This window comes from Acinetobacter sp. BEC1-S18-ESBL-01 (assembly GCF_014169935.1).
Lineage (GTDB): Bacteria > Pseudomonadota > Gammaproteobacteria > Pseudomonadales > Moraxellaceae > Acinetobacter > Acinetobacter pittii.
In genome coordinates, this window is sequence record NZ_AP022302.1 from 2,418,324 (window position 1) to 2,475,994 (window position 57,671).

Sequence of the window (57,671 nt, forward strand, 5' to 3'; positions counted from 1 at the left end):
CTGGGCTGGCAGTAGATTTAAGTTCAAAGTTATTGTCTGAGGTTACAGCCAATTGATACGGTGTATTTTTGCTGCATTGCACAGTTACATCCGTTCTTGCAGTAGGAACTGGTTGAGCACGTTCAACCGAACCAAAATCTAAGTTTCCTTGTGTGGAAACTTCACAAGTTTCTAGAATGGTTAAACTGACCCTCAATGATGTAGATGCATTTCCAGCATCTGCACTATTTATTGTCAACATTCCCATCAGAGAAAATAAAGCATGTCTAATGACTTTCATTTCTTCTCTCCTTAACTTTTTGTTCTAATGTCTATTCATCTTTATATTGTGTTTTTTCTGTTCCTATTAAAGAAACAGCTTTCAGGATTGTTTAGTTATAAGACTTAATATTGCACAGTGTCAATCTATACTAATCACATGATTTGCATATTATTTTTATAATTTGTGATGAGTTACACGCAATCTAACTAATTTAAAAAGTAGTGGATGTTTTTTATTTCTCCTAAGCGTAAATTTTGTCATTATTTATCAAACTGTATGCAGTTTAATCACTCCACTACTTCTAAAAATTATCAGTAATTTATAATCTGCTTTTAAATCTTGCTTAATCATTCTGTCCATTCTCGCAATTGCATAAAAAAATCGATCAAAATAATATCCAAACAAATAGATTATAACTTTACATATTGTTTAGCTTATCGATTCAATACTAAGAAAATTGTGAAGTTAAATTTAAAATGAATAATTCTGGCCTTTAAAACCCTTTATTTTTAATTCGAGAAACCATTGATATGAAAAAATATTTATTATTAATTTTATTCAGCCTTTATTCGGTTCATTCATTTGCTTCGGACAAATTACATGGCAGTGTTTGGAAAACCATTGATGACACAACCAATCAACCTAGAGCGCTGGTAAGATTTAACCAAGATAAAAATGGCAACCTCTCTGCAAACATCGAAAAAATACTTGTTCCAAGTGAAGCTAACAAATGTACGATGTGTGAAGGTACCTACAAAAATAAATCTTTGATTGGCTTAACCATCGTGAAAAATTTAAAAAGTGTCGGTCACAATAAATATGACAAAGGATCTATCCTCGACCCACAGTCAGATAAGACCTATCGCTTTAGCCTAACAGTATCACCAGATGGTGAAAAACTTACTGCGCGTGGATACATTGGTATCTCTGCGATTGGCCGGAATCAAACGTGGTATCGAGTTAAATAGGTCATGAAGTAGCAGTAATCAACTTCTTATATCTACTTACCGATCATAATTACAATCAATATGTGCATGATGCATATAATAGTTTTTATGATCGGTACTTAGCTTGAATCATTAGCATGATAATGACGAGTAGCGAAGGTATTGCAGCAATCACGAATAAATGGGTAATGACCAGAAATTGGGAAAGGTAGCCACCAAATAGCGGCCCAATGACCGAACCCAAACGGGCAATTCCAATACTCCAGCCCACTCCTGTAGTACGAAGCGAAACTGGGTAATAACTGGCAGACAGTGCATTAATGGCAGGTTGTCCGCCAACAATTGCAAAGCCAGCAATAAAAATGATAATAAATAATAAAACAATATGGCTAACCGCATAGCCAATTAAAGCAACACTCATCACTGCAACCAAAAAAACAGGAATTAATACTTTATAAAATCCTGTCTTATCGATTTTAAGGCCCATCACCACACTACCAATCGTACCGCCTAATTGTAGAGTGGAACCGATCATCAATGCCTGATTTAATGAAAGTCCTGACTCTTTGGCCAAAGTCGGTAACCAGTTTGCCAGAAAATATAGACTGATCATGTTTAAAATACTGATGATCCAGATGGAATAGGTAAAAAACGCGCGCTGATTTTTAAACAACTCAAGCGGCGACTTTTTAACCTCAACTTCAGTGTTATTGATGATTTTTATTTCTGAATTAAATGTTAATGCGGGATAAAACTTCTTTAACCAAAACAAAATCTTAGGATTATTTTTATTATCTTCACTCAAAAAATATAAAGATTCTGGCAGCTTAAAGTATGTGATAAAGAAAATAATTAAAGGAACAATACCGCCAAAATAGAAAATTGCCTGCCAGCCTCCCCAAGGAACTAGTAAGGCGGATATACCGCCCCCTAACATTGCCCCTACCGTATAGCCACAAGAAATGACCATCATGGTAAAAATACGAGATTTGAATGGAACAATTTCGGAGCTATAAGCCATAACATTTGGCATGATCCCTCCTAAAAAAATTCCTGTAACAAAGCGGATTGCAGTCAATTGCTCAATATTGCCTACATGTGGTGTCACCAGCATCAATACCGAGAACATAAAAGTCGAAATCAGTAAGATGGGACGGCGGCCAAAACGATCAGAGAGTGAACTTAATAAAAATGATCCAACAAACAAACCAAACAAGCTGGCGCTAAACACAATCCCTAGCATGGATTTTTGAACACCCCATTCTTCTATAATCATTGGGGCTGCGTAAGCCATAGACTGGATGTCATAGCCATCCATAATCATCAGTAATAAACAGGTGATCAGAATAAATTTTTGATAGCGTCCAACTTTCTGCTGATTGATCAGATCACTTAATGCAATTTCTTTCATGGTATTCCCTTCTCCATGACATGCTTTAAATTAATTCATTTTAATTATGCAATACGTAATCAATTTACGATTAACGTAAAATAAAATAGCAATAATATGCCAATAAAGTCAAAATATTATTTTTTTATAATATAAACAAAAAGTTAGATCGGATGATTTGATTCTAGCTGAGTAATGAACTCAGCTTATTGCACGGGGTCTATGGTCTGCTCATCTAACAAAAAACAAGCAAACCATACATGCTATTATTTAAATTATTTTTAGATTCAAGCAGATGATTTAAAAAACAATCGAGAATCTTTTCCCTCTCAGCCGTCTGATCTGAGCTAAATAATTCCCCTCAATCAGCATTCTTCTTTTCAGCAGAAGAACCATTACTTGATTGTTCAGAAGAGCCCAAAGCCATACTTGAGAATACGCCATCGCGATAAATCCATGCATGTAATAGAGCAGCGGACAGATGACCAATAACCACAGCAAATAATAGCCAAGCCAAAATTCCGTGTAGAGTACGGAACCATGCATAGAGCGTAGAGTTGGTGGGTGCTATAGGCGGAAGGTCCCAACCCGGAAATAACGTTACAGGCCAATTACCTGCCGATAGCGTTGCCCATCCGAGCAATGGCAAACTAAACATCAAAAGATAAAGCAGCCAATGTGATGCATGGGCCATAAACGCCTGCCAGCGCGGTACAGTCGGCGGCAAAGGTGGAATTGGGAAATAGAGTCGATTTATTAATCTAATGATGACCAATAATAAGATTGCGATTCCTAAAGGTCGATGGATATCGATTAACCACGGACGCCAAGTGATTGAGGTTGTCATTCCCACACCAATAAATAGCATGGCCAAAATCGCTACCGCCATAAGCCAATGTAGAATTCGAGCAGTCAAATTAAAATGGCGTGGAGCATTATTGTTAGATTTGTTTTGCATGGCTGATCTCTCCTATTTGCCCACGGCATCCGTTGCTTTGCCAAATCCAATTTCACGTAAGCGAGCATTGTAAGACTGTGAATAGATACCTGCTCGTGCTGCGAGTACCGGATCATCTGATAACTCAATTCCTGGTGGAACTAGTGTTGGGTCAAAGTTAATATCACGGCAAACGCCATTTACCTGTTCAGTTACATTTTTGACTTCCAATGTTCCTGCTATCACTTCTTTACGTTCTTTTGGCCACGGTTGAGATGGGTCATTCACTGGGTCTCCCGGCTCGGCAAGTTGCAAAACCAAATCCCAATATAGCGGCCCTTCAGCTAAACGTTTTTTGATGTCTTTAAATAAGAAATCATGGCCAGCTTGATCACGTTGTTCTTTGGTCAGACTAATAAATTTTGAATGAGGACGCATAGACCAACGGACTGGCTGTTCTTGTCCATTGGCTGCTCGCAATATAAAAGCATTTACGACATAAAATTCTGCACCGCTGAAACTACCGGTTAATGGCATCTTTGCCTTTTGCTCAATAGACTTACGTGCTTCTGGATATTCTTTTAAGAAAGCCTCAACAAGGGCTGGATCGGGTTTGCCAGTAGCTGGAACTGGTTTAAATGCTTTTTGCTGCGCCAAAAAACCTTCAGCATTTCGTGTAGGGAAATAGGGAAAGTTGTTTAATTTCATGCGCCATTGTGAATGATCAGCTGCGGAAAGTAATAAAGCCATACTCACTGTTGCTGTCGAATTATCTGCTGCATGCGGGTTACCGCTTCCAATAGAAAATCGACCAATTGCTGGTATATCAGACTTGGCAAATACAGTGGCTTTAGAGAGTGCCGCCGCCGCACCATTACTGTGGTAAGTGCCATCAAAACAAATACCCTTACCGTGTGCACGTCGATATCCGGGATCAAAGTTATTTAATGAGTCTCCCAAAAAGGTTTTGCTTGTGGTGCGATGTCCAAATAGACCAGCGACCCAAGCAAATGCCAATACTAAGGAGCCCGCGATTACAGCAATACCCACGAATCGCAGCCAATACTTCTTTAGCGTTTTAAAATTCAAATTATTCATTCTTCATCCTGTGTAAATTGTATGGCTGCATCCCTAAAAAAGAGTTTGGTCATGTAAAAAGAGTATTACTTACATTGATGGAACCAAATTCAAAATTAGCTGAGTAAATAAAATCTCAAAAGTTCTGGATCCAATAGAGATAAGCCTTAATATAATATTTATTTCCCGATCATATAAGGTACGCACCTCGGGGTTAGTATTAATCTTATTAACATTTGAATGGAGATAAATAAAGCATGGGAATGAAGAATCTAGAAGCTCCCACATTGACCGAAAGAGTCCGAAGAGGTGATCTTTTTACTGGCGAAAATAATTGTCAGTCCCGTGAAGTATTTGCCCATGTAACGAGTCTCTGGGGAGTGATATGTCTCATCGCTTTGCGTGATGGCACACATCGTTATAGTGAGTTACGCCGTAAAGCAAATGGAGTCAGCGAAAAAATGCTAACCCAGACCCTCCAGCATTTAGAAAAAGATGGTTTTATACGTAGAACTTCTTACCCAGTTACCCCGCCCCATGTCGAATATGATTTAACGTTACTAGGTGAAGAAGTCGCTAAACATGTTGCAGCACTTGCGGATTGGCTAGAGGTTAATTTAGTCGATATTAAAGCAAGCTCTTTAACTAGTGATAATTAATAGTAGAGATGAGAAAACAATCCAACACCTTTTCTCTCTCATCTTTCTGTTCTGAACTTAAAAGCTGAATAATTATGCCTTCAATCATATATAAAAATAGCTTGGCGTCCTGAAAAGTCGCATCGGTTTTGAGTGTTCTAAGCTGGCTATAAATTTCATTAAGTAGCCACGTTCGATATCTCAACGCGGTTTGATAGGCTTTTGGATAAGTCAGTTTTGTTTCAAACATGGCTTTAAACAATAAATAGTACAGTCCCTCTAAATCGGTATGTAAGAAATAAAGTTTCTTAAGTTTTTCCTTCACGTTTGAACCTTGGTCGTATTCAACAATTGAAACCACTTTTTCTTTTAGACGTTCTTTTTGTACGATCAGACAAATTTCAATAAACCGCTCTTTTGAATGAAAAAAGTTATAAAAAGTCGCTTTGGTAATTTTTGACTCTTTCACAATTCTGTCGACCCCAACCGTATGAAAGCCGTGATGGTGAAATAAATTAATTGATGTATTAATGACTTGAATAGCACGTGTTGAGAGAACTAACTTTGGCATAGTTTTACCGTTATAAAAATTTTTGTTGTATATAAATGAGATAAAAAACCTGTGCCTTTTCTGGGAGAAAAAAGGCACAGCAAAGCCTATAAAGACTGTGCTTGGCACATCTCAAGTTTTATTGTTGATTAAGTTTTTTGGTCGTGACGATTTAAAGCTTGAAAACCTTAGGGCGATCAAACTGCTTTAAACGTTTAAGCTGTGTCGTGATAGCTTATGGCAAGGGCTGCCAAGAAATAATGGATGTGCAAAGCCAACTCCTTTTTATTGGGAGTTCTGCCAGACATTAAATTTATGGTGGCAGAACGAAAGGGGTTCGCAGACTGGTCAAACGAGGCCAGCACACCCGAAGGTGTCCCCCTCCGTTCCGCCATAGAGGGGGCACGAGGGCTCAACACTAAAAGTATGAAACTTTTAATGCTCGTTTGATTCGGTCTGCGACAACCGACTGGCAATGTAGGCCAGCAGGCAAAGGATAGTGCCCAACCTTTTTTCAGTCAAGCACGCAAAATGACATTTGTTTTAAATTAGATCATTAAAAAAGTAAGGCTAAATAATGAGGAAGTTATTGTTAAATTGGAATTGAAAATTAAAGTGAATATTTGAACTTAGGCTTTAATAAATAACTGTTAGATTCCTTTTAATTAGGAGTTCTGCCAAGACATCAAATTTATGGTGGCAAAACGAAAGAGGGTTAGCAGACTGGTGAAAGATATAACCAGCACACCCAAAGGTGTCCCTCCTCCATCCTACCGTTACGGAAAGAGACGAGGAGCTTATATATCTATGTTTACTTATTCAATGTTATTTAACTCCATTAAGGCCTATAGCAAACTTGCCACTTATTAACGTTATGTTATAACATAACGTTAATATCACAATATAAGCCGCTAATAAATGAACCTTGTTCTCCCAGATATATCTGCCGAGCCAACTTTACCAAATGCTTATAGCCACCGCCTTGATTGGGTCGGCATGGAAAACATTGCATTACCAGTTCGAATTGAAAATATCTTATGCCCAAGCCACATAAATGCTTATGTCAGTCTGGATGACCCTTTAGCAAAAGGCATTCATATGTCGCGTCTATACACACGGCTTTTAGAGCTAACATCACTCGAAAACATAAATATGTTTAATCTGAAATTAGTTTTAGAGGACTTTTTAGACAGCCATCAAGATTTATCGCAGCATGCCAAAATTGAAATTCACAGTAAACTTTATATCGAGCGACCAGCCTTAGTCAGCAAGCTTTCAGGGTGGAAAAGCTATCCTTTTGTTTTGTCATGCCAACTTTCTAATGATCATTTTGAGGCAGAATTAAAAGTCGAGATCCCCTATTCTTCAACCTGCCCATGCTCTGCGGCACTTTCAAGAAATATTATTCAACAACGGTTTGTGTCGGCCTTACAAAATCAAGAAATTCGACTTGACCAACAAGACATTATGAACTGGTTAAATACTACAGATGCAATTGCAGCAACGCCCCATAGCCAAAGAAGTTTTGCCCTCCTTCAATTTAAATTAGATCAAAATCTTCAAAACATTCCACTCATCGAGTTTATAAACCGAGCTGAACTGGCCTTAATGACGCCTGTACAAACAGCGGTGAAGCGTATTGATGAACAGGCATTTGCAGTTGCCAACGGTCAAAATCTAATGTTCTGCGAAGATGCTTTAAGACGTCTTTATGGCTCATTTATACATCACAAAAATATTCATGGTTTCAAATTTAAAGTGACTCATGCAGAAAGTTTACATGCACATGATGCTGTGGCCCAAGGGACATGGCAGTGGTAACTCTAGGTCACTCATTTAATTCAATTTAAGTAAATATATTTAAACGGTTATCCAATGCTACGTAAAAATCCATCTGGTCATCTCCCTGTGATTGATCAATCAGCCTATGTCGATCAGACCGCTATTATTTGCGGCAAAGTCATTGTTCATGAAAATGTGTTTATTGGTCCTTATGCGGTAATTCGTGCCGATGAAACCGACGAAAATGGAGAGATGGAACCTATTATTATTGGAGCAAATTCCAACATACAAGATGGTGTTGTGATTCATTCCAAAGCTGGTGCATCAGTTGTAATTGGTGAAAATACATCAATTGCCCATCGCTCCATTATTCATGGGCCTTGTGAAATTGGTGACCATGTTTTTGTGGGTTTTAACAGTGTCATATTTAACTGTAAGGTCGGCAATCACAGCGCTATCCGTCACAATGCAGTGGTCGACGGGCGTGATTTACCGAACCACTTTTATGTCCCTGCAATGAGCTACACCAACTCTAAAACTGACTTAAACCAATATCCTCCGGTTGATATTTCTATCAGTGAATTTTCAGAGAGTGTCGTCTCAACAAATATTGAATTGGTCAAAGGCTATAAGGCATTACACAATGAGTTTTAAACCCTATTCTAAAATTATTATCCGAGATGCCAATTTAGTGAATGAGGGAAAACAGGAATTTGTAGATGTACTTATTCAAGATGGTCGAATCGAAAAAATTGCACCAACAATTCCTCATGTTATTAATGCTAAAACCATTCATGCGAACGGAAACTGGCTGATTCCAGGAATGATCGATGATCAAGTTCATTTTAGAGATCCGGGTTCGCCACATAAAGGCAGTATTGCATCAGAATCTATGGCAGCAGTCATTGGCGGAATTACCAGTTATATGGATATGCCAAACACCAATCCCCCAACAATATCTTTAGATGCCTTAATGCAAAAAAAGCAAATTGCCGCCCAATATAGCATGGCAAATTATGCTTTTCATTTTGGCGTAAGTTCTGAAAATTTAGAGATTATTGAACAGCTTAATCCCAAGCTGATTAGTGGTGTAAAAGTTTTTATGGGGGCATCTACGGGGAATATGTTAGTTGATGAACCACAAGTGCTTGAGCGTTTATTTGCGAATGTACCGACCATTCTTTTAACACATTGCGAATATACCCCTCGCATTAAAGAAAAAGAGAATTTATATTTCGGGAAATATGGTGAATATATTCCAGCACATATGCACCCTAAAATTCGAGATAAACAAGCATGCTTTGAGAGTTCACGTTTAGCGGTGTCTTTAGCGGAAAAATATGGAACCCAACTGCATGTTTTACATATTAGTACAGCCAAAGAATTATGCTTATTTAAAGATTTGCCTTTAAATCTCAAACATATTTCTGCGGAAGTATGTATTCACCATCTTAGTTTTGATGAATCAGACTATGCTGCGCTTGGCCATTTAATAAAATGCAATCCAGCGATTAAAACTCAACAAGACAAAGATGAACTCATCACTGCCATCGCTCAAACCAATCGCTTAGATATTATTGGTACAGACCATGCGCCGCATACATGGGACGAAAAACAACAATCTTATTTAAAAGCACCCGCTGGCCTGCCTTTGGTTCAACATGCTGTTCCAGCACTCATGGAACTTGTGGCAGATAAAAAAATAAGTATAGAAACAATGGTTAAGAAAACATCACACCAAGTCGCTGATTTATTTAAACTCAAAAATCGTGGATATATCCGTGAAGGTTATTGGGCAGATTTGGTTCTACTTAAAGAAAATAAAGAGGCTATTGCAGTTAAAGATCAAAAAAACTATATGCGATGTAACTGGACGCCATTTCAAAATAAAACCTTCCGCTATGACGTCGATACAACTATTGTGTCAGGGCAATTGGCTTGGCATCAAAATCAGTTATTTTTAAGCTGTCGAGGCAAAGCATTAGACATAGACAGATAACCCAGATAAAAACAGTCTAGTGCAGATAACTTTTGAGCTGAATATACACAGATGTTGTGTATATTGCCGCTTTGAACCAAGAAAATATTTGTGCTTAAACTTATTTTTTCATAGGCATTAGTAAAACAGGGTCTTCAATATCGTAACCAGTTTCTTCTGGAACCCCCAGATATTTAACAACAACCAAGCTCTTATTTTGCGTAGGCACCTTATAATTTTGGGAAATTTTTATAGCTTTGGTGTAATGAACCGCAACATGGGGCTTACTTTGTAAAGACGGCGATTTTACAACATATTCTGTTTTATATTGCGTGATCTTTCCTGAAGGATCAAACCAAGCTGATACCTGATTCTGATGAGTTTTTAACGTCTGAATTTTTACAGTCTTACTATTACTTACATTCAAAGGGGTTAAATTTTTTTTAATTTTATTGAGAGCCTTATCAAACGCTGTACTATCTCGATCATAATCAATCTTATGTGTTTTTGGATTGATATAGAGAGATTTAACTTCAATAAGTTTGTCAGGCGATTTACTATTTAATAGATAATAATATAGTTGTGGTAGACGTCCTCGACCATCTTCATAATGTCTTAATACATAAAGTTTTTTCTCTTTTTTCTGATAACCCAATACTTCAATTTTTTGTCCACCACCCACTGTCGCATAACTATGCGCCGATAACGTAAGAATCGTGCTAAAAGTTAGAAATTTTAGAAATTTCATCAGTTCATATCCTTGTGATCTGGTAACTACATTGTATAAATAACAATCATATTAAAATTGCACTTAAGTAAGTGATACTTGCTGTTTTTATATTCTTTTTGTACAGAGGTAGCCTTTTTAAGGGGGCTCTATTTATTATTTCTCTCCCCCTCAAATGACTCATCCAGCTCTTAGATATAAGTCATCATAAATGAGTGGGCTTATGCAGTATTACGTTTATAGGAGAAATAAGAACATCCTGCACACGATGCCATAATAATTGTTATTCCAACGATCTGAAAATGATTTAATCGTTCATCTAAAATCAGCCATCCAGCCAAAGCACTCACCGCTGGTGATGCGCTCACTAATATTCCAAAAACCCGCGGATGCAGTTTTTTCATCGCAACCATATCTAATATAAATGGAATCGCACTTGCTAGCATCGCCATGAGCAAACATGTCAAAAGAATCGTATAACTATCAAAAATATGGATAATATGAGATGCACCTAAAGGCGTTGCAAACAAAGCCGCTAGAAACATTCCTGTTGCAACCGAGCTGCCGCCACCTTGCGCAACTTTAGAGCCATAAATAACGTACAGTCCCCAACCCACCGCAGCCACAAGCGCATACGCCATACCAATAAAGCTAAAGTTATTATTTGAATTGCCCATAGGTAAAAAAAGCAAACCAATAAGAGATAATGCTCCCCAAAAATAATCTAATTTATTTTTGGACATTAAAATAGCAACCGTAAGTGGTCCTAACACTTCAATGGAAATAGCGATCCCCACAGACATATAAGAAAATGCTTTATAAATTAAAGTATTCATTAAAGTGAGGATTGCCCCATAAATAATGAGATTTTTCCAATTGGTCTGCCTGTTCCAGTCTCTCCAAGGTTTATAAACAATCCATAAGAAACATGCGGCTAAAGCAAGTCGAGTTAAGGTCACTCCTTCTGCACTAAGAATTGGAAAAAGCGCTTTTCCTATTGATGCACCTATTTGCACAGAAACTAAAGATAGAAATGCTGCGGCAAATGCCATGCCTTGCTTGGAGTTTGTCTCAATCATCATATTTACCGCTCTGGGAATGATTGAAATTTTAATTCTATATAATCAATATATTTCTTCTATTTCCCTCAATAAAACGATTAAATAACTCTATATTTAAAGCTTAATGAGAGATTTACTCATGTCAGATATTTCTTTAGATAATTTTGACTATGCAATCTTAAGAATACTGCAAAAAGACAATAAGACTTCTCATCGAGAAATTTCTGAAAAAATTGGTCTATCGTCCGCTTCAGTACAAAGACGTATAACGCGTATGGAAGAAAAGGAAATTATTTTAAGAAATTGCGCTATTTTAAATCCGCTTAAATTTGGTGAAAAAATTACGTCTATTATTGAAGTCCGCCTTAGCGAAGACCGCTCTGTAGTGATGGATAGAGCGAAGCAATACTTTGCTTCTGTTGAAGAAATTCAACAGTGTTACTTTGTGAATGGAGGCGTCTCTTTTATCATTATTATGCTGAGCAATAACTTATCTCATTTTGAAAGTTTGGTTAGAAAACATTTTGCGGATAATGAAGATGTAAAAACATATCGCACCTTAATTGTTTTAGACCGTGTAAAAGTAAACTTTGAGTTAAATATTTAAACTTCTCTATTTTGGCTTTAAACGTTTTAATCATTTTATAAAGTTTAAAAAAGAGGCCGAAGCCTCTTTATTCTCTAACACCCTAAAAATCAGTCATCAATCATGGCGAACTCTTGTTCAGGCGTGCCTTTCACTAAATGGTGACGGCTGTATAACAAGTAGTAGAGTATAAATCCGACATAAATCAGCGCGGCTAGTAACCAAACTTTTGGATTCACCATTAACCCTGCCACTACTGCAACAGCCGCAAGAATCAAAGCGAGACAAGACGTCCACATTCCACCAGGCGTTTTATAAGGACGTGGTAATTCAGGACGAGATAAACGCAATTTGATATGTGAAAGCATCATCAACACATAAGAAATGGTTGCGCCGAATACTGCCATTAAAATGAGTAAGTCACCCTCACCTGTTAAAGAAAGTAAGAAGCCAATAATGCCCGGAATGATAATGGCCCAATATGGCGCTTTATTTTCATTGGTGAGCGATAAGTTTTTTGGTAAATATCCCGCACGTGACAATGCAAAAATCTGGCGTGAATATGCATAAATAATTGAGAAGAAACTTGCGACAAGTCCAGCAAGACCCACAAAGTTAACAAAACTCGCCAACCATGTGTGCTGACCATATACCGCAATGAGTGCATCAACTAATGGTGCTCCCGAATTTTTTAAAGTATTTGAACCCGCAGCGCCTGCACCCAAAAATAAAATTAAAAGTGCAAACGATGCCAATATCAACATTGAACCAATCAAGCCTCGTGGCAACGAACGTACTGGATCTTTTGCTTCTTCGGCTGCCAGTGGCACTCCTTCAACTGCAAGAAAAAACCAGATGGCATAAGGTACTGCGGCCCATATTCCCATATAGCCAAACGGTAAAAATTGACTCGCTCCTGCATGAGCGCTGACAGGAATATCAAACAAACGTGCGCTGTCAAAATGTGGAAGCATCGCAATGATAAATACGACCAGTGCAATACAAGCAACGGCGGTAATTCCAAACATAATTTTAAGCGCTTCACCTGCACCTTTAAGATGAATGCCCATAAAAACTAAATAACAAATTAGATAAACAGCCCAGCCGCCAATTCCAAAGAGTGATTCGCAATAAGAACCTATAAATACTGCAATCGCAGCAGGTGCAATTGCGTATTCAATTAAAATCGCAGTCCCTGTGAGGTAGCCTCCAAAAGGACCAAATGCAACGCGGGCAAAACTATAGCCACCGCCGGCAGTGGGTAACATCGTTGACATCTCAGACATTACAAAGCTCATGCAGAGATACATAAACGCGACGATGACTGTTGCAATAAAGAGTCCACCCCAGCCGCCTTGTGCCAGCCCAAAATTCCAACCTGCAAAGTCACCCGAAATGACATAAGAAACACCTAACCCCACTAAAAGTAACCAACCTACTGCCCCCTTTTTTAACTGACGTTTTGCAAAATACTCTGCGTCCTGTTGTAGAGCACCAACATCTACGCTTAATTCAGACTCTTTCATTGTCGTATTGCCTTATCGACTAAATTTACACCACCAATAGTTGCGCAAAAGATATTCATAAAACTTGACAGCAAAACATCTCCCCGACCACTTGAAGTCAAGTTGATTCATTTTTTCTTTTATAAGATCGACGGCATCTCAACACAGAACGTGTTTAAAAATTAAATTGAGGAGTTGGGTTATGTCTGTAGAACAAAATGAATTTTTAAGCCAAGTTCAATTACAAATACTGGCAGAACAAGCAATTAAGCAGTATCCATCAGACTATCAAGGACAGGTCAAACTGCTGTGTCAGTCTGAAAATGCAACCTTTCAGATTTTGACCGGATCTGCCCGATATGCACTCCGAATTCATCGTCCCAACTATCACAGCAAACTCGATATACAAAGTGAGCTTGAATGGTTAGATGCCTTAAATGCGAGTGGTATTCAAGTTCCTGTTGCGATTGCAGATCAATCCGGTGAGCGTGTCATCACTTTAAAACTATCGAATGATATTTATCGTTATGCAGTCCTTTTCAACTGGGTTGAGGGCGATATGCCGACGGTTGAAGTTGACCCCACTGCATTTGAACAATTAGGACAAATTACCGCAAAGTTGCACGTACATAGTAAGACATGGCAAGCGCCTGAAAACTTTCAACGTATTGTGTGGAACCATGAAACTATGGTCGGTGCAGATGGACACTGGGGAAACTGGAAAAATGCACCTCATTTAAGACCTCAAGATCACAGCGTGATTGAAGAAGCCATTGCACAAATTGCGAAAGATTTAAATTTCTTTGGTAAAACCCAAGAACGTTATGGCCTGATTCATGCCGATTTGCGTTTAACCAATCTATTACTACAACAAGAACATATTGGTGTGATCGATTTTGATGACTGCGGCATGAGCTGGTTTATGCATGATCTCGCCGCTGCGATTAGCTTCAATGAACATTATGCAAATGCACCTCATTGGGTTGATTACTGGTTAAAAGGCTACGAGCGCGTAGGTCATATTCAGTCTGAAGAATATGAAATGATCCCGACTTTTATCATGCAACGCCGCATTCAAATGATGGCTTGGAATGGTTCTCACGCACAAACAGAAATGGCTCAAAGTCTTGGTGATCAATGGTCCAATGAAACTGTGCGTCTTTGTAAAAAATATCTAAACGGTCAAATGCCTGTAGGAATTTGAAAAGTGATTTAGATCGCTTTTCTTCATTTTCAATTTTTAGTTTTTAAATTTTATAGAATTTAAAGGAAGGGTTTATGCAAGCTACCCATCAACTGAGCAAAGTTGCCAAAGCACTATTACTCACCAGTAGTCTGGCAAGTATGATTGCTCTAAGCGCATGTAATTACAACCCTATACAAAGTACATCTCCCGCAGTCGCTATTCCCAAAAAGGAATATATTCAAAAAGGTCAATGGGACACTTTTAACTTTGACCAACTTAATCAATTCATTGCTAGCTATGGAAAAGATAGCCCAAACTACAATCCTGACAAGCGCCCGTATATTGTCACTGACTTTGACAATACCTCGGTATTTTTAGACATCGAAGAAGCAACTTTAATTTATCAGCTTGAACATTTAGCATTTAATGTTACGCCAGAGCAGCTTAATCAGATTATTCGAAAAGGAATTAGCTCGCAAAACTTTGAAGCGGCCTACAATAACCAGCAAGGCCAAGCCGTCAATATTGATAAAATTGCCCCAGATATTATTGCTAGCTACACATGGCTTTATCACCACTATAGCGGTCTGAAAGGTAAGCAAAGTCTGGATCAAATTAAAAAAGATCCGCATTATCTCGATTTCATTACTAAAATGAGATATCTATATGCGGCGATTGGAGACACGTTTGATCATGAAGTTGCATATCCGTGGGTCACTTATTTATTTACTGGGCTTACCGAACAAGAGGTCCGTAATTTGGTGAAAGCAACGGTGGCTTGGCAAATGCAGCAACCGATTGGCCCTGTAACATGGACTTCCCCCGCAGCACTTTCGGGCCAAGCAAGCGTTGTGAAAACCACTTGGGAAAATGGTTTAAGACCATACCGTGAAATGCAAAATCTATTTAAGGCCTTTCAGGACAATGGTATTGATGTCTATGTCTGCTCAGCATCTTTTATTGATGTGATTAAGGAAATTATTTCTAATCCAGAGATCGGCTACAACATTAATGAAAAAAATGCCTACGCCATGGAGCTAGAACGAGATGCACAAAACCGAATTTTACCTGAGTTTCGTCATGGCTATGCGCAAACTCAAGGTAAAGGTAAAACTGCCACCATCCAGCGTTTTTTAGTCTCTAAATATGGTTATGGGCCAATTTTTATCGCAGGTGACAGTGAAGGCGATCAAAATATGATGCAAGATTTTGCGGCGACTCAGAAGGTACTAATTATTAATCGTTTGCGCAGTCCGAGTTCTGATATTGGAAAATTTTCTCAGCAGGCTGTACAGAGCTACGGTCAAGCCAATACTAAGTTCTTACTACAGGGCCGCGATGCCAATACAGGTCAATTTAGACCTTCAATGGCCAGTTTAAGTTATGGCGCACAAACGGCAAAAACTACAAAAAATTAGTATTTTCACTTATTTTCTCATGCCTACAATACATGTTGTATGCATGAGAAGCCGCTTAATTTCTAGTTTTAGTTCTGCCATTTTTGCCTATCTCTAATGCATTTTCTGCCTTCTTTTAGTTCGCTACCCAACCTTAAATACAATGATTGATGTTTTCTTAAAGAGTCAAATCTGAAACTTAAAACAGCAACACATAAACCATTATTTTATAAATAGTTTTAACCAAACAAAATCATGGACGTAAGCAAAAACTGGTATGGCTTTTGCTTAATATAATAATAGTTAGGAATAAATATCATGAGACTTGACATGTTACATCTCAATCCAGCTCATCTTGTCGATTCAAATATGTGTAATCAAGGTGTATTGTCTGCAGCCGCCTCTGGATTAAGCGAGTTTATTCATCAAAAAGGTGCAGATGTTGATCGTGTTTTAGGAATTAGTGGTATTAATCCTGAACTTCTAATCAGCCCAACTTTGAGCTTACAACTACCCAATTATTGCAAGGTGCTAGAACAGGCAGCATTGGTTTCAGGTTGTGATAATTTTGGTCTGCATTATGGTCAACAGTTTCAACCCAAATCATTAGGGCTGATTGGGTACATCGGTCTTTGTTCAAACACATTAGAGTCTGCACTCATGAACATGACCAATAACTTTTATTTGCATCAGAAAGATACCCTCAATCGGATGGTCGATTTAGGAGATAGCTGGCGCATAGATTATCAAGTTCAACACGGCGCGATTTTAACTCGTCGCCAAGATGCAGAACTGACTATGGGCATGTTTATGAATGTGATCCGTGAAGTGATGGGCCCTCATTATTCTCCACGCGCGATTCACTTTGAGCATACTCGACCTGAATTCTGGCAAGAACATAGCAAATTATTTAACGCGCCTGTTTATTTTGATCAGCCTTTTAACTCCATCATCATTTCAAAAAAAGACGTCCAGCATAATATGCCGGGCCGCGATTCTATTTTGTTAACAGTGATTCTAGATACGTTGCACCTACTCAATCGCGCTTCACCAAGTCAATGTCTTGCTGATCAGGTACGCTCTCATATCCAACTTGAACTCAGTGAAGGTGAACCAAACCTTGAAAAAATCGCTCATGATATTGGTTTAACGAGTTGCACTCTTACCCGCCGTCTAAAAAATGAAGGACTGACCTTTACCCATTTAGTCGATCAGGTTCGTTGTGAGTTGGCCGAACATTATATTAAACAGAAAAATATTCCAATTTCAGAAATGGCATTCCTGCTAGGTTACTCAGAAGTAAGTGCTTTATCTCGTGCATTTAAACGCTGGTTTGGTGTTACACCACGTCAATTAAGACACTAAAACATTCCAAATACAGGCCTTGAATAAAGGCCTTTTTATTATTTAAGTAAGTCGAGATAACGTCTAAAGACACATAAGATAATTGAACAACAAAATACCCCTCAAATTAGATTTAACATCCAACTTGAAGGGTATTATTTATATTTAGAGTGACTTACTTTAATTTTGTTAAGGCTTGATCCAAAGCACCGACTAACCAATCGATATCTTTTGTTTGGAAAGCCAAAGGTGGGCGCAGTTTTAATACGTTGCCATAAGGACCTGCAACTGAGGTTAAAACTCGATGAGTATTTCTGAGTTCTTCAATAAGGTTCAGAGCCAATGCTTTATTCGGCTCTTTTGTGGCTCTATCTTTAACTAGTTCAAACCCTATAAATAGACCAGCACCACGGACATCGCCCACCATCTCATGTTTATCCATAAGTTTAGTGAGTTCTTTTAGAAGTAGCCCTCCCACATATTTACTATGGGTTTGCAATTCTTCTTCTTGAATCACTTTAAGTACAGCCTGTGCCGCCGCCATAGAAACCGGATTACCACCAAAGGTATTAAAATATGGAATTTTATCGCTAAAAGCAGCAAGGACTTCACTCTTGGCTAAAAGTCCTGACACAGGGACACCGTTACCCATTGGTTTACCTGTGGTAATTACATCAGGTACAACATTGTGGCGGCCAAAGCCCCAGAAAGAATCGCCAGTGCGCGCGAAACCCGGTTGTACTTCATCAGCAATAAATATCCCACCATTGGCATGCACGACATCAACCGCTTTTTGTAAGAACCCAACAGGATTAGGCATTACACCGTCAGAAGAAAATATTGAGTCCGCTAAAAAACCTGCAAACTTAATACCTTTTGCGTTCATATCGTCAATTTGCTGTTGAATTTGCTGCGCGAACCATGTGCCCAAATCATCAGTTTGAATTCGATAATAATCAGGTGCTGGAACTAGACGAGTTGTAGCATCTAAAGGTTGCTCAGTTCCCAGTGCTGGAGAGCATCCTGAGGTTAAGCTACTGGTTCCATGATACGACTCTTGAGACACAATAATTCCTGTACCGCCACTATATTCACGGGCAATACGAATCGCTAAATCATTCGCTTCCGAACCTGTACACATATACATGGCACGGTCAATTTCATCGGGAGTGGTTTGTAAGAGTTCTTCGGTATAATCCAAAATATTTTCATGTAAATAACGGGTATGGGTATTGAGCATTTTCATTTGCTCATTTACCGCTTCAATGACCGCAGGATGACAATGACCAATGCTAGCAACATTGTTGTAAACATCAAGATATTGATGACCTGCTGCATCCCATAAATATTGCCCCTGTCCTTTCACCAGATGCACGGGATTACGATAAAACAAGCGATAGGATTCACCTAAAATTTTATTTCTTTTATCGGTCAGTTTGCGGGTAGCATGGTCCAGCTCAGCAGCATGTTCTGGACGAAAGCTATTGGTATCCATAATGGTTGAACGCGTACCCATGAATGACTCCTCTATTTATATTCAGCATACTTTTGCACAAGACGATAACTGACGTAGGCAACTCATACGCTGATTCGAAATATTTCAGTATTTGATTGAAGTTACGCAAACCATATTGCTTAAGTATCTTGAAAAAAACTTGACCTCAGACCACTTAAGCCACAATTTGAAGTCAACTTATTGGTCTTATACTTCAGAGCTTCACTACTCTTTTTTTCAATAACTCAAATTTGTTACCATTACACATCTGGAGTGACTCCAATTCGCTTTATACTATGGATGCCAATTTTCAAAGTTCATCCAGTTGTGTTCTTTTCTTGAATGACATTCATTTTTAAAAGACTTGAAATTGGTTAGATGACCAAACGTAAAATATTACTGATTTTTTAAGGGTTTAATACGCATGAATAGCGCTGAAATCATGGCTGACTTATCTTCTCACACACCTATGATGCAGCAATATCTCAAAGTTAAAACGGACTATCAACATGCGTTGCTGTTCTACCGTATGGGTGACTTTTATGAACTCTTCTTTGAAGATGCTCATTTAGCAGCCAAACTTTTAGGCATTACCTTAACCCATCGTGGCAAAGCCAGTGGCCGACCTATTCCAATGGCGGGCGTTCCCTATCACTCAGCCGAAGGTTATCTTGCTCGCCTTGTTAAAGCTGGGCGTACAGTAGCCATTTGCGAACAAGTTGGAGAAGTGACAGGTAAAGGCCCTGTTGAACGTAAAGTTGTTCGTATTCTGACCCCTGGTACATTAACTGATGATGCATTACTCAGCAGTTATCAATCATCTAATCTCGTTTCATTGTGCATTCATCAAAACCAGATCGGTTTTGCTTTACTTGACTTGAGTGCAGGCATTTTTAAAGTTCAACAACAAGATTACAAGCCAGAACAATTGCCTATTGAACTTGCACGTTTAATGCCAAGTGAAATTTTGATTGATGAAGACTTGGTCGATACCAATATTATCGAACAAATTAAAAAGCATTTAGATTGCCCTGTTACTAAACGTCCAAATGTAGACTTCAACCTAAATAATGCACAAAAAACCTTATGTGATCAGTTTACGGTATCAACACTTTCAGGTTTTGGTTTAGACCCATTACCTTTAGCCAAAGCTGCTGCCGCTGCACTTATTCACTATGCAAAAGAAACCCAAAAAACTGCATTACCGCATATTCGCTCAATCCAACTTGAACAAAGTACCGACTTTATTGCACTCGACCCAATCACGCGCCGCAACTTAGAAATTATTGAACCATTATTTGAACACGGAACATCATTATTTCAACTGGTAAATGATTGCCAAACTGCAATGGGTGGTCGTCTATTAAGCCGCACACTCATGCAACCTGTGCGTGATACTGCATTGCTTGACGCTCGTTTAGATGGGATTGAGCAACTCATTCAGGGATATCACGAAAACCCAGTTCGTTTAGTGCTTAAAGAAATTGGTGATATTGAACGTGTGCTTAGCCGCGTTGCGCTAGGCAGTGCGCGACCACGTGATTTAGTGCAACTTCGTCATGCATGCGCACAAATTCCAGCTTTAAGAACGGCGTTAACTCCAGTCATTCAAGCGAAGAAATCTAAATTATTAGTTCAACTAGATGAAGAACTTGGAGACTTCAAAGCGCTTCATCAACATTTAATGGCAGCAATCGTTGAAAACCCACCTGTATTACTTCGTGATGGCAATGTAATTGCAGAAGGATATGATGCTGAGCTTGATGAATTACGCCAAATTCGTGATCATGCAGGTCAATTCTTAATTGATCTAGAAATTAAAGAGCGTGAACGTACAGGCATTAATACCCTTAAAATCGGTTATAACCGTGTAAGCGGTTACTACATTGAACTAACTCGTGCTCAAGCAGAACAAGCGCCAGCCGACTATATCCGTCGTCAAACTTTAAAGAATGCTGAACGCTACATTACCCCTGAGCTTAAGAGTTTTGAAGATAAAGTCCTGTCGAGTGAGTCACGTGCACTCTCTCGTGAAAAAGCATTATTCGAAGCTTTGCTTGAAAACCTTCGCGAAAATATCGCTCATCTACAAATGATGAGTTCAGCAATTGCTCAAATTGATGTGGTGGCAAACTTTGCTCATCAAGCACGTTTAAACAATTGGGCGCGCCCTGAATTTACTCCAGAAACGGGCATTAAAATTCAGGCTGGTCGTCATCCTGTCGTTGAAGCATTAAATAAAGCACCATTTACCCCAAATGATACTTTCCTTGATGCTCAACACCGCATGGCAATTATTACTGGTCCAAACATGGGCGGTAAATCAACCTTCATGCGCCAAACGGCATTAATCAGTTTACTTGCTTATTGCGGTAGCTATGTTCCGGCTAAAGCGGTCAAACTTGGCCCAATTGACCGAATTTTTACCCGTATTGGTTCAGCCGATGATTTATCTACAGGCAAATCTACCTTTATGGTCGAGATGACTGAAACTTCGCAAATTCTGCACCATGCTACAAATCAGTCGTTGGTATTAATGGATGAGGTTGGCCGCGGAACCAGTACCTATGACGGTTTATCTTTAGCATGGGCATGTGTGGTCGATTTAACCAAGCGCGTAAAATGTTTATGTTTATTCGCGACTCATTATTTTGAGTTGACCGAACTTGGTAGTGAAGCAGGAATCGATAATTATCATGTCACGGCGCAAGAGCTTAACGGTAACTTGATTTTATTGCATAAAGTTCAACAAGGCCCTGCAAGCCAAAGTCATGGTTTACAGGTCGCAAAATTAGCGGGGATTCCTGCCAATGTTATTAAAGAAGCGCAGAAGCGTTTACGCATTTTAGAAAAACAGCAGCAACAACATCTACAAACCAGTTTTCAAAATGATTTGTTTGCTCCACCAGATGCAAACTCTGGTTCACAAATCATAGAGAAAGTTGTCGAGATCGAAGTTTCATCCCCTGCTCTAGATTTACTTAAACAAATTGAAGTCGATAACTTATCGCCCCGTCAAGCACTTGAACAACTCTACGAGTTAAAAGCCGCACTCAAATCTTAATAAAGCACGTTCGAATAAGCAGGCTTAGGTCTGCTTATTCATATTGGAGAATAATATTTATATGATCTTAAGATCTTTACAAAGTTCAGAAATTGATCTTATTTGGCAGCACATTAGCCGCCGTGAATTAATCACTCAAAACTACATACAAAAACAGCAAAAGCTAGAATTGGTTGATTGTTTTTTTGATGTACAAAATTGGGATTCATACCATCTAGAAAATGACCCACCTAAACTCAAACAACTCTTTGCACAAGGTTCAATATTTGTCGGTGCATTTGATGCTTCTGAAAAACTCGTTGGTGTAAGCGTAGTCTCAAATCAACTTATAGCGGATTACCCCCAAGCGAAATTACTCCACTATTTCTATGTGGATGCTGACCAACAAGGTCAAGGCATTGGTGCTAAGCTTATGCAAGCCGCAAAAGAGTCCGCCAAGCAACTCGGTGCAGACCAACTGTATATTTCAGCAACCCCAAGTCGACGCACTGTAGACTTCTATATGAAGCATGGCGCGCAACCGCTAAGTGCTCCAGATCAACAACTTTGGCAGCTCGAACCTGAAGATATTCATTTACTATGTAAGCTTTAGCTCTAAAAATTTAAGGTTTTCTAAGCAAAAAAGCCGTAAATCAAAATTTGTAAAACAAAAAATGAAAAGTTAAGGTATTTATTAAAATAGATGCCTTGACTTAAATGACATCTAAATAATTAAATAAAATATTTTTTAAGTTATTGTTTTATAAAATATATTATTATTTTAATTTTATAGATTACACTCTGCTGGGTTTACAAGATATGTTTGATTATCAACGTATTAACTTATCTTCATATGCATGAATAAAGAATATCAATAAAAGCAATTGTTTGTTTACCCCTTTTTTGCCTAAAATAAGCTATTCGAAATGAAACCATATTTTTTAGGTAGCTGTCGCCATGACCTTTGTTGTCACTGAAAATTGTATTAAATGTAAATACCAAGATTGCGTAGAAGTTTGTCCTGTAGACTGTTTTTACGAAGGTCCGAATTTCCTAGTGATTAATCCGGATGAATGTATTGACTGTGCATTATGTGAACCAGAGTGCCCGGCAAATGCAATTTTCTCTGAAGATGAGTTACCTGAAGGCCAAGAAGTATTTATTGAATTAAATGCTGAACTTTCTCAAAAATGGCCTAACATTACTCAAATTGGCGATCAACCAGCTGACCGTGAAGAATGGAACGGCAAACCTGATAAATTACAATATCTTGAAAAGTAATTTCAAAAAAGATCAGCAACCGCTGATCTTTTTTTATACCCTATTCAAACATTTCATTGCAAATTCCTCGTAATTTGTGCACTGTTTTGCATTAAAATACCCGCAATATTTATAAGTGCTTAATTTTTCTTATGCGGAAGTTTTTGCAGAGTATGGTGCCCTTATGCATAATCCCAGCGGTTATGGTAGGTTGTGTCAGCTCTCCCCAACACACAACAACAGGCAAAACCTCTCCAAGTGGTAAACGAATCTTTATTCCACAAGAGCGCGTTATTATCGAGCGCCCAATTCCCCCTAAAGTTGAGCCTGTATCTTATCGAAGTTGGTTAAGTTCTGGTGAAAATTACCAACGTGTTCGTGAATACGAAAAATTCTTAACCCGAAATAATGTTGCAGGTATTGTGCCAAGCTTTGAGTTATTACGCTCAGCACGTGATTGGCAAAAATGTGGACGCTCAGAATATGCCGTTCCTAATCGTGAACTTTGGGGAAATTCTTTATCTACCCTACGCGTATTTAAATATTTAGTTGCAGCAAAAGTTCTAACTGACTTTGAAGTGACCTCGGTTTACCGAGACTTACCTTTAAATGAATGTGCAGGCGGCGCAAGCTCATCTAAACATTTATTTAACTCGGCAATCGATTTCCGTATTGGTCCTGAGTTCCCACAAGCTCAAGATTATGCATTTATCGAAAATACCAAGTTTAAACTTTGTCAGTTCTGGGCTCAGCATGGTCAAAGCTTAAATATGGGTATTGGTCTATATAGTTCAGGTCAAATTCATATCGATACTCAAGGCTATCGTACTTGGGGACCTGACCTCACCCGAAACAGTTCGATGTGTAATTTCTAATAAAAAACTCCTTTCAACTGAAAGGAGTTTTTTTATTGTTCATTTCCCAATCAACCAAAATTTCTTGAACCGAAGATTTTTGCACTCTAGGCATAAACGTTTAAAATAGCCCGATCAACATATAGGTAAATTTGATTATGCAGCAGATGTGGACAGACATTGACCAATATATCGATTCACATTTAATTCCCGAAGACCCGCGACTCGAATATGCATTAAAGAATACCGACGAACACGGCTTTTCAAATCATCTTGCAGTGGCTCCTAACCAAGGTATGTTCTTGCAGATGCTTATTCAAATGAATAAATGCAAACGAGTTTTAGAAATCGGAACCTTTGCTGCATATAGTACCATCTGGTTAGGCCGTGCCTTACCTGAAGATGGTTATTTACTCACCATAGAAGGCCGTGCTACTCATGCCGAAATGGCGCAGAAAAATATCGATCATGCCAATCTTCCTGTAAAAGTTGATCTTCGAGCTGGCCGTGCTGCAGATATCCTTTCTGCGATTGATCCGCAATCTATCGAGCCTTTTGATTTTATTTTCATTGATGCAGATAAACAGGGTTATCCTGAATATTTAGAATTGAGTCTGAAATTCTCAAGATCAGGTACGATTATCGTACTCGACAATGTAATTCGTGCAGGTGATATTTTAAATCCTGACAATAAAAAACCGAGTATTGAAGGCATCCGTGAAATGTTTAAAGCTTTAGAAAATCATCCGCAAATCTTGTCTTGTACAGCTCTGCAAACAGTTGGCTCAAAAGGTCATGATGGCTTCGCAATTGCAATTGTGAAATAATGGTTAAAAAATCATCTTTTTTATTTTGTTATTTATAATCAATTAATTACTTTTATTAATGTTGCTTTTCCATATAGTTATCCACAAGATTTGCGGATAACTATATGCAAATCTCATCATTTAGCCACAAGTAATGGCACAGTCGCGTTTCGGAATATGGTTGTCGCAATACTTCCCAAGAAAAATTGATGAATTTTGCTATGACTAAATGCCCCTAACACAATGATTTGAATACCGTGTTCTTGTTGGTACTCTAAAATATTTTGTGCAACATCGCCATAACGGTAAACGGTGACTACCTCTAGGCCCGCTTGTTTAAGATAATGTTCTGGTTCATTTAATATTTCTGGATGATCCCCTACATACACCAAATGACATTGCAGTGTTCGCAATAAGTCACTTTGGGCAATACGGCGCATCATTTTTTGACAAGTTGGCGAATATTCATAAGCAAAGATAAATCGTGTTGGTACTTTAAAGTTTTCACCAATGGTCAAAACAGTACAGTTCGCACCACGAATGAAGTTTTCAACATTGCTACCGATTGGTTTATGTTTCTCGGCCGCTCTTTCCCCGACTCGACCTAAAATAACGATGTCATTTTCATGTAAGAGATTAAAACTTTGTTCTAAAAAATCACCTTTTTCTTGAATTTTTGAACTGGTAATTCCGTGTTTTTCTTGAATAAGATCAGAAATATGGCGGAGTAAATTATTACTATAATCTAACGCGAGTTCACTTTGTTTTTGCTCTAGCTCAGCTAACTCTTTTAGCAGCATTGCATTGCTTTCAAAGCCGATTACCCCACTAATTTCACCAAGATGGTAACTGGCTGGGTAATAGTCCAGAATTTGTAATAATACAAGTTCCCGTCCGGTTGCTTTAGCAACCCATGCTGCTGCATCAGCAATAGCATTAATACACGGTGATGAGTCAATACACGCAATAACACGGTTCATGTTAGCCTCTCTTCTTCAGGTCTATTGCCTTGGAGATTATTATTAAAACTTAGCTTTAACTTAACATAGATAAAAATTGGTATGTTAAGGTTTATGTATAAAAATCAACTTTTTTGTTTAAAGATCAAACATTTTATTACATTCTTGAGACTGCATTATTCTCTTAAACGAATAAATTTTGCGGGATTTCCGCCAACAATATGGTACGGCTCAACATCTTTAGTCACCATACTATTCATCCCGACCACAGCATGTTTACCGATTTTTATACCGTCTTTGATCCCCACATGTGCACCCAACCAAACGTCTTGCTCAATTTCAATTCCTTTGGACGTAACTGGCTGCTGGTAAAGTGGACGGTCGAGTTGCATCCCATGATCAAATGCATATAAATGGCAATACGCGGCAATACGGACTTGATCATGCAACTTTATGCCCGCTCGCCCTCCATCTAAAATACAATGATGGTTAATCGCGACTTCATTGCCGATTTCCAGCGGTCCATGCAATGTGCAATCAGCCGCAATAAAACTATTATCCCCAATAATAATTTTGCGGCCTGGTTCAGCAAAAATATGTGCTAGCGGCGAAATAAAACAATTCTCACCAATCTCGACAGTTTCCATATCCATTAAATAAGCTTGATATTCTTTTTGCCACTCTTCAGCCCAAGCACGGTTTTTAGATTTTAAAGTCCAATATAACCATGGCATATAGTTTAAGCGGTGCTTATGTTGCTCACGATATTTCAGTAAGGAATCAGTCATCAGTTAATTCCTCTTCAATTTTTAATTCTTCACGACCACGTGTTACGTCTCTGAGTTTTAAGGCGAGCGGTTCAATTTGATGTATCTGTAGTCTCGCTTCGATATCTACACCTGTTGCCGTGTAGGTTTCCTGATATTCAATCTGTTGTTGAGTCAATTCATATTGAAATATCGCCCACTCATTAAAATGACAAGAAAAGTGAATCGTCTTCTTTGCAATCAATTCAATACGTTCAGCTAACAGTAAACATTGTCCAGCACAGCCACCGTATGCTCTAACAAGGCCACCCGTTCCCAGTTTTATACCGCCATACCAACGGTTAACCATTACAATAATATTCGTCAGGTCATTCCCTTCAATGGTCGCCAAGATTGGACGGCCTGCTGTTCCTGACGGTTCACCATCATCGTTAAAGCGTACGTTATGCCCAATTTTCCAAGCCCAACATTGGTGAGTGGTCGAGATATCCTTGTTCTGTTCTAAAAATTCTTTAACCTGCTGTTCATTTTCTATTGGCGCAGCAATCGCCTGAAATCTACTTTTTTTAATTTCTTCTTCAAATGTAATCTGTGATGCAATCGTAAAAGCCATAAATAAGATAAAGCACAATAAAAATCAAATTATAACGTGAATTTAATAGAATCAAACCTATAAAAAAAGCCCCGAATCTCGGGGCTTTTTTATTATCTTTCTCGTAACGCTTCTTTGGCTTTATTAAATGGTTTAAGTAAGTAATCAAGTACTGTTTTTTGACCAGTACGAATATCTACTGTTGCCACCATACCCGGTGTAATACCAAACGCTTTACCTTCTTTATTGTAAAGCTTGTCAGAATCAGTGCGGATATAAACACGATAATAGAATTGGTCCTGTTTCACTTCATCACGAATGGTGTCTGGTGAAATAACCGTAACCTTCCCTTTTAAACCACCATAAATTGAATAGTCATAGGCCGTGATCTTAACCAGTGCTTCTTGTCCCGGACGAATAAAGGCAATGTCGCGCGGCAAAATACGCGCTTCAATAAGCAATTGCTCATCAATCGGTACAATCGTCATCAGTTTACCGTTTTGTGGAACAACACCACCACGAGTAGTGACTGCAATTTCTTTGACAACACCACGTACCGGTGCTCTGAACACTGCACGGTCTAAACTGTCACTACGACCCAGTACAATTTGTTGCTGCGTTTCGCTATCCGTATTCGCTTTAGATAACTCTTCACGCGCTTTCACATAGTACTGGTTCTGCGCATCATTCATTTTGTTTTGCAAATCATTTGCTTCACGACGTAAACGTAAAACCTCAACCTCACTTGCTGCACCTTTAGCAACCAGCGGTTCTGTCATCGCCAGTTCTTGTTGCACAAGTTGCAACGCCTGTCTTAAACCTGCAAGGGTTTGTTCAAGATCAGCACGACGCGAGCGATATAATGCAGTTTCTTCTTGTACTAACTTTGGTTCTTTCATCACAATTTCAGGAAAAACCAAAGGTGTACCGTTTACTTCCGCACGCAAACGCGCTGCTGTCGCCTGAGCAGAGATTAGTAAAGATCTTGATTCACCAACATTTGATGCAAAACGGGTTGGATCAAGCTGCGCAAGAATTTCGCCCTTTTGAACAATGTCACCTTCTTGTACATTCAGCTTAGTTAAGATACCGCCCTCTAAAGACTGAATAACCTGCTCTTTAGATGATGGGATGACTTTACCCGTACCGGTAGAAACTTCTTCAAGTTTAAATATCCACGCCCAGATAAAGAAAATAACCAAGCCAATGCCCACAATCCAGATCACTAGACTGGCACGGAACCCCTGAATTGAAATATTATTTAAGTCATAAGCTTGGCGGGAACGTCCTGTTGCCGAAATGTACTGAACAATACTGCTGTAGATGTCATAACGTGCAGTTTCAAGTTCTGAATTGGCACTATGAATCGCTTGTTCAGCATTCAATAAGTCAACCAATGAACGGGTACCGAGTTTGTACTGCTCTTGATAAAGTTCGCGTGTACGAACTGTCGTCGCTTGGCGGTTGGCTAAAACCTGCATTTGACGTTGTTTATTTTCAATTTGTTCACGGCTGGTTCTGATCTGATCGAGCACATCCAGATACACAGAATTCACTTTAGATTTAGCGGCTTCTTCTGCATAACTTGCCATTTTTACTTGGGAAGAAACTGCCCCACCTTGATAAAACTGACTGGTGGCTTCAAGCATGATGGAACTATATAAACCGTCATCTTCATCATTGTTTGGGTTTTTTCCATTAATGGCCTGACTGACCGAGCCTTTCACTGCCAAAGTTGGATAACGTGTTAAACGGGTCTGTTCCTTTTGGGCTTTAGCCACTTCAATGCCCGCTTGTGCTGCGATCATTTTTGGAATGGTATTAAACTCAGGTTCACCATATAGATCAGATACTTTCACCAAATCATCTGAAATAATCCAACCTGTACGTGAAACATCACCACCCAACAATGTCCTTAAATGTTGTTGGTACTGACGTAATAAAGATTGCTGTGCAATCAAGCCGGACTGCGCAGCTTGTAAATAAGATTGAGCTTGGATCGGGTCAGCCTGACTACTAATACCAGCATTTGCACGTAAATTAGCGATTTCCTGAATTCGCTGAATACCTGCAATTTGCTGCTCGGCAATTTTATTTAATTGGAGATAACGCTGAATATTGATAATCGACTGAGCCACATCAAGTGCAATATCGTCAATGCTGACCAACACATTCGCCTGTTCGACTTGAAGTTTGGCTTTCTCAACCGATACACCTGATTTGACTTTACCAAAATCATAAAGCATTTGAGTTGCGTTTAAAGTCAATAACTGCCGACCACGCTCACCACTGCTCAAGTCACCCGTGGTAATACCACCTGAAATTTGAGGATAGTAACCTGCCTTTGCAACATCAATACCGGCGTTTTGGCCAGCTAAAGTTGAAATGGCTTGGGAAATATCAGGGTTACGCTGGATGGCGATTTTCACCGCTTCCTGCAGAGTCATTTTCCTTGATGGCAAATTTGAATAAGATGAAGCTGCTCTATCATTGAGTTGAACAGTCGGAAACTCCTGCACTCTTGAACGATCTAGCCTAAAATTACTCAACTCTTGCATCTTAGCGACTTTAAATTCATCACTACTTTTAGGGGCAAAAAGTTGTGATAAGTTGTCTTTTAATGTGTGATATTGCTCACTTGGTTTAGCGGCATATATCACCATAGGTACATGCAGTGAAGTTAAAAGCATCAACCCTTTCAGGAAAGCTGGCTTTTTACATGTCCTTTTTACTCTTCTCTGGTTATATCCAATCATGCTTGTCTTGTTGATCTTGTTTGTTATCGTTTAAAAGCTTTTACATTCTACATATTTTTTTGCATAAAGAAGCATAAATGCAGGAATAATTCACACATTACTTTTTCATCAACTAAATATTCTAATTTATTGTTTTTAAAAAATAAATATAAAAAAACTAAAAAGAGGCACTGACCTCTTTTTAGCCAAATAGATTAACTTTTTTATTTAAACTGTAAAATCGTCACCTAAGTAGACTTTACGTACCTGTTCATTATCCAGAATTTCTTGTGGAGTTCCCTCCGCAATTACCGCGCCTTCACTCACAATATATGCACGTTCACAGATTGCCAAAGTTTCACGTACGTTATGGTCAGTGATAAGCACACCAATACCGCGATCTTTTAAGGTTTGGATAATATCTTTAATATCACCCACCGAAATTGGATCGACACCGGCAAACGGTTCATCAAGTAACATAAACTTAGGATCAGCAGCCAATGCACGTGCAATTTCAGCACGGCGACGCTCACCACCAGACACACTCATTCCTAATGAATCTTTAATATGACTGATTTTAAAGTCATTCAACAATTCAGTAAGACGTTGTTGGCGCTGCTGCTTATTTAAGTCTTTGCGTGTTTCTAAAATAGACATAATATTTTCAGCAATTGTCAGCTTTCTAAAAATAGAAGCTTCTTGCGGAAGATATCCGATTCCTTTACGTGCCCGTTCATGCATTGCTAAATCAGACATATCAAGATCATCAAGGTGAATTTCACCTTTGTCCATACGCACTAGCCCAACAACCATATAGAAGCTTGTTGTTTTTCCTGCACCGTTAGGGCCAAGCAAACCAACAATCTGTCCACTTTGCATACTAAAAGATACGTCTTTGACGACCCAACGTTTACTATAGTTTTTTGCTAAGTGCTTAATACACAAAGTTTGGGGTTGAAGAGCTTGTTGCATTAGTCACGCGCTCCTGGGAAACTTTTTGAAGTTGATGGCGGAATAATAATTTGAACACGATTTGACGATGAACCTTGAGCTTCAACATCGCCTTTGTTCATACTATATTTCAATGAGTTACCACGGATGCTTGAACCATCTTGATATAGATATGCACCACCAGTCAAAGTAATAATGCCTGTATCTGCATTATAAACAATGGTTTGACCCTCGCCTCGTGCAACGCCCTTGTCAGCACTAATTTGCTGTTGGAATTTAGACGGTCTACCTTTGGCAGTAATCGTTTGAATTTCACGTTTAGAGTTTAGCGTAGCAACAATTGAGTCAGCCTGAAGCTTCATCGTACCTTGCTCAATCACGACATTACCCGTATAAGTCGTTAAACCCGTTTTCTCATTATAAGTTGCACGGTCTGCCACTAACGAAATTTGTTGATTACGGTCAGACGGTAACGCAAAAGTCGAAGCAGATGATAAAGCAACGAATGTAATTACCGCAGCTTGTTTTAGGAAAGCTGAAGAACGTTTTAAATTAAGACTTTGGTGCATACTTTCCTCGAATATTAAAAAATTCGTACTGACCATTATTCAAATTAGCTTTTAACCCTTTGCTGACAAACTCGGCTTGCGGAGATTGAACAACCACTTGGTGATCTGTTTCAATTTCTCTGGTTTTTGGATATCCAGTTAACTCATCAGTTTGGAATTCAATCTTCCCTTGTGGTGCCAGTTTAGTTGCGACCACATCACCCGATAAAATAACTTTACGGTTATCATCGTAGCCATTTGCCTGTTTTGCAAAGAACGTCGCATCAACTTTGCCATCTTTATACATCGAGGCATTAAGTTGATCCAACTTTGATGTTTTTTGTTGCATATCCTGTTCAAGCTGACGAACTTCAGCACGAATATACAAATTGCCTTGATCATCAGTTTGAGTCAAATGGACGCCCTGCGCTGAATATGTCATATTCTTCGCAGAACCAATGTCTAGTTTTTTTGCCTTGCCACTATAGTAGTAGTAACCACCACTTATAGCAGCAACCACTACAGCAACAATTGATAAAACTCTGGTATCCATGAGCAGGAATAGCCTACCTTTTTAAGTAATCTTATTATTAATGCGGTACTGCAAGATATTTTTCAAGAAGTTCTTGGTAAATGCCTTTTGCGATCAGCAACATATCACAGACTTCACGAACAGCACCACGCCCACCCATCGATTGCGTAACCAAATGCGCACGGCGACGCACTTCTTCGTGACCATTTGGCACAGTAACACTCATACCTGCGATTGCAAAAGCAGATAAATCAGGCCAATCATCGCCCATATACAAGCAATCAGACGGCAAAATATTAAACTGCGCACATGCTTCACGAAGTGCTGAGCCTTTGTCTTCACGGCCTTGAAAAACGAGGTCTACGCCTAAATCAGACATACGTTTTTCAACAATATTACTTTTTCTGCCTGTAATAATGATAACTTTCATGCCTGCTTGCTGTGCAAGCTTCATTCCTAAACCATCACGAATATCGAATGATTTAATTTCATCGCCGCTATTGGTTAAGGTTACGAAGCCATCACTCAAAATACCATCAACATCCAGAACCAATGCCTGTAAATGACGTGCTTGTTCTAACAATGCATAAGATGCCATTGATTAATTTACCCCTGCCTGAATAAGGTCATGCATACTAATTACACCAATCACTTTGTTTTGGTCATCTACCACCACAAACTGACTAATTTTTTTCAGGTTCAGCTGTTGTAGAGCTTCTACCGCACGTGCTTCTTGAGAAATCGTTGATGGTTTTTTTGTCATCACTTCTGAAACAGGCAAATTCACATCAAAACCTTGCTGTTTATCAATTAAACGGCGCAAGTCACCATCGGTGAAAATACCAAGCAAATGTTCTTGTTCATCTACAATTGTCGTCAAGCCTAAACGTTTATTAGAAATTTCATAAAGCACTTGATTCATTGGTGTATCTGGTGAAACTTTTGGCAGCTCATCGCCTGTATGCATCAGATGTTTTACATGTAAAAGTAAGCGTTTACCCAACGCACCTGCTGGATGCGAACGAGCAAAATCATCTGCGGTAAAACCACGTGCTTCAAGTAAAGCAACAGCCAGTGCATCACCCAAAACTAAAGTTGCTGTCGTACTCGACGTAGGCGCCAAACCTAATGGGCATGCCTCGTCAGACTCGCCTAAAGTTAAAGCGATGTCGGCATTTTGCGGCATTGGGCCTTTATCATCACGGCTAATGGTAATAAGAGGAACGCCAAGATGTTTGATTAAAGGCATCAACATCATGATTTCATCACTTTTTCCAGAGTTGGAAATCGCAATTAAAACATCACCACGAACCAGCATTCCCAAATCGCCATGCCCAGCTTCGCCCGGATGCATAAAGAAAGATGGTGTACCAGTTGAGGCGAAAGTTGCAGCCATTTTACGGCCAATATGCCCTGACTTACCCATGCCAGTGATCACAACACGACCTTTACACTGTAACAATATTTCACAAGCTCGGTTAAAACTGTCACCAATTTGTGTTGCTAACACGTCTAAGGCTTGTTGCTCAATACGCAATGTTGCTAATGCGCTGCTTTGGAAATCTGTAGGATTGGGCATACGAGTTTGACTCAAAATAATTGATCTGATCTCTTGTGAAGATCGGTGATTTTAATCAAAAGATTTGGGGGCATTCTAACATAACTCAATCATCTACACGTTTTTAAATGTATAAGATTTCACAAGCTTATAAAATTCTTGCATAAACCTTTGTGAAAAATGATGCATCAGTTATGATGTAACACTGTTTTTGTTGAGTGTTTGAAAACCCTTATGCAACCGTTTGTTTTATATAACTCTGAGCAACGAAAAAAAGTTGAATTTGTACCTCGCAAAGAAGGTCACATCGATATGTATGTCTGCGGTATGACCGTTTACGACTACTGTCATATCGGGCATGCTCGAGTTATGGTTGCATTTGACTACATTATTCGTTTCTTACGTAGTCAAGGCTGGAATGTTCGCTACATTCGCAACATTACCGATATTGACGACAAAATCATCAAACGTGCGAATGAGAATGGTGAAACAATCCAACAACTCACCACTCGTTTCATCGATGCAATGAATGAAGATGCTGCAAACCTAGGCTGTTTAGCACCTGATGAAGCACCTAAAGCGACTGAATATATCGACCAGATGCAAAACATGATTGGCAATTTGGTGAATAAAGGCGCTGCTTACCCTGCTTCAAACGGCGATGTTTATTTTGAAGTCACCAAATTTGAAAAATATGGTCGCCTCTCTGGTCGTAAGCTTGATGATATGCAAGCAGGCGCAAGTGAGCGTGTTGATGTAGAAGTTGAAAAGAAACATCCTTTTGACTTTGTACTTTGGAAACATGCCAAAGAAAATGAACCATCTTGGGCATCTCCATGGGGTAATGGCCGTCCGGGTTGGCACATTGAATGTTCTGCAATGTCGACTTGCTGCTTAGGCAATCACTTTGACATTCATGGTGGTGGTTCAGATTTAATGTTCCCGCATCATGAAAATGAAATTGCGCAAAGTGAAGCTTCGACTGGTGAGCAATATGTAAACTACTGGATGCATGTTGGCTTCATTAACGTTGATGGTGAAAAGATGTCTAAGTCTTTAGGCAACTTCTTTACGATTCGTGATGTGATGGAGAAGTTCCACCCTGAAGTGATTCGCTACTTTATTGTGTCTTCACACTATCGTAGCCCTGTGAACTTCTCTGATGTGGCACTCAAAGAAGCAAAAACTTCTTTAACTCGCTTCTATCATTCATTTAAAGCTTATCAACAAATGTATGGTCAAACGACAACTGAAAAGCTTGATCAAAGCTTTATTGAACGCTTTAACAATGCAATGTGTGATGACTTCAACACTGCCGAAGCAATGGCTGTATTGTTTGAACTCAATAAAGAGTTAAACCGTGCTGTAAAAGAAGAGCAAGCTGACCAAGCGACTGTGCTTTATTCGACATTACGTCACCTCACCAACATTTTAGGTTTGGTACAACACAATGTAGATGATTTCTTAAAATCAGATATTGGACAAGAAGCGCTTGCTTTGTCTGATGCTGAAATTGAAGATTTCATTCAACAACGTGTTGATGCGAAAAAAGCAAAAGACTTTGCGAAAGCAGATGGTATTCGTCAGTCTTTACTCGACCAAGGTGTGGTACTTGAAGATACACGTCAAGGTACAGTTTGGCGTCGTGCTGATTAAACGTTCAATTAGATCACAAGAGTGTTGACACTTTAATGAAACACTCTATAATGTGCTCACATTGCGGGAATAGCTCAGTTGGTAGAGCATAACCTTGCCAAGGTTGGGGTCGCGAGTTCGAGTCTCGTTTCCCGCTCCAAAATTTAAAAACCACTTAATTCGAAAGGATTAGGTGGTTTTTTATTGGCTATTGGTTAGCCTTGGCTAGTCGAAATCATATTAAAGAAGCGTTGTATATTCTGCTACAACACCACCCTCTTTGTTGGCTAGATTTGCTATATCAATCTTAGGATGAGATGAGTTTTATATAATTTATTAGCAGATGAAAATATGGGGCTAAGGCAGAGTTCACCCCAACTGTACTAACTTTAAAGGTGACAAAATAATTATAGTTTAAATATTATTTAATAATGGCTGTTTTCATAACTCAAACCAAATGTTAAAGTATGTAAATATTGACTTTCAAATAAATGATTTAAAACAGGTAATTTTGTTATCTGTATGTAACAAAAAATAGAGGCAACTTTCAAAAAAGTAACGGTATGTATCTAGATTCATCAAACTCTAAATGGCATGAAAAGATCATACCACTTAGGAAAGGATATAAATTGGTTGGAAAAGTTATTGGGTTATACAGAGATGTTTAAAAAGTAAGCCCTAGCGACTTGCTTTCGTATTCACTAAGATCTATTCTTCACTTTTAATTAATTTTCTGGTATGTGAAATATATGGCATTTGAAATATTCAATGATGATTGCTTAAACATCTTGAAAACTATTGAAGATGATCATATTGACCTTACGATCACCTCTCCTCCTTATTGTATTGGCAAAGCGTATGATATCCATACGACTATTGAAGGCTTTGTTGAAATTAACGAGCCAGTCATCAAGCTAATTTGTGAGAAAACAAAACCTGGAGGGTCAGTCTGTTGGCAAATTGGCCATCATGTTCTTAAGGATGAAATCGTTCCTCTAGATTTTATTGTTTATGAAATTTTTAAGCGAGTTTGTCCTGAAATGAAGCTTAAGAATAGAATTATTTGGACTTTTGAACATGGAGCAAACTGCAGAAATCGCTTTAGTGGTAGACATGAAACAATTTTATGGTTTTCTAAAGGAAAAGATTGTTTTTTTGATCTAGACTCAGTGCGTGTAAAGCAAAAATATCCTGGGAAAAAATATTATAAAGGACCGAAAAAGGGTGAATATAGTGGAAATCCCTTAGGTAAAAATCCAGGAGATGTTTGGGCGATACCAAATGTGAAAGCCAATCATATGGAAAAAACTGCCCATCCTTGTCAATTCCCAATAGCTCTTGCCCAAAGACTTATCAAGGCACTTTGCCCAGAAAATGGTACAGTTTTAGATCCATTTATGGGGTCAGGCTCAACTGGAGCAGCAGCGATCCTTGAAGAAAAGAAATTTATAGGGATTGAACTAGATGAAAATTATTTCAAGATAGCAGATCAGCGTTTAAAAGATGCTGACTTAGGATTGCTCAAATATAGAGATATTGACAAACCCATATTTGACCCAGCAAATGCTGGAGCTGTTGCAAAAGATCCATTTATTTAAAACTTGAGACAAACTATGACAAACAATAATCAACCTATTACCGTACCGTGCGTTAAATTAACTCAACACAGTCGCAATATTTATTTGTTCTCCTTAGATGCTCATACGCTCTGGGATATTTTACAAATTAATGAAAGGTCAGCAGATAAAGATGAAGGCTATCAACGCGCTTTATCTAATAGCCGCGCTGAAGATATTAGTAGTTTCATTTCAGAAAGAGGACTTATTTCTCCCGCCCTGATCGTATCATTAAATAATTCCACTTTTGATCCAGTAACGTCAACATTAAAAATACCTAATATTGAGAATGCTGGCTGGGTAATTGATGGGCAACATCGTTTACGTGGGGCCTATTTAGCATCAATTTCTGAAAACCCAATAAATTTAGATTTACCAGTTGTAGCATTTTCAGATTTAAGTGAAGATGAACAAATTGTACAGTTCGTAACTATTAATAAAGAAGCTAAAGGTGTTCCTACATCCCTATATTATGATTTATTAAATCGATTACCGCATAATAAAACTCCAGCTGAAAAAGCCAAAGAAATCGCTACTGAAATTGCTCGAACATTAACTAAAGATATAGATTCTATTTTTTATGAAAGAATTATTTTTGTTCGTACACCTAAAAAGGGAGAGTTATCTGTTAATAACTTTGTTCGAAAAGTAAGCCCTCTTTTAACTGAAAATAGGGGAACTTTGGGAACTAATTTCACTCAACAGAATCAAACTAAAATTATTGAAAATTATTTTACTGCACTAAAAATTGTATTTCCTGAACAATTTACATCACGCAATTTTCGGTTTTTTGGAACTTTAGGATTTGGAGCTGCAATTAATTCATTTGATACAGTATTTTCATTAACGCGCACCGAATTCGGAACATTTACGGTTGAGGATATTGTAAAAGTTTTACAAAGAGCTGACGATTATAATTTTAGTACTTGGGATCAATATGGTACGGGTGTATCTGCGGAAACAGCAGTTGGTAACGATTTTAAGGCAGTCATCAATGCCCGTACACGTGAAATTCAAAATACAGATAGCATTTTGAGATTATAGTAAATGTCAAAAGATTTAGATGTTTATTTAACGCGTTTACCACAAAGAGTTACTGACAATATTTTTTTGCAATGGAAAACTAAATATCAACAAGATGATGCATTACTTGAAACTGAAGATTTAGAAAATTCTCTAATAATTAACTCTGTAGGGCTGCCTAGTAGACAATCTGAAACGGCGAAATTTACTTCGCCGTTAGTTTATAACCAAGTTATGAGAGAAAGTATACTGTGTGCTTACAAATCAATAGCTATTCTTCGAAGTATTATTAGAGATTTATCAAGTGGGCAGCAAACATACCCCGATGTATCTGCATATCTTGCGAATATGCTTTTGGGAAGAGCTATTTGCTTATTATTAGGAGTATGGTTCTCTCCTTGTAAAATAAACAATGATTACTATTTAATTGATTTATTTTTCAAAAAGCCAACTGGATATGAAACAAGAGCTTTCAATTTAAAAAGCTTTAGGATGAATCACGAAGTACTTTGGAAACTCTTCATTAATTTAATAAAGAATACTCAAGGTACATACATAACACCACAAATAACTTCATTTATAAATTCAATTAAACCTAGTGATTTCGCCTCTCATAGAAATCACCTTCAATATAGTTATCATAACTGGACTTTTGATGATCTTATTAATGATGATGAAGTAGATTGTAGTTGGTTCACTGATTATCAATTTAATTTAGCTCTGGACTTTCAAAATTTCACAAGTCATGCAAATAAATTAATGCTTTTAGAATTGCTAAGTTTTTTTATTGACTTATTTTCTTCAATAGCAGTTATGCCTGAACAAAAAATACACTTAGAAGTGTTTAAAGACAGTTTAAGTAATTACAAGCAGTGGATATAAACAATTAATTTAGTACAAACCCACATTTTTGTGGGTTTTTCAAACTCAAAACTAAGGATAACTTCCTGAATTATTAACTAAAAATTAAGTTATCACACCTTTACGTTAGAGTATGAGTAAAAAAGCCCCCGTCTGGGAGCTTTTTAAAATTCGTTTAGCAGCCTAAAACTTAACTTGGATGAATTTCTGCCGTCAATCTTTGCAAGTCATGACCCGAAGGTGCTTGGTAAACACGTAAACCAAACTCAGGAAGAATCGCAATTAAATGGTCAAAAATATCTGACTGAATTGCTTCATAAGAAACCCAGGCAATTGTGTTGGTAAATGCATAAATTTCTAACGGCAAACCTTGGCTGGTCGGCTGTAACTGACGAACAATAATAGTTTGATTTTGAGCAATGCCCTTGTGCTGACGCAAGTAAAATTCAACATAGGCCCTAAATGTACCAATATTGGTTAGACGGCGTTTGTTGTAACGAGATTGATTGCTTAAATGCTTATTGAATTCTTCAATTTCAGAATTCTTTGCATTTAAGTATTGATCTAGCAATAAAAAGTCCTTGAGCTTTTGTTGCTCTTCATCACTCATGAAATGAACGCTACTTTGGTCAATAAAAAGTGAGCGCTTCATTCGACGGCAACCCGAATTGCTCATACCACGCCAGTTTTTAAATGTGTCGGTCACGAGCTTATTGGTTGGAATGGTGGTATAGGTTTTATCAAAGTTTTGAACAGTCACTGTATGCAGTGAAATATCAATTACATCACCATCTGCATTGAGTGATGGCATTTCAATCCAGTCCCCAATACGTACCATGTCATAAGAGGCAATTTGTACACTCGCCACCAAAGACAAAATAGTGTTTTGGAAAACCAGCATTAATACCGCTGCCATTGCACCAAAACCTGCAAGTAAAGTGAATACATCCTTTTTAAGGAATGTTCCCAAAATCATGAGGCCACATACAACAAATAAAATGAGTTTAACCAGTTGTAAGTAACCTTTAATCGGCTTATTTCTAGATTTTGGATTACGCTGATAAATAAGATTAAAGATGTTTAACAGCTCGCTGACCGTAAGCGCGAGTGTAAGAAAAATAAATGCTTGCGCTGCCATTTCTACAAAAGCAATAAACTTTGGAGATAGATGAGGCACGGTTGCAATACCATTCATAATCACAACAGCAGGAACAATATTTGCAAATTTCTTTATAACGCTATGCTGAGCGAAAATAGACTGATTTGGTGATTTGAGTTTTGTGACTAAATGACGAACGCCCCGAACAATAATACGCTTGGCAATAAAATTTGCTATTGCAGCAAATAAAATCAAAATCGTGAGTGAAACCAACATTTCTAGCCAAGGATATTGACTTAACTCACCCCGAATATCACGGAAAAAATTTAAAAAATCCAAACCTATACACCTTTAAAATTTCTTTTGTAGAATTTTAGGGGTTAAGAACGTTTCTCATAAGGTTTGTTTACATATGTAGTCATAAATACAACAACTAAGTTATATACCCTGCCCAAATTTAATTATGATCCGTTAATTTTAAAGCTTCATCTGCTTATGTTTCAGACCAATTATATGAACTAGATCGGACTTATCAGTTCATTTAGAATAAGGCGTTAAACGAATAATTCTGGTTTGAGTGAGTGAAATTTTCTGATTTTTTGACTTTTATTGGAACAGTCTGGTTCAGCTTATTGTTTATCTATATTGCTTGGACATTTTTTCTTAAAAGTCAGGTTCAAAGATTTTTGATTTATAAACGAGGAAAGATTGCTTCTGCCGAGGTCGTATATTTTCAAGACTCATTAGCTAAGGTGCAATATCGCCCTTTATGTTATATCAAATTGAAATTTCAAACTGAGCAAGGCCAAGTCATTACTGAAAATCTAAAGGTGCTTATTTCTAAGCAAGATCACTATAAATATAAAGTGGGTAGTATTATCAAAATTAAATATGACCCTAAAAATTTAAAGAATATTTCAATATTGAGCGAGGTAATGATTTAGGTCATTAGAGATTATTTAAAAAGTAGGATAAACCTTGAGGTGCGCGTCCATTTAACCGACTACTTGTAGTTACTCGAACCAGATTGCTCCAAGTAATATTACAACAATGCTTGATCAATTTTTTAATTAAAGACACGTCTTCATGACATGAAATAGGCTCAAAGCCACCGACCAAAAGATAGACCTCTGAACTAAAACTTAAATTTGCCCCGTGAATATGCTCGTGGTCCATCTGATCTTTATAGTGCGCTAAATATTTTTGCTGTTTCGTTATAGAGAGATGACTAAAATCGTCTAGCGTTACAGTGCCGCAAATTGCATCTGTAGGTTGGTGCTGGATTTGATAACGTAGCCAATCTGGACTCACCACGGTATCTGCATCAGTACATGCAATCCATGTCACGCCACGCCCAATTAAATGACGAATACCTAAATCCCTCGCCTTGCCAACGCATGCATAGCTGCATTCAATCCAGTTGATTTGATGGCTTTGGACGATCAACCGCGACTGATCTGTACAGCTATCGAGTACAACAAGCACTTCTACCTCATAATCGCCGATGTTATCTATGGCGACCTGAATAGATTGCAGGCAGGCCGATAGATAGTGCTCTTCGTTATGCGCTGGAATGACGATACCTATTTTCATCTTAGTTTTTCCTGCTGAGCTAGAGAGGAAGTGTTCGCCGTCCACAGATCAATCATAAAGTCTGGATCGTTTAAGCTGAGGTAATGATGAAATGGAAAATGTTGCCGAAAAGCTTGATGGACTTGTTCAGCGTCTAACTCAAAATCTTGAATTTCATGGCGCCAGTGACAACACAGAATCTCGCCGTCATCATTTAAACTATGCTCTAATTTTTCAATAAACTGATGCAATTCATCTGCCGATAAGTAATAGGCCATCTCACTAATTAAGATCAGATCAAACTTTTGAATTGAGTAGTCTTCGGGTATTTTCCTGTTCTCAACCACCACATGCTCAAATTCTTTTAAACGCTCGGACGCCAAGCGAACAGCACTATCAGAGACGTCTATACACACTAACTCCTCAGCTCTTTGCGCCAAATGAAAACTTAAATGTCCATTTGAACAACCCACTTCTAACACTTTTGGGTAGCGGGGTTTTGTCAGCAGCGCGAGACAAATTTGTCTTTTACGAGCTTCATACCAATGAAAGTCGTAGCCCCATGGATCACTGTTATGACGATATAAATCTTCAAAGTACATGCGAGAATGAATCACTCAAATAAACCTCATAAGGCATTAAAAGACGCTTAATTGCACTTGAAGAAAGAACCGCAGCATTGCCCGTAGTTTCATCTGCTTCAAGTTGGGTTTTAAACTGCAAAATTGCTTGATGTTTTTTAGTTAGCTGTTCTTCGGTTAAGTGATAGGCTTTTGCTCGGTACCAATCGATTCGAGAGTCTAAAGGCTTTGCCCAATGCCAAGCCCAAATTAATACGTGCAAACATAGAAGTTGCTTAGCGGTTGCGTAAGCTTGTACGGTTTTACCTACTGCTTCGTGGTCTGGGTGACCATCAAAGGCATAGCTACAAATTAGAATGTCATCGGGTTGAACGATCTGCTCTAAACTCTGCCACAGTTGATCAGTTTGCAAATGGATCTGGCCATCTAACAAATTAAGCTCTATATGCTCGGTTGACTTTGCTACCCCTAGACAATTTAAGGCTGCCAAGCTTTCTTGCGGGCGAAGAATATTGAGCTGATCCGGAGGATATTTTGTAGAGTTAGGATGACTTTGGGTGCCGTTACTTACCGCTACAACCAAAATCTTGCAGTTCAGTGCAAACAGCTGCTGCATTAATCCGCCACAGCCAAGCACTTCGTCATCCGGATGTGGGGCTACAATTACTACTTTTTTTGAGCGAAATAACTCAAGATCTAAAGCTGCTAACGGTTGTGCTTTAAATGCCTTTAACCATTGCTCTTTGGCTGTCCCCTCACCAAAAATAACGCGGTCTTCAACCAATGGATGTTTTAAAGTTCCCATAGGCTTTGCTCCGACACACAGAGTTCTGCAATTTGTTCATGGTCAAAAGCAGCATGACTTTGCCTGATAAACACAGGCAGATCAGCCATGAGCTGAGCAAATGTGGCATCTTCACAAAAAGGACGAGCACCCAAGGCTTTCCCTACTCGCTCAATAACGCTCAGGCAGCATTGTTCTGTTTGGGCACGTAATATTCGAATTTCCCGCTCATGACTTAGCGTTGGTTTCTGGTCTATGAGCTTGGCCACATATTGAAAATACTGTTTAGTGATTTCTAGCTGCTGAGCGACCTCACCTAAATACAATTTTTTATAAGGATTCGGAGTTGCCTGACAGCTTTCTTGCAAAAAGTTAGCTAGACGCACGGCGGCACCATACCAACAGGCCGCTACACCTGCTGCACCATGCCAAAAACCTGGGCGTTTTAAATAACTATTTGGGTCACCAATCAATTTAACAGGTGTATTTTTAAAAGTTACTTGCGCAGTCTGTGTCGCATGCATGCCTACAGCGTGCCAGTGGCTTAAGTCAGTTGTAATGGATGGATGACTTAAGTAGACAATACAAAGCTGCGCCTGCCTTTGCTGATCTTTATAACTTATTAAAGCTTTTTGGATAAACTCCGCGCCAGAGCACCACGGTTTAATGCCATTACAAAGATTATCTTTTATTTGCAATGGTGCTGGTCCACCGTCTGCTGCCCAAACTGCCCAAGTCTGGTCATCTATTTCTTGCTGATAACCCAATTCATTTAAAATGCTTAAAGCATCACAATGAGACTCAAAAAGCTTAGCTAGACTTAAATCAACTCCAGCAATCTGCGCAAAAAGTTGCCAACGTTGATAGATTTGACCCGAAGCTGGATGAGGCAAATTTTGAGTTAAATTTACAAGCTGAAAAAGTAAATTTATACGAAGCTTACTTTTATCTTCAGCTAAGGCAGCTTCAAATTCACTCAAACTGCTCAGTATCGTCATGTTTATAGGTATTTTAATATTCATTGCAAATAATTATTTATAAGACTTAACCCAACCATAACTAAAGATTTCTGTTTAGATAAACATATAAATTGTAATAAAAAGAAAAATATTATTAGTTTTATATCTAATTATTTCATTGTTACTCAAATATCACGATTAAGTGAACTTATAATCTGATCATGTAAGGTTTATTAAAAACTCAACATTTAATCGATTATTTAAAGTAGTTTAGTTCTTACCGTTTTTCTATTTCCAAAGAAGAGGTCTAAAATGAACACTTTAAATATTAATGATATTAAAAAACACGCAGATGTTATTGCTTCTTGTGGTACTAAAGTAGGTACTGTCGATCATCTTGATGGTGAAAACCAGTTAAAACTCACCCGAGACGAAAGTGGTCAACATCACCTCATTCCTACTGGATGGATTGGGGAGGTAAAAGAAGACCAAGTTATTCTGAATAAAAACTCAGAAGAAGTTAAAGATCAGTGGCAAGCGATCTAAACTTCTAAGCTAGCTAGTTTTAGCTAGATTAAAATAAAATAAATTTATAATTAAAAATTTAAATTATAAAAACCAAAGCTCCTTTTTATTAAGGAGCTTTTTTTATTCTTCTCATATTTAAAATAAAAAAGCTTACCCTCGTGTTGTGTTAAATATATCCAATCTTTAACAGAGCTGCTTTTATCTCTATAAACCTTTTTGAGGCTCATTTTGTCCCTTAAGCACATGGTGATCAATTTTACTTAATGCTAAAAATTGTCCATTCGCATTAAATGAAAAATTATGAATAGGGTGACATATATGATCACAGGGAATCATCAGCTTAAAGCAAGAAAGGTCCATTTCGATTTTACCGAATCATCGGTCTGTTGGATGCCGAATGATCCTCTATGCTCGCATGTCGCCAATGGCATTAACATGCTCTTACCCGCTGGTGAGTTTTGGTTTTGCCGTGTGTTTAATAAAACCCTTCCCTTGATTACCGATGAAACATTAAAACAAGAAGTGATTGGATTTGTCCGTCAAGAAGCTGCTCATGCACGTGCCCATGAAAAAGCACAAGACTTCTTACGTGAAAATGGTTACGACATTCAAGAAACACTCAACCGTGCCCATTTTGTTTTTAATATTTTGTTGGGTGACAAACCTCTAGGCATACCTTTTTTAAAAGGCGAAAAGCTTGATGAATATTGGTTACTTTTCCGAGTAGGCGTGATTGCTGCAATCGAGCACTTTACGGGAACCATTGGTCAATGGACGCTGGATAGTAAATCTTGGGACCAAGCTGACCCTGCTATGGCAGATTTGTTCCGTTGGCATTTGGCTGAAGAAGTAGAACATCGCTGTGTTGCTTATGATTTATTTGAGCACCTTTTAACAAACAAGTTTGGGTTTTATGTGTCGCGCCAAGTGATTATGGCGGCGGTTTTCCCACTGTTTATTTACTTCCTTGCTGACTTTGCCCGTAGTTTAGGTAAGCAAGATTTAGAGCATGAAGATATTCAAAAATTGATGCGCCGTGGCTACTTCAAAATTATTCGAGAATTTGAAAAAACTGCGACTCGCTCAGACAACTTACCGACTATTAAATATTTGTGGAAAGCGACGTTAAGATGGGCTTCTCCAAAATTTAACCCAATTCATGAGGGAGACACCGAGCAAGCTCTAGCTTATATGGCTCGCTCGCCTGCAGTTCAATATTTTGAAGGAATGGCACAGGCTGCAAAACCTGTGTAATCAAGCTAAGCGCTTATTTCAATACAAAGTAAAGCCTCCTTTTTGGGAGGCTTTCTTTCGTTTAAGTGTTATCTAGACCGACACAGATTAAAAAGAAACAATCGAACTAGCGCGCTTTCATCAATGCTGTTTTTTTCAAAAAGTCGGAACATCGCCCCGTCAATCATGCATAAAAACATGTAAGCATCTTCAATCGAAGCCGTAGTTTTGACAGTTAAAAGTAGTTTATAAATTTCATTGATGAGCCAAGTTCGGTACTCAATCGTAACGCCATAGGCCTTGGGATAGACTCTTTTAATTTCAAACAATGCCTTAAAGGGTAAATGATATGGCCCTTCTAAACTCGCATGTAAAAAATAAATTTGCTTAAGTTTATCCAGCACCATGAGTTCATTGTAAGAATAGAGAATGGAAAACACTTTGTCTTTTAGCATGTCTTTTTGGAAACTAATACACCTCTCGATTAGCCGTTCTTTTGAGTGAAAGGCATTATAAAAAGTGGCTTTGGAAACTTTGGCTTCACTAATAATTCGGTCGACACCAACTTTATGAAACCCATATTGATTAAATAAGTCTTTTGCTACGTGAAGTACTTTTAATGCTTTAAAAGAAGATTGTAAATTTGGCATAGGAATACCGCTTAAAATAATTTTTTGTTGTATGTAAATGAGATAGAAATGCCGTCACTCTTAAAATGAGTGCTAAAAACAGGCATGCAAAAGCCGCACAAAATGGCGTGCTGACCTATCTCAAGTTTTATAGTTGCTGTGTTTTAGATTTTTAAGGCGTAGAAGACCTAGAGTCGATTGAACCGCTTTATAGATTGCTCGAGTGGTATGAATAGAGAGACTTTGGCAAAAGCCAATAAAGAAGAAATAGTACGCATAGCGGACTCCTTTGGGTATAAAGAAGCTTCACCACATTACTGTCAAATAATGGTGGCGAAACGAGAGAAGGTTGACAGACTGATACCCAAAAGATCAGCACACCCGAAGGTGTCCCCCTCCCGTTCCGCCGCAGAGGGGGCACGCAGGGATGCCCACAAAAAAGAGAGACTTTTTCGTGTGCTTTGGGTATGCGGCCTGTCAAAGCCGACTGGCAATGTGGCCAGCAGGCAAAGGATAATCGGAGGGGTTTTAGGTGTCAATGTGATATTGGCTACAAATAAAGCTTTAAAAACATGAGTAAAATATTTACTAATCCATTACTAAAGCTTTTGTTTATAAAATTAAATAATTGTTGAAAGCAGCTTAAGAAACTTTAAAAGAACATAATGCATTCTTTTCTTTTAATAATTGAATATTCTTAAAACCAGCTAAAGAAAATGTATGTATATGCTCATCAATTGTCATATATAAGTCTTTATTTTTCATCCCCTCCTCATCTTTGACGATATGATCGGTGACAATATATAAAGAGTTTTCATTTAATAGATGATTTCTAACTTGTATGTGAAAACCTTTAGCAAAATCTTTATGTCTTAATTCATGTAAAGCTTGATGAATGATAACGACATCGTAAGTTTCTTGTTGGCATACATCATACCAACCATTGTCTTTAAAATTTGCGGTTAAGTAGTTAGCCTTATTTGAGAGTAATCCTAAATTTGTTCTAGACAACTCATGCATAGCTTCTGAAAAATCTAAAGCTGTATATTCTGCAGACTCTATATTTTCTAATAAAATTTTTGCTAAATAGCCTGGACCAGCACCTATCTCAAGAATTTTAGGTTTTTTTATATTGAGTGACTTAATCTCAGCCACATACATGCTAAAAAACTCGTATCTCCAAGGACGCTTCATATTTACTTCTTCAGCCCACTCTAGAGCATCAGCAGCTTTTCTTAAGTCAATTGGACTTGCAACTTCCTTTATAGTCATAATTTTCGCCTTCTAAGCTCTTTTTAGTGTTAAAAATAAGAATATACTTTTAAAAATATATCTCTATTAATTTATTAGTTCTATTTATTTAAGAGGAATTTTAATTTGCAGACTAGATCAATTGATACACCGATAAAATGAATAATTAAATCCATTTTATCGGCTTGCTAGAATCGGTTTTTAAAACCTTATTTTTTTATTGTTTAATATATTTTGGAAACTCTTTTAAAACCTTATGGCAAAAGTGACCCTGTGTATCCGCTTTCTTACGTTCTTCAAATTCCTTCATACCAAATTTCATAACCTCTCTACCGTATTTTTCACCAAGGTCATGTTTAGTACATTTTGCGGCAGCATCCTTTAAATCTTCTGAATAATAGTGATAATTACAATCGAGCTGAGCACGGCTTAAAAAACCATGTAGTTCCACTGCTTTCTCACACTGAGTTTGCTCTAGAAGATTTCTAGACTCTTGAGCAGCATAAATTGATGTTGCTAAGAATAAAGTGAAAATCGTTACTAAAAAATTACGCATTATTTCCCCGACAAAGTTATTAAAAGTATTAGTGATAATATTGCGGGCGTATTAAATAATAATTATTTATAAGTGTCTATTAATAATAAAGAAAATGGGATAACCCTCATCTCTTTTGAATACTTAATCACCTTAATAAAATTGGGTGATTAATTTTTATCAAATCAATGATATTAAATTTGTTTTATAACCATCTTTAATATCATTCGAGTTATTCGAAAAAAGAGTTTTAGTGATATTTAATTCGTTTATAATCTACTAAAACCCTTATTCATAACACTACGTTAAAACCCTAATTTCTTAAAGACAAAATAACCCACATGACTTTCAAAGCTACCGTCATTTTGAATTTTGAAATATTTCTTCACAAGGTCAGATGAACCTTCCTGCAAATAACGTAAAGTTTTGATTTGATCTTCAGGCGTTTTCATTCTCTTTACCCAACTATCAAAGTCTAACGCAAGCGTTTGTTTATCTAAACCCACCAAGTCAAAGCCTGCATCTTCAATAAAATAGACCCACTCTTTCACACTATAGTTTCGTACATGGCTTGGGTCTCGAATAGTTTCGATCGTCTGCAAAAACGTATCTAATATGGGCGAGCTAGAGCTAATAATGTCTACAAAAATAACAATGCCATCAGGCTTAAGCACGCGGTTTACTTCTTTCATGGCAGTCGGAACATGTTGCCAGTGATGTGCAGAATATCGGCTAATGACCACATCAAACTGCTGATCACTAAAAGGCATGTCCTCAGCAATGCCTTGCTGCACAAAAATGTTTTTTAATTTGCGTTGGCTAGCCGTCTTAGACACGGTGTCTAACATTTCATGAGATAAATCGTAAGCAAAAACAAGGTCGGCATGCGGAGCAACATTGTAGGAAACATGACCACCACCACAGCCTAAATCAAGGACTACAGCTTTTTCAATTTTCTGAATTTCATTAATAAATTTATTAAATTCAATACCTTCAGAATGAGCTTGGCTATTTAAATAGTTGAGAGATTTATTTTGATATTGTTTTTGATTTATATCATGCTGGGTGATCATAACCTTGCTCCTCCTTTGTAATGGAATTACATTAAAGGAAAAGTTAGATAAAAAATAATGATTAGTTTTTCTTTTATTGATAAATAAAAGTTATTATTTGATTTATTTTGATATGTCATGCCAGTTAATGAAAATAGATTTAAAGATTAACAAGAAATCCGCAAAGAGCACTGTTTAGTCACCCTTACTGAAACAGTGCTCTTTGCTCCATCCCAACCTCTATCCAGAAAGGTTCGATGCATAGAAATAGTGTATGTACCTTTGACTCAAAATGTTTCCTGTATTTTTTAAAATTTTTAAACATTCGCAGCATAAAAATAAAGTATATTGATTTTCATCAGAAGATTCTTCTTTGGTTTATATTTTGAACAGAACAGAATACACACTAGATCGTATAGATCGGAAAATTTTATCTGCATTGCGTGGAAATGGCCGTTTAACCGTTGCTCAACTGGCCGAAGAAGTAGGTCTTTCATCTTCTCCGTGCTGGACTCGACTGAAACGTCTAGAAACTTTAAAAATTATTGAAGGATATACGGTAAACGTAAACCCAAAAGCGATTGGCATTCATGAAGTCTTTTTTATTGAAATTACTTTAGAGCGCCACGATGACGAAATGCTAGAAAATTTCAGTGAAGCATTAGCAGATATACCTGAAGTAGTGGAAGCTCATCTCGTCACAGGTGACTATGATTATCTGGTTAAAGTAGCAGTCAAAGATGCTGACCATTACGAACGATTCTTAAGAAAGAAGCTTTATTCAATTAAAGGAATACGCCACACCCGTTCGACCTTTGCCCTACGCCCTCTCAAATCTGCTAATACAGCCGATTTAATGTTAATCGAATAGAAATACTAAACACGTACAGGCAATTCATTAATTTATTGATTTTAAAACCCTTATTAAGATAAAACCTAGAAAATATAACAGATCATAACTCTGTTATATTTTTTTTAAAAAATTCTGTATCTATGATTACAGCCTTCACTTCTTCAAAATGTAATTAATCTGAATTGGAGGCATCGCCATGAACATTTTGAAGAAAAAAAATAAGGCCAGTTTTGTATTCTTTATTATTACTCTCTACTCTTTTATTGGGTTTGGCTTAGGCTTCGTTATTTGGGAATACTTTTTAAAGGCCTAGTTTGCTAAAGAAGTATCAGCTCACCTCAGTAATAATTTCTGAAGTGATTTCTTTACTACGATGATATGCGGCCTTCATGGCTAAACGTATATCATCAGATACATTTCCTAGTTCAAACATTCTGAGCGCTGATTCGGTAATCCCGTTAGCCAAGGTCACCTTGCCACACAGATCCGCTGGCGGGACATTACTTTTACGGACCATTTCAACTGCACCACTTGCCGCTTGGAGTGCTAAATCTAGAGCAAATTGTTTATCAAGCCCTAAAGAAACCCCTGTCTTGATCATGCTGTCTAAAATATAGAAAAAGTAAGCAGGTCCCGAACCAGACAAAGCAATAATTGCGTCTGTCTGCGTTTCAGACGGCGCCCAAAAAGTCTGACCCGTTGCAGAGTACAGCATTTCAATTAGGTCTTTATCAAGCTGGTCCATTTGCTCTGAAGCAATAAGCACATGTGTCCCGGTATGCGTAAGCACAGGTGGATTTGAAATTACACGAACAATTTTTTTCGAACCCGTAAAACGAGTTAAGTTTGCAATATCTACTCCCGCCATCATAGAAACTATAATTTTACTAGCTAACCATTTTTTTAGCGGTATAAGTGTCTCTTTTAACTGTTTAGGTTCTAGTAGCAAAACAACAATTTCAGCTTTTTTTAGTCCATTTTCCTTTTGCTTTAAAGCATTTGTATCATTAATCTTTTTCTCTTCAATGAGGTGTATTTTTTCCTTTTTAAACCCCTTTAAAACCAACCCTCCTATTAACGCTAAAGCTAGATTACTACTGCCAATAAAACAAATATTAGGTTGTACTGCACTTAACATTTAAAATGTTTTCCTTTCTTAAGAGAGGTTTATAACAACAAATATTATCTGTAATTTAATTATGTATATTGAATTAATGATGACCGTCTGAATAAAGAACCCACTTTAATAAAATATATTATTAAAGTGGGTTTTGTTTTATTCGCGCAATAAATAAAACAACTTTAGATTAAGCCTAATGTATTACTATTGTTAGTAAATACCACTAAAAAAATGTTAATCTGTGTAACATATACAAGAGTATTGTAAAAAATTCTGTAACGAATTCTATTAAGCTAATATAAAAAACACCTATTACTTAATAAGAAAATCTTTAAACTAAAAGAAGACACTGAAGTGTTCTAGTTCAAACAACTAAAGAGTTTCTTTCTTATTCGCTAAAATTCTCTCGGCTTTTCTGATGGCCTGTTGTAAATCAATATCTTCGCACACCCAAAAAGTAAAAATTTTTCCAAATAGGTGAAAATGCTGCTTAACATACTGCGAGCTATTGTCTGAATAGTGCTCTTCTATCTTAAAAACATCATTATGATTCTCTATCTTTTGACCGTCTAAAATACCGCCAATACAAATATCCATTTTAGTACCATACACCTAATTAGTTATATTTTAACAAAAAATTTAGAAGCACTTTTAAGAGCATATTTTTATTCTGCTTTTTATTTTAAAGATAAGCTTATTTAAAACTTATAAAAAACCCACAACATAGAGTGGGTTTTTAAACTCTTCTAAAGCGCTTTAGCTTAAAACATATTCTATTTAAATAATATATTTAAAACAACTCTAGTCGCTCTATGAAATTATGAATTCTGAAGAATCACAATATTAGAAGCTTGTGGGCCTTTTTTACCCTGTACTACAGTAAACTCAACACGTTGGCCTTCTAAGAGAACTTTAAAACCTTGTGTTTGAATATCGGTAAAATGAGCGAAAATATCCTTACCTTCATCAGCCGCAATAAAACCAAAACCTTTAGTTTCATTGAACCATTTTACTGTACCAGTAGAAGTAGACATATATTTATCCTAAATTTTAAAATATTATAACTTATTATTGGGGAAACCAATTTAACTAAAAAATAGACGTGAAAACTTAAATATCTGAATGAACCGAAGACTTATAAATAAAACTGCGAAATAGAAATTTATGATGACAAGAATATTTTGTTAGTTATGCTCGACTATACACGCTTCAAAATCATTTGCAATCGATATTCAAAATAATTAAAGCAAGAAAAATTCTATACTGCTGGTTCTACATCTTTCATCTTGATTTGATTAAAGATCCTTTCAATTAAAAATCTAATATTCTATATTTTAATTGAAAGAAGTACTTTTAATTCTTGAGTTACTGATGCCATTAATAGAATTTCTGTTCACCAGCAGGACGTGTTTTAAAGCGTCGGTGAAACCACATGTATTGTGTAGGGGCAATGCGAATTTGGTTTTCAATAATCTTGTTTACCCTTTCAGCGTCACTGACTTCACAGCCACTTGGAAAATTTTCTAATTTAGGTTCTACTAAAACATGATATTGCGGATTACGAATATCACCACTACGGTAAAAATATAAAGGCACGGCTGCTGCTTTTGAGATATCCATTAGTCTGCGATGCGCTGTAACAGTGGCTGCCTGAATACCGAAAAATGATGCCATTACGCCTTGTTTTAAGCCAAAGTCCTGATCTGGGCTATACCATATCGCATGACCATGTTTAAGGTTTTGTATGAGTCCACGCATGTTGTCTCGAGCAATTTGGTTTTTATACACTCGCGCACGACTACGATGAATCAGAAAATCTAAAAACGGATTGTTTTGAGGTCGGTAAACCACGTCCATATTAAAGAATAAAGTACACGCCACTCCACCTGCATCTAAAAGCGTACTGTGGGTACCTAATAAAAGTACGCCATTTTCCTGATTATTGGTTAAATTTTCTAAACCATCTATGTGGACACGGCTTTTAAACCAATTTGGGCAATACCAAGCATTTAGAGCTTCAAATACACCCGTTAAAGTATCAACAAAAACCTGTTTAGCTTTTGCCTCAATTTGCAAAGGTGTTTTTTCTGGAAAACATGCTTGTAAATTACGTAGTGTGGTTTTTCTTCGAGAACTTAAAGATTTCCACGCTATTTTTGATAGAAAATCAGCAAGGCGCCATTGAATAGCCCAAGGTAACATCGCAAATAACATTAGAATAAAAGCTAAAAACCATATACCCCAATATTTAAACGCTAAAAAGGAAAATTGAAACTCGCCAGATTTAAACTGCCGTTCATTTTTCGTCATACTATAGATTTCTTGAGGTATAGACTTAGTATACTAACATGCTCAATTTTTAACGTTGTGTGTTTATGTTGCTTTCACTTTTATAGTTTTATATGCCCTATTTATTTATACAAATCTATATTTTAAATATTTAATCTATGTAAGACTTAAATATACATAACCTTCTGTATACAACGATTATTTTCTCATTTAAAGTAACCGCACAATCTTGCCTCAATTGATAAATAGGATATATCAGCGTGAGCGGTCTTTTAGTATTTATAACAATAGCATTTCTTACCCTATTAAGCCCAGGACCGGGAGTTTTATTTACTGTCACAAATTCAATTAACTATGGTGTTAAAACTGCTTTGTTTGGAATAAGTGGTTTACTTATTGGTATGTTTGTGATTGCTGTAATTTCTGCCAGCGGTGTAGGACTTATTATTACCAGTAACCCTACTATTTTTACGGTTCTAAAGTTTATTGGTGCATTTTATTTAATGTATCTCGGATATAAGAACTTCACTAAAAAACTTGCAACCCAAGAGTTAATGACCGATCAACAAAAAGATAAAGCTGTAAGTAAAACTAAATTGTTTTATCAGGGCCTATTTGCATCTTTGCTTAATCCTAAAACAATCGTATTTTTTATCGCACTCTTCCCTCAATTTATTGATATCAAGAAAGAGATTTTAAATCAATTTTTAATTCTTTCTTTAACCTTTTGTTTTATTGGTTTTTTAATTCATTTAGTTTACGCAAACTTCTCTTCAATTTTTAAAGAGAAAATGTTAGCTGGAAATAATTTCACGATACTCAATAAAATTAGTGGTGCTATTTTCTTTCTACTTGCCATTTTACTTATCGCACAATAAAGCATTGCTCGATCTATTGTTTGTTAAAAAGCCTTAACTCGTGGTTAGGCTTTTTAACTCATTAGACCTTTAAACATGTTCTCTTCTAATACATTTTTAGAGTGTTACTCTGTTTAATATCCAACCATAAAAGAAATCTTCGTAGTTAGGGTTGTTCTCGGTAATTTCAATATAATGCTGCCCTTGCATAATATTTAAAATGCGCACGAATACTTTTTCTCCCTCTTTATTACGTCTATTTAAGTACGTAGCTAGTGCTTGCAAAGTAAGAGGTCCGTACTGACCATCTACCGCAAGGTTTGGCCAACCTTCCTTCCCCTGCTTATTCAGCAGATTTAAAGCACGTTGTAATAAAGGCTTAGTAAAATTGACGCCACAATTTATAGCTGTATCCAGTAGCTCTTCTGCAATAGCTGGGCTAATTACATTAATCTGGTCAAACTGGGGTTCAAGCCAATATTTTTGCTTATAAATAGATTTGGCGACACTTAAGGGCAAGTCTTGCATGTTGCCTTGATATCCGTTCGATCGAGCGACTGCTTCTGTAATGCCAAATTTAGTCGCATGGCCATGATCTGATGGATGGTTAACATACCCGCCTTCTCGGCTGATAATTTTTTCTAAGTATTGGTCGATATTCATTTTATTCTACCTTTATATTTAAAGCTGTCTTTAGCTATTTTGAAGATCATCTTTTGCTTTTTTTAGGTCTTTAATGACCTCTACAATCGTTTTACCTTCTTGTTTATTGATGAAGTTAAATATCCATCTCACAATAGCCCAGCCTGGTAAACCACATATGAAGAAGAATCCAGATAGGGTGATCATTCCCCAAATATCGGATACCCATTCATGCAGGTTCCATTTCATAATAATGAATGATCCGCCTGTCAGGCTTGAAACTACGGTGCAGATGAGAGCAACAATCCATTCTTGTGGAGAACGAGGAAAACGCATCATTAATACAACTGCGACAACTAAGCTGACTGCTAGAGCCACCATAATTGCAATACTATAAAAATTTAAAAATGTGGCTAACCCACTGCTAGAAACTGTTTCCATGACTTTGTCCTGCGCTAAAGGGTAAAACTTGAAAACTCATCACGTTGACCAGCTTGTGGTTTTCAATGTTTATTAATCCCTTCGTTTTCTTTATTACAGTCAATAAAAAACACTAACGCTTTAAAGCAGCGCTAAATTGCAAGACGAACTTATCCTTGACCCCATTTATTTCAGGGGTCCGAGAAAGAATGTTTGTATGCTAAAGCCTGTTAGTGTGCACCGTTTAAGGCTTGTTCAATCAACTCAATCACTGTGATTGCACCAATCGCTTTTTGCATAGAGACTTGATCATCGAATTCGAATGCGTCATCTTCAAGCTCATTTACAATCTGCTTGGCCTCCTCAAGTGCCCTTTTTATTTTTTGTACCTTATATTTGTTTACGTCTTTGGCAATTGTCGGGATATACCCTCCACGTTTTGCATTTTTAAGTTGTTTAGCTCTGTTCTGCATTGCTGTAGTCATTCACTATCTCCAACTCAATGTACTCGTTAGTAAGGCGTCTTTATCGTTTGTTATTCTTGAGGTTTTGATACATTCTTTGAGCAATATAGCTAAGCTATGACTACAAATGTGTGTTCAAAACGTTTCATCTGGTACAACAATCATAAAGAACCAAACTATATGCAATTAAGCCACTAATTTATAAACAAATATTTCCTTTTCTAAAAATGTAAAAAAGTATTAAATTTTGTGGATTTAAGCTTTTTACACGCCTTAATTTTTTGACCAAAAAGTTCATATAAGGCTTTGCCGTATATCGGAAACTTTTGTTAGGTCTCACAATCTTTGTTAAATTCTTCATGTTCTTGATACCCTTTATCGACGAACATTAAGCCTGATCCACGGAATCGGGCTTTTTTTTATTCCAATTTTTGTTTTGATAGCCTGTTTGCAAATAATAATTGAGCTATCTCCCTTTTATTCTGCTACCTGTAGAAACAAAATAAATTTAGCTTCCATCTCAAAGCTTTGATAAAGCAATAAATAGTGACTTAGGCACCACTTAAAATTTCTCTATTCATCTTGAGATATAACTGATATTATAACTATAGTTATTATTAGTCAATAACTATAGTTGTTTTACTAGATATAACTTAAGTTATATATTTGTTATAAGTTTACTGGTGTAACCATTATGGCTCTTAAAGACCGTTTAAAAGACTCTAGAATTAAAGCCAAAAAAACTCAGGCTGAAGTGGCAGAAGCTGTAAAGATGTCACAACCTGCCTATCAGGCTTTAGAGTCAGGGAAAAATTTAAAATCTGCATTTCTTCCTTTAATTGCCCAATTTTTAGGAGTGGATGGTTATTGGTTAACGACTGGGAATACTGAAGACTCTTTTAGAGAAAGTGATGTATTTAGCCCGACTGTAGTAAGTGCAGAATCTACCGATCAATATGTCTGGATTGAAGTTGTAGAAGCTAACTTTTCTTGCGGGACAGGTGAATCTATTGAATTTCACTTTGATGCTATTAATGGAAAAATTCCATTCCCTGCTTCATTCTTTAAAGAAAAACGCGTTGCTCAAGAATGCATGCGTATTATTAAAGCTAAAGGCGATAGCATGACCGACTACATTAAAGACGGAGATTTGGTGGGTATTGATATCTCTCAAACAGAAGTCATTGATGGCGAGATTTATGCGGTTTACTTTGCTGGCGAAGGAATGATTAAACAGATTTTTAAAGAGGCAGATGGCTCTTTAATTTTGCATAGCTTAAATGAAAAATTTAGAGATCGACGCGTAACAGAAGAGAACGGTAAAAACTTTAAGGTTATGGGTCGCCAGTTTTGGCGAGCAGGCTAATTTAGTTATTAAATATAATTAAAATAATAATATGAGCTTTTTTAATCATTTCAGCCTTTTTATAACTTTAATTATTTATATAACCTGTAAACATAAAAAACCTATCTCCTTTAAAAGAGATAGGTTTTCTTGCTTTACTACCATGGTTTTATCAACAATATGTATTTAAACGATAAAGTTGATTAAACCCGGTATAGAAGCTTTTACCATCTTGGTTTAACTCAATTTCTTCACCAGATTGAAGTTGAATTTTTTTACCAACTTCGACCCAACGATATCCATCGAGAGAGTTTTGTTTACGCACGTGAGGAACAATCCTCACATTAATTTCGTTGCCATTTACGGCTGTGGCAATGTGCCACTCATTTACTATATTCACAATCATTCACTCATCACTGAGCTCATGTGATTTTACGGTATGTAATTAGAACGCTAGATTTAGGGTATGGACAGTTCGTCTAGAATTTAATATTTAGCTTTATATAGGGTTATTTATAAGCTAATTGCTTTTCATAATTTTCGTATTATGAAAAGTGGTACATCACAGAGCATAATATTTTTGGATGCGGGAGTCGGATTTGAACCAACGACCTTCGGGTTATGAGCCCGACGAGCTACCAGACTGCTCCACCCCGCAATTGGAAGTAAGCTTTATACGCTCATATATTTTATAAAGCAAACTTTATTTTTTAATCGGTTGTAATTATTAACAATTCTCTTTTTATTATTTTTTTCATTTTAACCATTCAGTCTAAATTCACTTATCAATTTCAATTTTTAATTCTTTAAATTGTTGTATTTATTTTAAATAGAACCCGATATTCATAGACAACAA

The 57,671-nt window shown here is 37.4% G+C and carries 59 protein-coding genes, 2 tRNA genes and 2 pseudogenes (1 of these 63 only partly in view); 26 read left to right on the forward strand and 37 right to left on the reverse strand.

Annotated features, from left to right (window positions below; all coding sequences use genetic code 11):
• Nucleotides 1-280 carry the 5' portion of a spore coat U domain-containing protein gene (locus tag H7R46_RS11365; RefSeq protein ID WP_005070127.1) on the reverse strand. It extends 191 nt beyond the left edge of the window, so the window shows 280 of its 471 coding nt (coding positions 1-280); its start codon is at nucleotides 278-280; the stop codon falls past the left edge of the window.
• Between the two features lie 512 nt (nucleotides 281-792).
• Between H7R46_RS11365 and H7R46_RS11370 the strand changes: the two genes are divergently transcribed.
• Nucleotides 793-1,230: a DUF2147 domain-containing protein gene (locus H7R46_RS11370; RefSeq protein WP_005070129.1), complete on the forward strand. Its 438-nt coding sequence runs from the start codon at nucleotides 793-795 to the stop codon at nucleotides 1,228-1,230.
• Between the two features lie 85 nt (nucleotides 1,231-1,315).
• On the opposite strand, the gene H7R46_RS11375 is transcribed toward H7R46_RS11370, so the two are convergent.
• The 3 genes from H7R46_RS11375 to H7R46_RS11390 all read right to left on the reverse strand — a co-directional run bounded on the left by H7R46_RS11375 (nucleotide 1,316) and on the right by H7R46_RS11390 (nucleotide 4,634).
• On the reverse strand, nucleotides 1,316-2,620 hold the full coding sequence (locus H7R46_RS11375) for an MFS transporter (protein WP_005070131.1): 1,305 nt from the start codon (nucleotides 2,618-2,620) through the stop codon (nucleotides 1,316-1,318).
• A gap of 340 nt (nucleotides 2,621-2,960) precedes the next feature.
• Nucleotides 2,961-3,557, reverse strand: a complete 597-nt coding sequence (locus H7R46_RS11385; RefSeq protein WP_005070132.1) for a cytochrome b — start codon at nucleotides 3,555-3,557, stop codon at nucleotides 2,961-2,963.
• A gap of 12 nt (nucleotides 3,558-3,569) precedes the next feature.
• The gene (locus H7R46_RS11390) at nucleotides 3,570-4,634 is read right to left on the reverse strand and encodes a catalase family peroxidase (RefSeq protein WP_005070134.1); all 1,065 of its coding nucleotides are present in this window, start codon (nucleotides 4,632-4,634) and stop codon (nucleotides 3,570-3,572) included.
• A 236-nt stretch (nucleotides 4,635-4,870) separates the two neighbouring features.
• Here H7R46_RS11390 and H7R46_RS11395 point away from each other — a divergent pair, with 236 nt between their 5' ends.
• Nucleotides 4,871-5,272, forward strand: coding sequence for a winged helix-turn-helix transcriptional regulator (locus H7R46_RS11395; protein ID WP_005070135.1), 402 nt, complete (start codon nucleotides 4,871-4,873; stop codon nucleotides 5,270-5,272).
• On the opposite strand, the gene H7R46_RS11400 is transcribed toward H7R46_RS11395, so the two are convergent.
• The gene (locus H7R46_RS11400) at nucleotides 5,259-5,822 is read right to left on the reverse strand and encodes a TetR/AcrR family transcriptional regulator (RefSeq protein ID WP_005070137.1); all 564 of its coding nucleotides are present in this window, start codon (nucleotides 5,820-5,822) and stop codon (nucleotides 5,259-5,261) included. The two genes, H7R46_RS11395 and H7R46_RS11400, sit on opposite strands and share 14 nt — an antisense overlap.
• Nucleotides 5,823-6,719: 897 nt before the next feature.
• Between H7R46_RS11400 and folE2 the strand changes: the two genes are divergently transcribed.
• From folE2 to H7R46_RS11415, 3 genes are read left to right on the forward strand one after another with little or no spacing between them, the layout of a single operon-like run.
• Entirely contained in the window at nucleotides 6,720-7,622 is a 903-nt protein-coding gene (folE2, locus tag H7R46_RS11405) for a GTP cyclohydrolase FolE2 (protein WP_005070139.1), read from the forward strand.
• A 54-nt stretch (nucleotides 7,623-7,676) separates the two neighbouring features.
• Nucleotides 7,677-8,237, forward strand: coding sequence for a hypothetical protein (locus tag H7R46_RS11410; protein ID WP_005070140.1), 561 nt, complete (start codon nucleotides 7,677-7,679; stop codon nucleotides 8,235-8,237).
• Nucleotides 8,227-9,582, forward strand: coding sequence for a dihydroorotase (locus H7R46_RS11415; RefSeq protein ID WP_005070143.1), 1,356 nt, complete (start codon nucleotides 8,227-8,229; stop codon nucleotides 9,580-9,582). Before H7R46_RS11410 ends, H7R46_RS11415 begins: the two co-directional genes overlap by 11 nt.
• 100 nt (nucleotides 9,583-9,682) lie before the next feature.
• On the opposite strand, the gene H7R46_RS11420 is transcribed toward H7R46_RS11415, so the two are convergent.
• Both H7R46_RS11420 and H7R46_RS11425 read right to left on the reverse strand, forming a co-directional pair.
• Entirely contained in the window at nucleotides 9,683-10,309 is a 627-nt protein-coding gene (locus H7R46_RS11420) for a hypothetical protein (protein ID WP_005070145.1), read from the reverse strand.
• Nucleotides 10,310-10,509: 200 nt separating this feature from the next.
• Entirely contained in the window at nucleotides 10,510-11,370 is an 861-nt protein-coding gene (locus tag H7R46_RS11425; protein WP_005070147.1) for an EamA family transporter, read from the reverse strand.
• 118 nt (nucleotides 11,371-11,488) lie between these two features.
• On the opposite strand from H7R46_RS11425, the gene H7R46_RS11430 reads away from it, so the two are divergent.
• Nucleotides 11,489-11,956: an Lrp/AsnC family transcriptional regulator gene (locus tag H7R46_RS11430; RefSeq protein ID WP_005070150.1), complete on the forward strand. Its 468-nt coding sequence runs from the start codon at nucleotides 11,489-11,491 to the stop codon at nucleotides 11,954-11,956.
• Between the two features lie 89 nt (nucleotides 11,957-12,045).
• Here H7R46_RS11430 and eat read toward each other — a convergent pair whose 3' ends face one another.
• Entirely contained in the window at nucleotides 12,046-13,461 is a 1,416-nt protein-coding gene (eat, locus tag H7R46_RS11435) for an ethanolamine permease (protein WP_005070151.1), read from the reverse strand.
• 181 nt (nucleotides 13,462-13,642) lie between these two features.
• Between eat and H7R46_RS11440 the strand changes: the two genes are divergently transcribed.
• The 3 genes from H7R46_RS11440 to H7R46_RS11450 all read left to right on the forward strand — a co-directional run bounded on the left by H7R46_RS11440 (nucleotide 13,643) and on the right by H7R46_RS11450 (nucleotide 17,388).
• A complete protein-coding gene (locus tag H7R46_RS11440) occupies nucleotides 13,643-14,644 on the forward strand; it encodes a phosphotransferase enzyme family protein (protein ID WP_182924205.1) in 1,002 nt (333 codons plus the stop codon).
• Between the two features lie 74 nt (nucleotides 14,645-14,718).
• On the forward strand, nucleotides 14,719-16,044 hold the full coding sequence (locus H7R46_RS11445) for a hypothetical protein (protein ID WP_005070156.1): 1,326 nt from the start codon (nucleotides 14,719-14,721) through the stop codon (nucleotides 16,042-16,044).
• A gap of 309 nt (nucleotides 16,045-16,353) precedes the next feature.
• A complete protein-coding gene (locus H7R46_RS11450; protein WP_031945306.1) occupies nucleotides 16,354-17,388 on the forward strand; it encodes an AraC family transcriptional regulator in 1,035 nt (344 codons plus the stop codon).
• Between the two features lie 154 nt (nucleotides 17,389-17,542).
• Here the strand turns inward: H7R46_RS11450 and H7R46_RS11455 are convergent, their stop codons facing one another.
• A complete protein-coding gene (locus H7R46_RS11455; protein ID WP_005070159.1) occupies nucleotides 17,543-18,883 on the reverse strand; it encodes an aspartate aminotransferase family protein in 1,341 nt (446 codons plus the stop codon).
• 403 nt (nucleotides 18,884-19,286) lie between these two features.
• On the opposite strand from H7R46_RS11455, the gene mutS reads away from it, so the two are divergent.
• The 5 genes from mutS to H7R46_RS11480 all read left to right on the forward strand — a co-directional run bounded on the left by mutS (nucleotide 19,287) and on the right by H7R46_RS11480 (nucleotide 24,846).
• Complete coding sequence (gene mutS / locus H7R46_RS11460; RefSeq protein ID WP_005070161.1) at nucleotides 19,287-21,926, forward strand: DNA mismatch repair protein MutS; 2,640 nt, start codon at nucleotides 19,287-19,289, stop codon at nucleotides 21,924-21,926.
• Nucleotides 21,927-21,987: 61 nt separating this feature from the next.
• On the forward strand, nucleotides 21,988-22,518 hold the full coding sequence (locus H7R46_RS11465) for a GNAT family N-acetyltransferase (protein ID WP_005070162.1): 531 nt from the start codon (nucleotides 21,988-21,990) through the stop codon (nucleotides 22,516-22,518).
• Between the two features lie 344 nt (nucleotides 22,519-22,862).
• A complete protein-coding gene (gene fdxA, locus H7R46_RS11470; protein ID WP_002051033.1) occupies nucleotides 22,863-23,186 on the forward strand; it encodes a ferredoxin FdxA in 324 nt (107 codons plus the stop codon).
• A gap of 131 nt (nucleotides 23,187-23,317) precedes the next feature.
• Entirely contained in the window at nucleotides 23,318-24,040 is a 723-nt protein-coding gene (locus H7R46_RS11475; RefSeq protein WP_182924206.1) for a D-Ala-D-Ala carboxypeptidase family metallohydrolase, read from the forward strand.
• 137 nt (nucleotides 24,041-24,177) lie between these two features.
• A complete protein-coding gene (locus H7R46_RS11480; protein WP_002115787.1) occupies nucleotides 24,178-24,846 on the forward strand; it encodes an O-methyltransferase in 669 nt (222 codons plus the stop codon).
• 116 nt (nucleotides 24,847-24,962) lie between these two features.
• On the opposite strand, the gene H7R46_RS11485 is transcribed toward H7R46_RS11480, so the two are convergent.
• The 10 genes and pseudogenes from H7R46_RS11485 to H7R46_RS11530 form a co-directional block, all read right to left on the reverse strand.
• A complete protein-coding gene (locus tag H7R46_RS11485) occupies nucleotides 24,963-25,805 on the reverse strand; it encodes a universal stress protein (protein ID WP_005070168.1) in 843 nt (280 codons plus the stop codon).
• A 155-nt stretch (nucleotides 25,806-25,960) separates the two neighbouring features.
• The gene (locus tag H7R46_RS11490; RefSeq protein ID WP_005070171.1) at nucleotides 25,961-26,572 is read right to left on the reverse strand and encodes a chloramphenicol acetyltransferase CAT; all 612 of its coding nucleotides are present in this window, start codon (nucleotides 26,570-26,572) and stop codon (nucleotides 25,961-25,963) included.
• The gene (locus H7R46_RS11495; RefSeq protein WP_005070172.1) at nucleotides 26,565-27,164 is read right to left on the reverse strand and encodes an IMPACT family protein; all 600 of its coding nucleotides are present in this window, start codon (nucleotides 27,162-27,164) and stop codon (nucleotides 26,565-26,567) included. The genes H7R46_RS11490 and H7R46_RS11495 overlap by 8 nt, the downstream gene beginning before the upstream one ends.
• A gap of 92 nt (nucleotides 27,165-27,256) precedes the next feature.
• Nucleotides 27,257-28,381: pseudogene (locus tag H7R46_RS11500) on the reverse strand (HlyD family efflux transporter periplasmic adaptor subunit); the annotation flags it as partial.
• A pseudogene (locus H7R46_RS19510) lies at nucleotides 28,382-29,833 on the reverse strand (TolC family protein); the annotation flags it as partial.
• A gap of 273 nt (nucleotides 29,834-30,106) precedes the next feature.
• Nucleotides 30,107-30,850, reverse strand: coding sequence for an LPS export ABC transporter ATP-binding protein (lptB, locus tag H7R46_RS11510; protein WP_002122331.1), 744 nt, complete (start codon nucleotides 30,848-30,850; stop codon nucleotides 30,107-30,109).
• Nucleotides 30,850-31,398, reverse strand: coding sequence for a lipopolysaccharide transport periplasmic protein LptA (gene lptA, locus H7R46_RS11515; protein WP_002122334.1), 549 nt, complete (start codon nucleotides 31,396-31,398; stop codon nucleotides 30,850-30,852). The genes lptB and lptA overlap by 1 nt, the downstream gene beginning before the upstream one ends.
• Nucleotides 31,382-31,930 carry an LPS export ABC transporter periplasmic protein LptC gene (gene lptC / locus H7R46_RS11520; protein ID WP_005070181.1) on the reverse strand — a complete coding sequence of 183 codons (549 nt, stop codon included), beginning with the start codon at nucleotides 31,928-31,930 and terminating at the stop codon, nucleotides 31,382-31,384. Before lptC ends, lptA begins: the two co-directional genes overlap by 17 nt.
• A 37-nt stretch (nucleotides 31,931-31,967) precedes the next feature.
• Nucleotides 31,968-32,507: a KdsC family phosphatase gene (locus H7R46_RS11525; protein WP_002122322.1), complete on the reverse strand. Its 540-nt coding sequence runs from the start codon at nucleotides 32,505-32,507 to the stop codon at nucleotides 31,968-31,970.
• Between the two features lie 3 nt (nucleotides 32,508-32,510).
• Nucleotides 32,511-33,488 (reverse strand): KpsF/GutQ family sugar-phosphate isomerase, encoded by a 978-nt coding sequence (locus H7R46_RS11530; RefSeq protein ID WP_002122342.1) that lies wholly within the window; start codon nucleotides 33,486-33,488, stop codon nucleotides 32,511-32,513.
• Between the two features lie 213 nt (nucleotides 33,489-33,701).
• Between H7R46_RS11530 and cysS the strand changes: the two genes are divergently transcribed.
• From cysS to H7R46_RS11555, 5 genes are all read left to right on the forward strand, one after another.
• On the forward strand, nucleotides 33,702-35,123 hold the full coding sequence (cysS, locus tag H7R46_RS11535; RefSeq protein WP_005070186.1) for a cysteine--tRNA ligase: 1,422 nt from the start codon (nucleotides 33,702-33,704) through the stop codon (nucleotides 35,121-35,123).
• Between the two features lie 63 nt (nucleotides 35,124-35,186).
• A tRNA-Gly gene (locus H7R46_RS11540) sits at nucleotides 35,187-35,262 on the forward strand.
• Between the two features lie 589 nt (nucleotides 35,263-35,851).
• Nucleotides 35,852-36,700, forward strand: a complete 849-nt coding sequence (locus H7R46_RS11545; protein WP_005070188.1) for a DNA-methyltransferase — start codon at nucleotides 35,852-35,854, stop codon at nucleotides 36,698-36,700.
• A 15-nt stretch (nucleotides 36,701-36,715) separates the two neighbouring features.
• Nucleotides 36,716-37,762, forward strand: coding sequence for a DGQHR domain-containing protein (locus tag H7R46_RS11550; protein ID WP_032013070.1), 1,047 nt, complete (start codon nucleotides 36,716-36,718; stop codon nucleotides 37,760-37,762).
• A gap of 3 nt (nucleotides 37,763-37,765) precedes the next feature.
• The gene (locus H7R46_RS11555) at nucleotides 37,766-38,623 is read left to right on the forward strand and encodes a hypothetical protein (RefSeq protein WP_005070190.1); all 858 of its coding nucleotides are present in this window, start codon (nucleotides 37,766-37,768) and stop codon (nucleotides 38,621-38,623) included.
• A gap of 169 nt (nucleotides 38,624-38,792) precedes the next feature.
• On the opposite strand, the gene H7R46_RS11560 is transcribed toward H7R46_RS11555, so the two are convergent.
• A complete protein-coding gene (locus H7R46_RS11560) occupies nucleotides 38,793-40,040 on the reverse strand; it encodes a mechanosensitive ion channel family protein (protein WP_005070199.1) in 1,248 nt (415 codons plus the stop codon).
• 242 nt (nucleotides 40,041-40,282) lie between these two features.
• Here H7R46_RS11560 and H7R46_RS11565 point away from each other — a divergent pair, with 242 nt between their 5' ends.
• On the forward strand, nucleotides 40,283-40,645 hold the full coding sequence (locus H7R46_RS11565) for a DUF3592 domain-containing protein (protein ID WP_005070200.1): 363 nt from the start codon (nucleotides 40,283-40,285) through the stop codon (nucleotides 40,643-40,645).
• A 4-nt stretch (nucleotides 40,646-40,649) separates the two neighbouring features.
• Here H7R46_RS11565 and H7R46_RS11570 read toward each other — a convergent pair whose 3' ends face one another.
• The 4 genes from H7R46_RS11570 to H7R46_RS11585 are packed head-to-tail and all read right to left on the reverse strand — an operon-like array spanning nucleotide 40,650 to nucleotide 43,660.
• On the reverse strand, nucleotides 40,650-41,294 hold the full coding sequence (locus H7R46_RS11570; protein ID WP_005070202.1) for a glycosyltransferase: 645 nt from the start codon (nucleotides 41,292-41,294) through the stop codon (nucleotides 40,650-40,652).
• Nucleotides 41,291-41,890 carry a class I SAM-dependent methyltransferase gene (locus H7R46_RS11575; RefSeq protein ID WP_005070204.1) on the reverse strand — a complete coding sequence of 200 codons (600 nt, stop codon included), beginning with the start codon at nucleotides 41,888-41,890 and terminating at the stop codon, nucleotides 41,291-41,293. The genes H7R46_RS11570 and H7R46_RS11575 overlap by 4 nt, the downstream gene beginning before the upstream one ends.
• Nucleotides 41,865-42,659, reverse strand: coding sequence for a PIG-L deacetylase family protein (locus H7R46_RS11580; RefSeq protein ID WP_005070205.1), 795 nt, complete (start codon nucleotides 42,657-42,659; stop codon nucleotides 41,865-41,867). The genes H7R46_RS11575 and H7R46_RS11580 overlap by 26 nt, the downstream gene beginning before the upstream one ends.
• Complete coding sequence (locus H7R46_RS11585) at nucleotides 42,647-43,660, reverse strand: acyl-CoA/acyl-ACP dehydrogenase (RefSeq protein WP_050560157.1); 1,014 nt, start codon at nucleotides 43,658-43,660, stop codon at nucleotides 42,647-42,649. The genes H7R46_RS11580 and H7R46_RS11585 overlap by 13 nt, the downstream gene beginning before the upstream one ends.
• Before the next feature lie 249 nt (nucleotides 43,661-43,909).
• On the opposite strand from H7R46_RS11585, the gene H7R46_RS11590 reads away from it, so the two are divergent.
• Nucleotides 43,910-44,143, forward strand: coding sequence for a DUF2171 domain-containing protein (locus tag H7R46_RS11590; protein WP_002113991.1), 234 nt, complete (start codon nucleotides 43,910-43,912; stop codon nucleotides 44,141-44,143).
• A gap of 300 nt (nucleotides 44,144-44,443) precedes the next feature.
• Entirely contained in the window at nucleotides 44,444-45,379 is a 936-nt protein-coding gene (locus tag H7R46_RS11600) for a metal-dependent hydrolase (RefSeq protein ID WP_005070210.1), read from the forward strand.
• A gap of 68 nt (nucleotides 45,380-45,447) precedes the next feature.
• On the opposite strand, the gene H7R46_RS11605 is transcribed toward H7R46_RS11600, so the two are convergent.
• The 4 genes from H7R46_RS11605 to H7R46_RS11620 all read right to left on the reverse strand — a co-directional run bounded on the left by H7R46_RS11605 (nucleotide 45,448) and on the right by H7R46_RS11620 (nucleotide 48,846).
• Entirely contained in the window at nucleotides 45,448-46,008 is a 561-nt protein-coding gene (locus H7R46_RS11605; protein WP_005070212.1) for a TetR/AcrR family transcriptional regulator, read from the reverse strand.
• A 621-nt stretch (nucleotides 46,009-46,629) separates the two neighbouring features.
• Nucleotides 46,630-47,259 (reverse strand): class I SAM-dependent methyltransferase, encoded by a 630-nt coding sequence (locus H7R46_RS11610; protein ID WP_005070214.1) that lies wholly within the window; start codon nucleotides 47,257-47,259, stop codon nucleotides 46,630-46,632.
• Nucleotides 47,260-47,455: 196 nt separating this feature from the next.
• Nucleotides 47,456-47,794, reverse strand: a complete 339-nt coding sequence (locus H7R46_RS11615; protein ID WP_005070217.1) for a hypothetical protein — start codon at nucleotides 47,792-47,794, stop codon at nucleotides 47,456-47,458.
• 284 nt (nucleotides 47,795-48,078) lie between these two features.
• Entirely contained in the window at nucleotides 48,079-48,846 is a 768-nt protein-coding gene (locus H7R46_RS11620) for a class I SAM-dependent methyltransferase (RefSeq protein WP_005070218.1), read from the reverse strand.
• Nucleotides 48,847-49,210: 364 nt separating this feature from the next.
• On the opposite strand from H7R46_RS11620, the gene H7R46_RS11625 reads away from it, so the two are divergent.
• Nucleotides 49,211-49,696: an Lrp/AsnC family transcriptional regulator gene (locus H7R46_RS11625; RefSeq protein WP_031945309.1), complete on the forward strand. Its 486-nt coding sequence runs from the start codon at nucleotides 49,211-49,213 to the stop codon at nucleotides 49,694-49,696.
• A gap of 178 nt (nucleotides 49,697-49,874) precedes the next feature.
• A complete protein-coding gene (locus H7R46_RS11630; protein WP_002117441.1) occupies nucleotides 49,875-49,991 on the forward strand; it encodes a hypothetical protein in 117 nt (38 codons plus the stop codon).
• 15 nt (nucleotides 49,992-50,006) lie between these two features.
• Here the strand turns inward: H7R46_RS11630 and H7R46_RS11635 are convergent, their stop codons facing one another.
• The 4 genes from H7R46_RS11635 to H7R46_RS11650 all read right to left on the reverse strand — a co-directional run bounded on the left by H7R46_RS11635 (nucleotide 50,007) and on the right by H7R46_RS11650 (nucleotide 53,108).
• Entirely contained in the window at nucleotides 50,007-50,816 is an 810-nt protein-coding gene (locus H7R46_RS11635) for a pyrroline-5-carboxylate reductase family protein (RefSeq protein ID WP_005070221.1), read from the reverse strand.
• A 354-nt stretch (nucleotides 50,817-51,170) separates the two neighbouring features.
• Complete coding sequence (locus tag H7R46_RS11640; protein ID WP_002117453.1) at nucleotides 51,171-51,395, reverse strand: hypothetical protein; 225 nt, start codon at nucleotides 51,393-51,395, stop codon at nucleotides 51,171-51,173.
• Between the two features lie 221 nt (nucleotides 51,396-51,616).
• Nucleotides 51,617-51,832, reverse strand: a complete 216-nt coding sequence (locus tag H7R46_RS11645) for a cold-shock protein (RefSeq protein WP_005070223.1) — start codon at nucleotides 51,830-51,832, stop codon at nucleotides 51,617-51,619.
• Between the two features lie 343 nt (nucleotides 51,833-52,175).
• On the reverse strand, nucleotides 52,176-53,108 hold the full coding sequence (locus H7R46_RS11650; protein ID WP_005070225.1) for a hypothetical protein: 933 nt from the start codon (nucleotides 53,106-53,108) through the stop codon (nucleotides 52,176-52,178).
• Nucleotides 53,109-53,347: 239 nt separating this feature from the next.
• Here H7R46_RS11650 and H7R46_RS11655 point away from each other — a divergent pair, with 239 nt between their 5' ends.
• Nucleotides 53,348-53,965, forward strand: a complete 618-nt coding sequence (locus tag H7R46_RS11655) for a LysE family translocator (RefSeq protein ID WP_005070226.1) — start codon at nucleotides 53,348-53,350, stop codon at nucleotides 53,963-53,965.
• Nucleotides 53,966-54,061: 96 nt separating this feature from the next.
• On the opposite strand, the gene H7R46_RS11660 is transcribed toward H7R46_RS11655, so the two are convergent.
• From H7R46_RS11660 to H7R46_RS11670, 3 genes are all read right to left on the reverse strand, one after another.
• Complete coding sequence (locus tag H7R46_RS11660; protein WP_005070228.1) at nucleotides 54,062-54,607, reverse strand: glycoside hydrolase family 108 protein; 546 nt, start codon at nucleotides 54,605-54,607, stop codon at nucleotides 54,062-54,064.
• A 30-nt stretch (nucleotides 54,608-54,637) separates the two neighbouring features.
• Entirely contained in the window at nucleotides 54,638-55,027 is a 390-nt protein-coding gene (locus H7R46_RS11665; protein WP_002119864.1) for a hypothetical protein, read from the reverse strand.
• 209 nt (nucleotides 55,028-55,236) lie between these two features.
• Nucleotides 55,237-55,491: a hypothetical protein gene (locus H7R46_RS11670; protein ID WP_002119927.1), complete on the reverse strand. Its 255-nt coding sequence runs from the start codon at nucleotides 55,489-55,491 to the stop codon at nucleotides 55,237-55,239.
• A 673-nt stretch (nucleotides 55,492-56,164) separates the two neighbouring features.
• On the opposite strand from H7R46_RS11670, the gene H7R46_RS11675 reads away from it, so the two are divergent.
• Nucleotides 56,165-56,836, forward strand: a complete 672-nt coding sequence (locus tag H7R46_RS11675; protein ID WP_002119885.1) for an XRE family transcriptional regulator — start codon at nucleotides 56,165-56,167, stop codon at nucleotides 56,834-56,836.
• Between the two features lie 151 nt (nucleotides 56,837-56,987).
• Here the strand turns inward: H7R46_RS11675 and H7R46_RS11680 are convergent, their stop codons facing one another.
• On the reverse strand, nucleotides 56,988-57,221 hold the full coding sequence (locus H7R46_RS11680) for a hypothetical protein (RefSeq protein WP_005070233.1): 234 nt from the start codon (nucleotides 57,219-57,221) through the stop codon (nucleotides 56,988-56,990).
• Nucleotides 57,222-57,396: 175 nt separating this feature from the next.
• Nucleotides 57,397-57,473: transfer RNA gene (locus tag H7R46_RS11685), tRNA-Met, on the reverse strand.
• Between the last annotated feature and the right edge of the window lie 198 nt (nucleotides 57,474-57,671).

Coding starts and splice junctions, on each gene's coding strand:
- H7R46_RS11610 (WP_005070214.1), bottom strand. CDS start 47,259: ATGACTATAAAGGAAGTTGCAAGTCCAATTGACTTAAGAAAAGCTGCT.
- H7R46_RS11665 (WP_002119864.1), bottom strand. CDS start 55,027: ATGGAAACAGTTTCTAGCAGTGGGTTAGCCACATTTTTAAATTTTTAT.
- mutS (WP_005070161.1), top strand. CDS start 19,287: ATGAATAGCGCTGAAATCATGGCTGACTTATCTTCTCACACACCTATG.
- H7R46_RS11425 (WP_005070147.1), bottom strand. CDS start 11,370: ATGATGATTGAGACAAACTCCAAGCAAGGCATGGCATTTGCCGCAGCA.
- H7R46_RS11485 (WP_005070168.1), bottom strand. CDS start 25,805: ATGAACCGTGTTATTGCGTGTATTGACTCATCACCGTGTATTAATGCT.
- H7R46_RS11490 (WP_005070171.1), bottom strand. CDS start 26,572: ATGACTGATTCCTTACTGAAATATCGTGAGCAACATAAGCACCGCTTA.
- H7R46_RS11640 (WP_002117453.1), bottom strand. CDS start 51,395: ATGGATATTTGTATTGGCGGTATTTTAGACGGTCAAAAGATAGAGAAT.
- H7R46_RS11385 (WP_005070132.1), bottom strand. CDS start 3,557: ATGCAAAACAAATCTAACAATAATGCTCCACGCCATTTTAATTTGACT.
- H7R46_RS11370 (WP_005070129.1), top strand. CDS start 793: ATGAAAAAATATTTATTATTAATTTTATTCAGCCTTTATTCGGTTCAT.
- H7R46_RS11620 (WP_005070218.1), bottom strand. CDS start 48,846: ATGATCACCCAGCATGATATAAATCAAAAACAATATCAAAATAAATCT.
- H7R46_RS11410 (WP_005070140.1), top strand. CDS start 7,677: ATGCTACGTAAAAATCCATCTGGTCATCTCCCTGTGATTGATCAATCA.
- folE2 (WP_005070139.1), top strand. CDS start 6,720: ATGAACCTTGTTCTCCCAGATATATCTGCCGAGCCAACTTTACCAAAT.
- H7R46_RS11545 (WP_005070188.1), top strand. CDS start 35,852: ATGGCATTTGAAATATTCAATGATGATTGCTTAAACATCTTGAAAACT.
- H7R46_RS11395 (WP_005070135.1), top strand. CDS start 4,871: ATGGGAATGAAGAATCTAGAAGCTCCCACATTGACCGAAAGAGTCCGA.
- H7R46_RS11525 (WP_002122322.1), bottom strand. CDS start 32,507: ATGGCATCTTATGCATTGTTAGAACAAGCACGTCATTTACAGGCATTG.
- H7R46_RS11580 (WP_005070205.1), bottom strand. CDS start 42,659: ATGGGAACTTTAAAACATCCATTGGTTGAAGACCGCGTTATTTTTGGT.
- H7R46_RS11475 (WP_182924206.1), top strand. CDS start 23,318: ATGCGGAAGTTTTTGCAGAGTATGGTGCCCTTATGCATAATCCCAGCG.
- H7R46_RS11550 (WP_032013070.1), top strand. CDS start 36,716: ATGACAAACAATAATCAACCTATTACCGTACCGTGCGTTAAATTAACT.
- lptC (WP_005070181.1), bottom strand. CDS start 31,930: ATGGATACCAGAGTTTTATCAATTGTTGCTGTAGTGGTTGCTGCTATA.
- H7R46_RS11645 (WP_005070223.1), bottom strand. CDS start 51,832: ATGTCTACTTCTACTGGTACAGTAAAATGGTTCAATGAAACTAAAGGT.
- H7R46_RS11420 (WP_005070145.1), bottom strand. CDS start 10,309: ATGAAATTTCTAAAATTTCTAACTTTTAGCACGATTCTTACGTTATCG.
- H7R46_RS11450 (WP_031945306.1), top strand. CDS start 16,354: ATGTTACATCTCAATCCAGCTCATCTTGTCGATTCAAATATGTGTAAT.
- H7R46_RS11675 (WP_002119885.1), top strand. CDS start 56,165: ATGGCTCTTAAAGACCGTTTAAAAGACTCTAGAATTAAAGCCAAAAAA.
- H7R46_RS11680 (WP_005070233.1), bottom strand. CDS start 57,221: ATGATTGTGAATATAGTAAATGAGTGGCACATTGCCACAGCCGTAAAT.
- H7R46_RS11635 (WP_005070221.1), bottom strand. CDS start 50,816: ATGTTAAGTGCAGTACAACCTAATATTTGTTTTATTGGCAGTAGTAAT.
- H7R46_RS11455 (WP_005070159.1), bottom strand. CDS start 18,883: ATGGGTACGCGTTCAACCATTATGGATACCAATAGCTTTCGTCCAGAA.
- lptA (WP_002122334.1), bottom strand. CDS start 31,398: ATGCACCAAAGTCTTAATTTAAAACGTTCTTCAGCTTTCCTAAAACAA.
- fdxA (WP_002051033.1), top strand. CDS start 22,863: ATGACCTTTGTTGTCACTGAAAATTGTATTAAATGTAAATACCAAGAT.
- H7R46_RS11480 (WP_002115787.1), top strand. CDS start 24,178: ATGCAGCAGATGTGGACAGACATTGACCAATATATCGATTCACATTTA.
- H7R46_RS11605 (WP_005070212.1), bottom strand. CDS start 46,008: ATGCCAAATTTACAATCTTCTTTTAAAGCATTAAAAGTACTTCACGTA.
- lptB (WP_002122331.1), bottom strand. CDS start 30,850: ATGCAACAAGCTCTTCAACCCCAAACTTTGTGTATTAAGCACTTAGCA.
- H7R46_RS11590 (WP_002113991.1), top strand. CDS start 43,910: ATGAACACTTTAAATATTAATGATATTAAAAAACACGCAGATGTTATT.
- cysS (WP_005070186.1), top strand. CDS start 33,702: ATGCAACCGTTTGTTTTATATAACTCTGAGCAACGAAAAAAAGTTGAA.
- H7R46_RS11445 (WP_005070156.1), top strand. CDS start 14,719: ATGCAAGCTACCCATCAACTGAGCAAAGTTGCCAAAGCACTATTACTC.
- H7R46_RS11390 (WP_005070134.1), bottom strand. CDS start 4,634: ATGAATAATTTGAATTTTAAAACGCTAAAGAAGTATTGGCTGCGATTC.
- H7R46_RS11375 (WP_005070131.1), bottom strand. CDS start 2,620: ATGAAAGAAATTGCATTAAGTGATCTGATCAATCAGCAGAAAGTTGGA.
- H7R46_RS11600 (WP_005070210.1), top strand. CDS start 44,444: ATGATCACAGGGAATCATCAGCTTAAAGCAAGAAAGGTCCATTTCGAT.
- eat (WP_005070151.1), bottom strand. CDS start 13,461: ATGAAAGAGTCTGAATTAAGCGTAGATGTTGGTGCTCTACAACAGGAC.
- H7R46_RS11570 (WP_005070202.1), bottom strand. CDS start 41,294: ATGAAAATAGGTATCGTCATTCCAGCGCATAACGAAGAGCACTATCTA.
- H7R46_RS11400 (WP_005070137.1), bottom strand. CDS start 5,822: ATGCCAAAGTTAGTTCTCTCAACACGTGCTATTCAAGTCATTAATACA.
- H7R46_RS11650 (WP_005070225.1), bottom strand. CDS start 53,108: ATGACGAAAAATGAACGGCAGTTTAAATCTGGCGAGTTTCAATTTTCC.
- H7R46_RS11530 (WP_002122342.1), bottom strand. CDS start 33,488: ATGCCCAATCCTACAGATTTCCAAAGCAGCGCATTAGCAACATTGCGT.
- H7R46_RS11430 (WP_005070150.1), top strand. CDS start 11,489: ATGTCAGATATTTCTTTAGATAATTTTGACTATGCAATCTTAAGAATA.
- H7R46_RS11415 (WP_005070143.1), top strand. CDS start 8,227: ATGAGTTTTAAACCCTATTCTAAAATTATTATCCGAGATGCCAATTTA.
- H7R46_RS11660 (WP_005070228.1), bottom strand. CDS start 54,607: ATGAATATCGACCAATACTTAGAAAAAATTATCAGCCGAGAAGGCGGG.
- H7R46_RS11555 (WP_005070190.1), top strand. CDS start 37,766: ATGTCAAAAGATTTAGATGTTTATTTAACGCGTTTACCACAAAGAGTT.
- H7R46_RS11615 (WP_005070217.1), bottom strand. CDS start 47,794: ATGCGTAATTTTTTAGTAACGATTTTCACTTTATTCTTAGCAACATCA.
- H7R46_RS11440 (WP_182924205.1), top strand. CDS start 13,643: ATGTCTGTAGAACAAAATGAATTTTTAAGCCAAGTTCAATTACAAATA.
- H7R46_RS11465 (WP_005070162.1), top strand. CDS start 21,988: ATGATCTTAAGATCTTTACAAAGTTCAGAAATTGATCTTATTTGGCAG.
- H7R46_RS11630 (WP_002117441.1), top strand. CDS start 49,875: ATGAACATTTTGAAGAAAAAAAATAAGGCCAGTTTTGTATTCTTTATT.
- H7R46_RS11585 (WP_050560157.1), bottom strand. CDS start 43,660: ATGAATATTAAAATACCTATAAACATGACGATACTGAGCAGTTTGAGT.
- H7R46_RS11495 (WP_005070172.1), bottom strand. CDS start 27,164: ATGGCTTTTACGATTGCATCACAGATTACATTTGAAGAAGAAATTAAA.
- H7R46_RS11670 (WP_002119927.1), bottom strand. CDS start 55,491: ATGACTACAGCAATGCAGAACAGAGCTAAACAACTTAAAAATGCAAAA.